The organism is Paenibacillus rhizoplanae, assembly GCF_042684125.1.
GTDB classification, from domain to species: Bacteria; Bacillota; Bacilli; order Paenibacillales; family Paenibacillaceae; genus Paenibacillus_AQ; species Paenibacillus_AQ rhizoplanae.
Window position 1 is genome coordinate 1 of the sequence record NZ_JBHUKY010000072.1, and the last position, 57,671, is coordinate 57,671.

Here is a 57,671-nt window from a genome sequence, read left to right on the forward strand (position 1 = left end):
TACCAAACAAGCGAGGTGTTTTTTGTCAATACGAGTGAATCTACTGAATTTCCCTTACGCGCTCAAGGGTTTAAGCCATTTTTCTAGGTGCGAAAGTTGAGTTAATAACTGTCGTTCTATAAATTTCCCATAAATGACTTAGTTCCACACTTTGTTCTGCTAACTTCTTATAGAGATTTGTATGGGACGATTTATCTTCTAGTAACTTAAAAAGCCTGTTATTCTTCTTATGATTCTGTGCAAAAGAACTGCTTCTCAAGGCAAATATGCTAGTATCGTTCAAATTACCTACAAGTTCTTCGAATTCCTCTACATAATCGGTCAACGCTTTTAGTCCCAACTGATAATTAAGACCATATTGCTCAAGAAAAACGACTTTATCATCCAATAGATTGCTTCTGAGTTCTGAGATAAACGAGTCCTGTACTGAAAATTCATGGTTAAAATTCCTTATCGATCCTTCATGCACAGAAACCATTATGAATCTAACTTTTTTGCCGCTTTTAATTAGGTATTGGGTAGATTCCATAATGACTTCAAGTGGAGTTTGATAATCGTGCATTCGCCCTGGAGATAAGCAATCTTCAATTACTGTGTATGCATCCCCACTCGCACATTTTCCATGAATAAATGTCGGATGGATAAAATGTATTTTTCCGGATTCTCTTCCACTGGAATAAAAAAAGCGGTCCACATCGAGAAAGACATATTTCTTCTTGTCTAAAGCGCTTTGAATAATCACATCCAGGAAAGGTATATCAGATTGCTCAAGAAGCTGATCCTCAAAGCGAAGATAATGATAGAGCTGTTCAGTGTCATATTGAACTTTCGGCAGCATTAATCCTTGATGCAGCAAGCTTTCAAAATTGTCTTCGGGGAATGTCTGGTTGATGAGTTTTTTCCAGTACTGCGTTTTAAAAGTCAGAGGCAGCTTCTCGAACGATGAATTATGACTAATGAGAATTGACATCAAGTTATTATTGACACAATCAAGCCATATGTCATTATAAGGAAAAATCCGATGGGTAGGTGTCACATGGTCAACTCCCTATGATGAACTCACTTATTAGGTTGATAGCCAGCTCACATCATTTAACGTACCGTCAGGGCGAAGAATAACTTCCTTCGGAAGAGCATGAGACAGAAAATGAACATTGCCGCAGGTTAAGCCATATGCCCCCAAATGGGGAAACGCGATCCAATCCCCTGGCTCTAGAAGGGGGAGCATGACGCTGCCTTGCAGCACATCTGCGGGAGTGCACAATTTACCGCAAACATTGTAGGAGATTCGACCTTCTCCTTCACCGGATTCGTATAGCTTGCGCTCCCCCGCCTTCCAAAGCTGAAGAGGCAGAGGCTGCTTGAAGCTTCGTCCCATCAGGCTGGAAAAAGCCCGATGGTGGGTTCCCCCATCGACAATGGCGAAGGCTTTGCCTTTGGAGAGCTTGGTGTACAGCACTTTGACCGCATAAATCCCCATAGTTGCGGCAATTCGTCGCCCTGATTCTACGAATACCATTTCCAATTCCAGATCCCGGTTGCGCTCTAACTCCCCGGCAAGATACGCCCCGAAAGCTTCGACAGGAAACGGCTCATCGCCTTCAAACATGGGAACGCCGAAACCGCCGCCGAGCCCTAAGCATCGAAGCTGCAGGCCGAATTGGTTTCGCACCTGCCGAGTGAGACCGAACATCATCGGAACGCTCTCCCGATAAAAGTCGAGGTGAAAATTTTGCGTGCCCTGGTACGTATGCAATCCGATCAGCTCTAGCCCTTCAAGGTTAATGGCGGTTTGCACCGCTTCATTAATTTCACTGTCGTCGATGCCAAACTGGGAGGCAAGTCCGACCGATGACATACGCGAGCCTTTGGCTCCAGTAGACAAATTGACCCTTAACATAACGGGGGCGGCAATACCAAGCGCAACAGCTTCATCGTGAATGACGAATAGCTCCGGGATGGACTCCGCATTAATCGCGTAGATCCCATGGCGAAGCACATGATGAATCTCGTCCACGCTTTTGCCCGGTCCGGTAAACACGATGCTGTTCGGATTTACCCCGTTAGAGCGGGCAATCTCATATTCCCCAACCGATGCGACTTCGATCGGCGAACCCCAGCCGTTTATGAGACGACATACCTCCGGATTGGGGTTGACTTTCATGGAATAATATAGCGTCACATCCTTGGGTAAAGCGTCTCGCAGCGAAAAATAATCGGAGGCCAGCTTTCCCACGTCATATACATAAACGGGTGATCCAAACTGCTCGACTGCTTCCAGCCAAAAGGGCTGGCCCACTTCCTGCTGATTAGACAGTCGTTGTGAAACCATAGTCATACGACAGCTCCCCTCCATTCCATGATTGCTTCCTCCAGCCCTTGACGGGCAAGCTTCTCAGCTTCATCGTCCACACCCCAGCTCAGAGTCGAGACCCTGCAAGGTCGGATACGGTCTGCCGATTCTCTATCATGGTGGAAACCATACACGAATGCCCCACCTTGTTCGGCAGAGATCCTTATCGATGTCACCTTTTCGGCAAATTCTGCAAATTTGGCTCCAGGGTGGAGCTTGAAATCATAGGATTGAGTCTCCATTCTAGGAAACCCGCGTTCCAGCAAGTGCTTGCGAATCTTTAGCAAATACGTGACCATGGTAAGACGGGCGTTGATCTCAATAACCGGTATTAAAGTTCCGTCTTCATCCAGTATGGAGTCTACCCCGATGAAACCCTCGTAGCCCCGGGAATGTAAAGATTTACCCAGCTGTCGCAGCTGTTCGGTATAAGCCGCCATCAAGGATTCAGGCAGGTCCGGGTGCAGACAGCTCCCCCTGTAAACTCCTGCATCCGTAATCCTCTGCTCGGTCATAGCCAGGATCTCGCAATCTGTTCCCCCCAGCCAGAGTTGTGCCGTCAGATGGCGCTCGACCTGATGCCAGCGTTCCACCGTCACAACCGGTTGCCCGCCTCCCCGAGAGATCTGCCTCTCTAAATATCCAAGCAGCGTCTCCAAATCCGAGCCTCGATGGATATGGAACAGCGCTTTACCGGAAGAACCGTAAGCGGTTTTTACAACCAGCCGGGCTCCAGGATGCCGTCCCTCCAACTCGGCGCAAGTACGGCGGATCGCGTCAAGCCCCTCGCATATCATACCGTCGCTGACTGGAAAGCCGATTTCTTCGCATAATTTACGCGTTACGATCTTGCTGTTCAGTTCCACGGACAATCGGGCTGGCGGGCCGATCCATCTCCCTCCGTTATCCTTGAGAAACTGCTCCTCCTGCTCGTCCATCAAGTAAGGAACAGCAATCCGGTTGCGAAACTCACCCGTATATTCAGACCGTGCGCCAATCGCGATTGATGGTATGGCTATCTTCTCTTCTTCCAAATAAGACAGGAATTCAGGATCCGGAGCCTCTTTCAGGAGAACAAGATCATCCCGGTCAGCCAAATAAATTTGGTAGAGATCCATTTGCGATACGAGCCGATCTCCGGACGCATTGTTAATATGGGGTAAGCGAATCTCTTGAGCGGCTTTTCCTTGTTCCCAATTAATATTTGAGTACCAGAGCTTCGGTGCGCGCGTTCCGGTCAGATGCTCTATATAAGGTGCGTTATTCATTATCCCGTCACCTCCACTTTCTCCGGCTTGAGATCGGACTCCAGCCCTTTAAGCCAGCCTAGCTCCGACTTTAAGATTTGAAATGGTATGGCTCCGAACCATTCCAGAGATACCGGGGCTCGGGTAGGGTCCAAGATAAGGCGCTTCATTATGGTTTGGCAATCCATTTCTCCATCGGCCAAGGGTACGATACCTCTGCGGCTGCCGCTCGGAGAATATATATTGTTAGGAGAGAATACTTCAAGCCATTGCCGGGATTCCACATTCTTCAGATGGATATTGACCATCCATGGCTTCAAGCGTTCGTAGGCGGCAAGGGGATCAGCGCCCGATTCCCAAATGTGCAGAAAGTCCAAATTCAGCTTCAAGGCAGGGTGGCCGGTTTGCCGGAGCAGTTGAAGTGTGGAATCTAAGCCGTCGGCAGCGGTTCCCGGATGAGTCTCAACCACTGTATAGACCCCTTCCCTCTCTGCTACGGCGCAAAGGATATTTAGACGTTCGGTGCAAAGCTCCCAGTCCTTCTCATCAAGAGATTGACTGCTCAGGCTTCCGGCGAAAATCCTCAGCTTATCTGTGTGGAACGCTTTGGCCGCCTGTACGGTTTCCTGCCATTCCTTAAGCAGAACGTCCATTGGGATATTCCCCATGAGAGGGATATAATCGCTCAGCATGTTGATTTCGAGCCCGTAGCTGAACATTTCGTCCAGCATACCTCCCAGCTCCTTTCCCCGTTGGCGAAGCAAAGCCTTGGCATGCACGCCCCACAGTTCTATACCGTTGAAGCCCGTATCAAGAGCATAACGGAGCAGCTCCTGGAAGGATACCAGCTCGTGCCGAAAAGAAATTGTGCATAGATTATACCGCAGGCAGATCACCGCCTATTCCATTCATCCAGGCCAGGAATTGAAGCTCCGCATCCCGAATTTCCCGCAGCCTGGCAAGAGCCGAGCGCAGCAGCGCTTCGTCCCCGATGTGCTTGCGGTATTTCACAAGCAAGAAATTCAGTGTCGTCCATAACTTCACGATCCCGCTGATTCGGTTCTTCCCTTCCAGCGCCTGCCCCTCGTCCATCACGCCCAGCCGGGCAAAGCTATTCCATATGGAAGATCGGAGCTTGGTTAAGGAAGCAATGGCGATCGAGTTCTGGTTCAACCAGTTCGAGGTTTGTTCCGGGCTTAAAGCTAGAGATGCCTGCAAATCCCGGGCAAAGCTGTCCAATGCGGCGGTACCCGAACTGTATTGAGAACGGACATACATTTCGTAGTTTCGCTTGGCAGCATAAGCGAAGATATCACGCTTGCCGGGAGACTCGAACACCTTCCCTTCTTGATCCGGCTGAAGCTCGTAGAAAATGATTTCCTCCTCTTCCGGCTCCGCCGATGCCCGCATAAGCTCTTCTCCGGTCAGGAATCCGTTGAAACCGACAATGGGATCGAATACTCTGAAGGCGTTACGTGCTTCATCGAAGCTATCTGCGAGGATATAATGATCGAATCCACTCTCCGCCATGATCAGCATATTGGGAGGGAAAAAATCCAGATCGGATGGGCGGCATTTCACTACCGCACGGTTCCCTGACAGAACAGACTGCTTTAGCGCCTCAGGTCCACAACCCTTGTAAACCAGATGAATGCCGTACAGAAAGGGCAAGCTTTTGTTCAATCGCACATGCTGGCTCGCCGTAATAATGCGCGAAACATAATTGACATTCCAGTAATCCAGCAGAAACAGATCAGGGTTAGCCCCGGACCGGTATAAGTGTGTCAAGATGCAGGAAGCTGCACATTCCATCGCCGCCAGCTTCATCATTTCCGGCTTGGCATCCGGCGTATCCGTATGAGACGTCATAGCTTCATTCTCCTTCTTCATTTGAGGAAATACGGCAAACAAAGGACGGTATTTTGCCGCTGACAGGATCGGCTTCGAGCCTTGAGACGGTTTCTATGGACACTTTCACCGGTTTGCCCGCCGCTTGGTGAAGAAAAGCGGATAGCCTGGTCTGCACGTCCTCGAACTCGCTTGGCGAGGCTTCAGTCGCCAGCCTGACGGAAAAAGAGGTGTAAGTATTCTGCACGATCTGAAATTGGCGGACTCCTCTGGCTGCAGCAAGCTCCCAAAAAAACTTGTCCAAATACCGGAAGACGGCGGAATGCACCTGCGCTCCAGGCAGCCGAATCTGGGATGTTCGAACGGGAAGCAGTTGAAGAAGGAGACGGCCGGTTTCAGGGTCCCTGCGAATACTTCCGATATCCCCTGTCCGGTAACGGACATATGGCAGACTCCTCATGATCAGCGAGGTGACCAGCACTTCGCCGAATTCCCCCTCCTCCACATGGAGTCCGGAGGCCGAATCGATAATTTCCACATATACGGCGGACTCATCGATTTCCAGTTGGCCGCTCTGGCCTGCGAACGCGATACACCAGAACTCTTCCAAACCGTAATAGTCTACGCATGGAACGCGGAACACCTCCTCGATCCGTTCCTTCTGGGAGCCATGCAGCGTTTCGCCCCAGTTCTGGGTAAACAGGAGGGAAGACGGCAACGAATATCCCCCGTCACGCATATATTCGGCCAACGCGCAGAGAGCGGAAGCTCTCCCCTGGATAAAATGAGGATCTTCCCTGATCATCAGTTCTGCATAATGTCTAAGGGACCTGGGCTCCGCCAGCAGACGGTTGCTCAGCAGCAGCATCCGGTGCCTGGACGGCAGCCCCCACTTTTTTCTATGCTTATACAGAGTCAGCGAGAGTTTCCATTTCTCCTCCGGGGTTTTCACGCAGCGGAACGGCACTCCGGTAGTTCCCGAGGTGAACGATTCGATCACCCGTCCCGCATCGGGATGTTCGAAAAGAGCGCGGTTGCCTGCGATCAAGTGTTTGTTTGTAATCGGCAGCTGATGGAAATCAACGTCCGTATAAGGGTTATAAAACGGGTACGTCCGGCGCAATTCGTCGGCCAGCTCTTGCAAATGGCCCGGGGTGAACACTTTCATGAAGCCACCTTGCGTTCTACAAAATGCAATACGGCCTGGACGCTTCGGAACGATTCCGGGCGAATATCGTCCACATCCAGCTCAAAGCCGAAGGTATCCTCCAGAGCCGACAGCAGCTCCAGTATTTGAATGGAGTCGATTCCCAGATCATCTACCAAAGCATGGTCCAGCTCGACCTCGCTTGTTAGCCTCTTGGCCACAGCGGCTATCGTTTCTCTCACCTTAAAGAATAGTTCTTCATGCGGGATGGACATGCTCTTCCTCCTTCACCATAGATTTCAGGGCTTTGCGATCCAGCTTTCCGCTGGCTGTTTTGGGCAGAGCCGTAACGAAGCGGAATTCCCTGGGACGCAAGGCCGAGGATAACCGCTTTGCGCACCAGGCATGCAGTTCCGAGTTGCTGACAGGCTCTGTGGAAGCTCCGGATACTACCACGGCAATCAGACGATGTCCCCATTGAAGGTCTTCTACGGCCGACACAGCAGCGTCCGCCACCCCAGGCAAGCTTAATAGGACGCTTTCGACCGCTTCCGGGTACACCGTGTGTCCCCCGACAAGGAGAGCGTTATCGGTTCGCCCGGTCAAGTGCAAGTATCCATCCTCGTCCAGATACCCGGTATCCCGGGTATGCAGGCCGAGGGGGCCTAGTATCTCGCGGGTGCGATCCGGATCGTCATAATAGCCGATCATCACATTCGGCCCTCGAACGACCACCTCTCCACTCTCCCCTGTTGCCGCTTCCCTTCCGTCCTGAACGATGGCCAGCTCGACGCCGTTAATGGGTATCCCGGCGGATTGCGGTTTCGTCCTTAACTGAGCGTAGGGCAAATACGAGACGCGCGGAGATGCTTCGGTCAGTCCATAGGAGGGCGTCAGCCGCACGTGAGGCAGACGGTCAGCCAAACGAAGCAGCATGACGGCAGGCATCGGGCCGCCGACAATGAGCATCTGCCGGAGCGTGAGCAGATCCTCCGCCGCCCATTTGGCGGAATGGATCAGAGGCAGGATCGCAGACGGCACAGTGCATAAGAAGGTCACCTTGTTCGTACGGACGCACTGGATCATCTCGAAGGGATGCACGAAGCCCCCGCTTAGGACAAGGTTGGCTCCGCAAGCCATGGCGGCAAACCATTCCCCAACAATGGTCGAGCAATACCCCAGTGACTTCGAGAGCAGAACGATGTCCTCGTCGCACAGAGTCGTGTAGTCCAGGATCGCGTCCACATTGGACAGCATGTTGTGGTCGCTCAGCATGATACCCTTCGGCTCTCCCGTCGAACCGGAGGAGAGGAATATCATACGCGCGGCCTCTGGCGGCGTGTACCGGCGTACCGGCCGCGGAGCAGCGCCGATTCCTGCAATCGGTCCGCTTGCCATACCTGCATACAGGTAGAATGGCAACTCTTCCCCTTGCATGTTCCATTCCGCAAGGATTGGAAGCTTCTCTTCAGAGACGAACACAGCTTCGGGTTCAAATTTGCGGATAAGGCGAAGCATGTCTTGTCCCGGCATGTAGCTGTGGATGGGGAGCGGAATGCCTCCCGCCAAAATGACTGCCCCGATGACAGCCAGACACTCCGGCGTCGGAGCCATCCAGACGGCCCCGATAAAATTCGGACGCAGCTGCTCCTGCTTCAGCCGTTCAGCGAGAAGGTCCATGCGGTTTCCCAGTTCCGCATAACTTGTCCAATCGGACTCGCCGCTTCGTGCCGCGCAAGTGATTCCCCGGTCATGCCTTCGTGCACGTTGAAACAACTCCCTGAGGGTGCCTGTGCCATTCATGCCAGAACCCCCTCTTTATGAGATGCCTGTCCGGCCACAGATGTATCGCGTTCGAAGGTCGATGCCATAGCATAATACTCAGCCGATTGCTTCATGAGCTCTTCGTGGTCGCCTTCCGCCACCAGACAACCGTTCTCCATCACCAGAATACGGTCCGCGTTCATAATGGTATGCAGGCGATGGGTGGCTACCAGAACCGTCTTGCCCGCCATGGCGTGGCGTATGGAATCCATGAGTTCAATCTCCGTAAGCTGGTCCAAGGCGGAGGTTGGTTCGTCCAGGATAAGAATATCGGGATTGTGCAAGAGGACACGCGCAATAGCCAGCCTCTGCCGCTGTCCGCCAGATAGCTGGAAGCCTCTGTGGTCAATCTTCGTGTTGAGTCCTTCCGGCAGTTGATCCAGCAGAGATCCGAGCCGCGCATTCAGAGCTGCTTGCATGACCATCTCCTCCGTCGCGTCAAGCTTCCCGACAGAAATATTTTCCATAAGGGTACCCCGGAACAAGTAAGGCTCCTGGAACACGATGCCAACCTTGCGGCTGATCGCGCTGCGGGTCATCTCCTCCAGATTCTGTCCGCCGATTCGAATTTCACCTTCGAGAACGGGCATCATCCCAATAAGCGCCCGGAAAAGGGTGGATTTCCCAGACCCGCTTCGCCCGACGAAAGCATAAACCTTGCCCGGAGACAGCGACAGTGATAGATCCTTCAAGATTTCCGTTCCACCGTACCCGACGCGCAGACTGCACACTTCGATATCGGACGGCGTTGCTTCAAGCTCAGGCTCCCTTGCAGGCGAAACCTGCTTCCTCTCGTTTTCCGCATAGGGATCGATCGGGGTCTGGATAAATTGCTCGATTCTGCCCATTGCAACTTCCGCGCCTTGAAGCTCTCTGAAATAGTTGTTAATCTGCTGTACCGGATTCAGAGCGTTTTGCAGATAGGTTACGGAAGCAACCATCATGCCAACGGTCATAACTTGGTGGAGCACCTGGTAGCTGCCGATCCAATAGATGGCAGCCAGGATCAGGCTAATCACGAAACCACTGATTTGAAACGACATAACGGCATACAGCGTTTCCCGAGTGCTGGCCTTCACCAGCCCCTTGTACATCGTTTCATTCCGCTTCCGTTCCCATCCCTCTAGTCCTAAAGCCCGGATTTCTTGCGAACTTTCGATCGCTTCATAGAGATAGGTTCCGATCTCTTCATTATGGGTTCGAACGTCGGACGAATAACGCGCCACAGGGTTGCGGAATAGCCCTGGCACCCATAAGAGGAAGGGGATGCTGACCGTCGCAACGATGCCAAGCCGCCAGTCCAAATAGTACAGGATTCCGAGGGATATCAGCATCATAAACAGCTGTGAGGTAATCTCGACCAGGATGTGGTTGAGGAAATTTCCCATCGTAGCTGTATCCATCCCGAGCAAGGCCGAGAATTTCCCGGGTCCATGCTTCTGAATTTCCGGAATGGGGATCTGCCGGACATGCTTCAACAGCTCGTTCCGGATATCCAGCGTATTACAGATGCCCAGATAGCGGAACAGACCTACCCGGATAAACAGGAACACGATGGAGAGAACACCTATTCCCAAGGAAAGGCTAAGCAGCGGGACAATCAGCTTACGGTTTCCGCCAATCAGCACGTGGTCGATCAGATAGGCGAAGATTAAGGGCTGAAGCATGACGAGTCCCAATTGCAGGAACGTGCAAACATAAGCGATCAAGGTTAAATTCCATTTGATCTTCACGTAGGGAGCAAGACGTCGGAACAGTTTAAACGTGTGCATGATTGTTCCTCCCGGCAAAATGTTGAATAATTGGCTTCACCCTGCGCATCCATTCCTCCGTGTCACCCTGCGGCTGCCAATCCAGAACCGACAGCGGCGATTCACTCAAACAGCCTGTCGCTTCCAATAAGCTGCAATGATAGATTTCGTTCAGCGTTCTCATAGAAGATTCCAGCAGGGCGGTCTCCTCCGCCTCACCCGCTATCTGTCCAAGGGGAGCATTCAGGAGCCTCCTGATCTGCGGCATGATGGTTCGATAGTCGTACATTAGAGCGTTGCGCCGCGCTCCTTGCGAGAGATTGTCGTGAAGCTTATCATCCAGCAGAACCTCGGTGCAGCTGCGAACCAGCACGTCCAGATCTATCTTCGGATGTTCACCGGACCAATCTACCTGGACGAAGGAACCGTCCTCGCCGTCAATAAGCAGCTCTCGGAAACCGTCCCAGTTGGTGCAGACCACAGGAAGACCGTGGGCCTTCGCTTCCAGGAGGTTGAAGCCAAACGTCTCTCCCGGATCGGTGGAGAGGTTGACCAGAAGCCTGGCTTCCCGGAACAGGCGGTCTTTCTCACTCCCGTGGACGGGACCTGTAAACTCCACAGTTCGCTCCAGTCTATATTCCGCTACGATGGCTTCAAGCCGTTCTTTATATCGGTCAGCTTCCTGCAAAGACCCCGTATATTCTCCGGCAATCGTCAATACAGTGTCCGGGACACGCTGCTTTATTTCCGCCATAGCCTCTAAGAGCACATGAATGTTCTTTACCTCTTCCAGCCGGCCGATGGATAACAGACGTTTACCGGCAAGCGGCCGAACCGGCTCCGCAGCTAGCAAGGTGTCGATGCATAACGGGATCTTATAGGCATGCGCATACCGGGGTGAGAGATTAACCAGTGCCTGTCTGCAAGATTCCGTACTGGCAAGCAGCACATCCTGTTCTGTAATCCAAGGCGCACAGGACAGCCAGGTTGTCAGCCAACGGGCGGATGCGACGGAATGGGCGATAACCATGAAGCGAAGCGGAAGCTTGGCGAAGCTCCGAACCAGCATCAAGAAAGGCATGAAATAAGGAGCGTTCACATAAAGCGTATCGATTCCGTATTCCTCGCATAATCGGGCCAGCCGCTCCGATGCTTGCGGAAGCGAAGACATCGGCTGCTTGGAGAACTGGCGAAGCGAACCCCCGAAGATCTTGGCAAAGCGTACCGGCGGAATGCGGATGAGCTCCGTATATTCAGCCAGATACCCTGTCCATTGGTCATCAATCACCCGTTCGTTCAACCGGGGGGAATGGCCGTCGAAGCAGCCCACCCTAGGTCTGCACTCAGCATGCAAATCGAGGTTTCCAGCGATGATAGACATCGATCAATTCCTCCTTCAGCTGTTGCTCCGTCCTGTGCAGCTGCTCCACCTTATCCACCAGCAGTCCGATTTCCCCGGTTCGTCCCGGCATGGACGTACGGATCGCCAGGTATGCGAGCGTACTCCACATTCTTATGAATCCTTCCAGCTGCTCCTGATACAGCTCCGTCCCTTGATTAAGCGCTTCCGAAAAATATTGATACAGCAGCCCGTAGCTGTATTTGCGTTTGGCGAGGATGCCGAGCTGGGATACAGCATCCTTCAAGGCCCCGGGCGGATAAATACCGGGCGACTCCACCGTCTGCATAATCCTCCGCCTCACCATGCCGGTTAGCGATCGTTCACCCGGATCGGTCTCTATCGTATCCTCGAAGATTCTCGCCACCTCGTGAGCGTCCGGCGCATGGAGCCATTCGGGATGAAGCAGCAGTCCCCCGCCCAACTCATTGCTCAGAAAAGCATCGTGTACATGGCTCGTGGCCACTAACCCTTCCCATTCAAAATAGCGGTCGTATACCACGAATTGATCGCCCCGCATTCCGTGTACGATGACAAAATGGGGCTGATGCATGGTTTGAAACGTTCTTTTTTGATAGGGCATATGAAACAGGTCGAGCTGTACCAAAACAGGAAGATCCGGATTACACCGCAGGACCTCCAGAAACTTCTTCAGGTTGCCTAGCTTTTCGGCCCCGTAATCATACCACTCCACGGCCCCTTCCCCGTAGAGGCGGGTGAACAGACGCAAATATTCGGACGGCGTGATGTCCGCTGAGAAATAGGTCAGCTTGCCGTCCTCCGTAACGCTGAATGGCGCGTCCCAAGCACCGATATAGAGCGGACGTTCATCCCACCCGGCTTGCTCCAAGCCATAACCGAGTCCGTTCAGAAAGCAATGGGCTTGTTTCACGTCAAACCCCGGTTTTAACGGCCAGTTTGGCCAATATGCGTTGTGAGATCAAGCGCGCGGTGGCGAAGTTCTCCTGTAGAAGCTCGTCGTCCTCGTAAAAAATGTCGTACTGCTGTTCAATCTGTATCATCAGGTTGACCAACAGCACCGAATCCACGCCTGCATCCTCTAGCGGGGCGTCCCCATTCAATTCCTCCGCCAGCTCCGGTCTGGAGGTCAAATCGGCCACCCGGTCAATCACGAATTGTATGATATCCTGTTCATTCACGTTCATCATCATATCCATCCTTTTCTATGTTCTTAAGATTTGACTTGTTGAGGGGATGTGCTCCCCCTTAAGGGCGTGGATGAAATCGACTAAAGAACCGACCGTTTGGAAGACGGCAGGATCCATCTCCTCCTCAGGCACAGTTACGTTGAACACTTCCTCGATGTATACCACCAATTGGAGTACCATGATCGAATCTACGTTTAAGTCTTCGTACAGCCGGTCTTCCTCTTTAATGACGTCCGGGAGAGAGAGCTCCAATTGTTCGGACATGAGCTGCCTCAATTGAGATACCGTTTGTTCCTTATCCATGAATACCATACTCCTCTTCTACCAATTGTTTTCGCATAACCTTCCCTGTACTCGTCTTCGGAATGTCCTCCGTAAAAGCAATAAAGCCCGGAACTTTATAAGCAGGCAGAAACCGCGCGCACCACCTCTTCACCTCCTCCTGTGACAGCGCATCGCCCTTCCGAACGATTCGAGCTTTGACAGCTTCCCCCCAGACGGGATGCGGAGCCTTGTGCACGACAGCTTCCTGAACGCCGTCCAGCCTCCGGATGACATCCTCCACCTCGGAGGGAGCTACCTTCAGTCCTGACACATTAATCAGATCATCCATCCGGCACTGAACATGAAGCCTGCCGCTGAGCCAATATCCCATATCTCCGGTATGAATCCGGCGTCCGCCTGTGGCAATGATTATTTCATCCGGCTGATCCCGGGTTCCGGCCCTTTCCATTGCCATATGCTCCAGAAGCATCCCGGCATCCGTAGAATCGGAGGGTCGGTCGCCAAGCGAGATGCAGCCCGCCTCAGAGCACCCGTATTGCTGGATCACCTCCACACCTGCACCCCCAAGCCTGTTCAGCAGTTCTGCAGACATCGGGGAGCCAGAGGATACCATCTTTCTAAGCAGCACCTTCTCTCTCATCAGGCTGAGCAGAATTTGAAAGAGGAAGGGCACCGCATACACCACATGGCGATCATGCTGCTGCATGAGATGCAGGGCGAACTTGGGGTTCTTGTCCGTCACGATAACCGGCTTGACTCCGCGCTTAAGTGCGGAAAGCGTGCCTGTGATGAATCCGAAGGAATGAGACACGGGCACCAGAATGATTGGTTGATCCTCCCCGCTGCAGGGCAGCATCTTGTTGTAGGCCTCGATTTCCATTTGCACATGAGACCAAGACCGTTCAACTAGCTTGGGAGCGCCGGTCGTGCCGGAGCTGAATTGAAGCAAGGACGGCTCCCCATTCATCCGATCCAGGCGTGAGTGTAGAGGGTGAAAGACGGCGCTGCCTCCTGCGTCGGTCAGCAGACCCGTACAGCCTGCGTCTTCGGCTTGCCGGAGAGCGCTTTCAATCGGGGTATCGCCGTTGATCAGAAGCACCGAACCCTCATTCCTGATAATCAGCTCCGTGGCGGCCAGAATATTCGCCGGTTCCTTCATGCATACAGCTGTCCGCCGTTCCTTCCAAACAGAGGAACCCAATAATGCGTATATCGCGTTTATTCGGCGTTCCAGTTCATGCTGGTCATAATGTTCTTTATTAACAATGAACATGGGGTCTCCTTTCCCATGAGAATTTTTAACTTCTTTAGGTATTTTCGCCACATAACGACGCTTTTCCTTCTCTTGTAGTAAATAGTCCTTTCTTGTCATAGCAGCCGCATCTACATCTCAAGTGCGTTCATCTTTAGTTCAAAATTGTACGTTATTCCGTTCCCTTTCCGTCATAACGAAAAGCACCCCCTATAGTTTTCATCAGCATAAACACCAGGTGTTTATCCAATGTCGACTATAAGGGGTGCACTTCAACTATAACAAGGGGCTGATCTCTCAATTCCCAACCATCGCAGTAAGGACAGTTAAATAGACTTTTTCCATATAGCTCCTTAAACCCATCAATTTCCTGAAAGATCTCCCTTTGTAATAAACCCATGGGATGCATGAGTAACCGCATTTCTCGGATTATTGTTGTCGACTAACGCCACCCTTCTTCTTGCCCTGCCTAATACAAGTGCTGCATTCAATCCAGCGGGGCCTCCGCCAACAATTACACAATCGTAAATCATATTCTAATCACTTATAAGCTTTGATAACTGACCAAAGTTTTTCCTTTAGAGGAAATTTCCATTTTACCAAGTTGTTTAAGTTCCCGAAATAAAACTATTCCGGTTATTGAGCATGAAATAAAATCTGCGATAGGGCTTGCCATCCAAACACCTGTCAATTGAAATAGGTGAGGCATAATAACGAGCAGCGGAACAAGGAGAATTACTTGACGAAGAAGCCCTAAAATGGTTGCTTTTTTTGCTTTGCCAATTGCCTGAAAATATTGCGAAGATACCATTTGAAAGCCAATAAGCGGCGTCATCATCAGCATTATCCGCATACCATAAGACGCCGCTTGAATCAAGGTAGTCTCGCTACTAAAAGCCTTGATAATTGGCACTGTAAGAAATTGCGTACATAAGAAAGCAAATACACAAATGGCGGTTGCAATTATCATTTCCAGTTTCAGAGTTTCCCTTACCCGTTTATACTGTTTCGCACCGTAATTGAATCCAATAATGGGCTGTGCTCCCTGTGCGATGCCTATAACAGGCATGTAAAAGAAAATCATAACAGAGTTGATTACGGTCATAGCCCCAATCGCTATATCGCCGCCGTATGTTTTCAACCCGGTGTTCATCAATATAGCAACGGCAGTAGCGGCAATTTGCATAACAAATGGGGATAGTCCTATACTCGCAACCTCCTTGAAAGCCCTCCAGCTTGGCACAAGATTTTTCATTCGTAATTTCAAAGTGCTATTTCCTTTTACAAAATGCGCGATTACCCATGCGGAGGATACGAGTTGCGAAATCAGCGTGGCCCATGCAGCACCTTTGATCCCCATATCGAAACTAAATATAAAGATAGGGTCAAGAATAATATTAAGCACTGTACCTAGCAGCATGGTTAACATGGATTTTGTGGGATTTCCTTCGGCCCGGATGATATTGTTAAGCCCCAAGGCAATCCCCTGAAATATTGTTCCATATAAGATAATTGTTATATAGTCTGACGCATAACCAATTGTGGCATTACTCGCCCCAAATAAGTTGAGTATCGGCACCTTGAACATCAGTCCAAAAAAGGATACGAGAATCATCAGTATAGCCAGAAATGAAAACGAATTGCCAAGTATTTTTTCCGCATCCTCTTTGCGGTTTTGGCCCAGCCGAATGGAAATCATTGCGGACGCGCCTACGCCAATGAAGAAACTGAATGCCGTAATCAAGGACATAAATGGGAAATTAAGCCCAATCCCAGTCATGGCGAGAGCCCCCAACCGACCAACATAAAGCCGGTCGACTAGCGTGTAGATTGAATTAACCATCACGCCGATGATAGCCGGTATTGAGAATTTCAATAAAAGTTTGCCTACTGGCATTACGCCCAGCGGATCCGTATGATTATTCATAGTGAATGCCCCTTAAAGTTTTTAATGTACTTTCTAAAAAAGTTTGTTTATTTGGAGGCAACAAGCTGCCGGAGGGCATCTTTCGGCAATATGCCTAATTCTTTATATAGGGGCTTTCCATCTCTGAATATAAGGGTTGCCGGTATGCTCATTATCTGAAATTGTGAAGAGGTTACCGGATTTTCGTCTACATTAATTTTAATTACTTTAATGGAATCCTCTGCTTCCTTTTCAAACTCCTCTAAAACAGGGGCGAACATTCTGCATGGACCACACCAAGAGGCCCAAAAATTCACTACCGTTATACCTTCAGCTTGCACCATCTCTTTAAAATTAGAATCTTTCGCGTGATGAATAGCCATCGTGATCATCCTTTCAAGTTGAATATATTAGAGATATATTATATCTTTAATTAAATGTGAGATTTCAATTGTTTATCTGCGTCCTGTTTGACGACTTGTTTCATTTCGCTTGTCGAGCCGTTTTTTGTCTTGCGTTACAATGCCGACTCGCTGAGCCGGATACTCGTTAACTCCTATAACCTCCTCACCTCCTTACATATCGCATTGATATAAAGATATTCCAGTTACATAATATCTTTAAATAACCGAAAAATCGATTGAACATTCAATCTCCTTGAATTGCCCCTATAGATTATCGGCTCTGCTGCCACACTTCTTCATTGAAAATCAAAGACTTTATGAATCTATAATAACTCTGTTACTCGTAGAATGCAAGCGTTCGAATGCCCTCACCTTCTCATTTTGATTCTGTAATAATTCCAGCGGCCTTCTTTGCGGCTCAAAGGGGTACCCGTCATTTTTTCAAAAACCGTTTAATATTCCGCACGATATATTTAGCATCAGCCCCGACTCCGCGAACCGTCGCTGACGCAAAGGAACGCTGATTAGATAATCCAACATAATAAAGTCCAGGAACTTCTGTACTGACACCGGCAACATGCAGAGGTCTACCATCTGATGCAAGTGCACCTGTCCCACCCAGAAAAGGGATATTAGGACGATATCCTGTAGCGAATATCACAACATCAATGGCTTCCCGTTCCCCATCCTCCCAAATAACACCTTCAGGAGAAAAAGCTGAGAACATTGTTCTCTGATCCGGATTACCGTTATCCATTTTCTTACGATATCCGCCAAGGTCGAATACAGAAATGGGACTAGGCGGCTCTTTGCCGATTCGGTAGAAAGGAAAAGTATCTATGCCAGTGATTTTTAACCAGAAGTGAAGATCAAGACCCAGTATGCGCTGCGGCGTAAATCGGACTGGCTGCTGGACAGCTAATGATACGTTAGCATGATTGGCAAGTTCCACTGCAATCTGCACTCCCGAGTTTCCACGGCCGACAACGACAACCCTCTTCCCCAGGAACGATTCCGGGTGTTTATAATCGGAGGAATGAAGAATTCTGCCTTGAAAACTATCCGCTCCTGGAAGACTCGGAAGATGAGGATGATGAAACGAGCCCGATGCGCTAATGAGTGTTTTTGACCTAAACCTGTCTCCTGCTGAGGTTATAACATCAAAGTCTCCGTATCCAAATTCTATTTGTGCTACTTTTTGGTTTACCATTATCGGGAGTTTGATTTTCTCCGCATATTGACGTAAATAAGTAATGACCTCATCGCGCAGCGGATACTCATTTGGAGCTTTTGGAAAAGGGTATCCTGGCAATGACGAATACCGGGCGGGAGAAAACAATTTCAAACTATCATAATATTGCGGCCATGATCCCGCGGGCTGTTCACCGGCTTCCAGGATCATATAATTCAGACCTGCCTTTTGTAAATGATACCCGGATGCAAGCCCAGCCTGCCCCCCTCCGACAACTACTGCGTCTAGGGTCTTCTGCAATATATCCACCAACCTCTCCTCATCGAACCAACCTATGTCTAACAGCAGTTATTCTTATTTAGTGCATGGATTAACAGTTCCAAGCTCTCTGCAACCTGCTCCCTTTTATTCTCCGGGATATCCTTCATAATGTTTCCGAAATAAGCGTTCAGAACGGAGCTGATTTGATCATGGAGTATCTGTCCCTTTGGGGAAAGCGTTAGCTTTATATACCGCCGGTTATCCGGATCTGTAATCCGTTCAATCCATTCATTCTCGACAAGACCATTGACCGTTCTGCTCATTGTACTTTTATCAAGATTAAGTACATTGGCCAGATCGATGAGTGAGATTTGCCCGAATAGCCCAATCTCCATGACGGCATGACATTGTCCAATCGTTGCGCCACAACAGGCAAGCTGAGTTTTTTCCAAAGCTCCAATATTCTTATCCAGAGCTCTCATTAAATTACGGAGTAAATCAACGTTTTCCATGGATATCACCTTTAACCCCTCTATACAGGCCATAGCCTATTTTGCCATCCATAACCGCTTTAAAATGGACTCATGGATCACCACTCTGCCTCCTAGCTTTACTACGCGAACCATTTCATTAAGTACTTGCTGGGAATCATCCGGAATTCCGACCGCGCATTCGTTGATTACGGTATCGAAGGAGCATCTAGCACCCGCATTCCCGGCTTAAGCTCTGCAACCTCCGCTGTTCGCCTCGTTAAATCAAACCCTCCAGGATGGAGCGTTTCGATTCCACTGATTTCAATGGCATCCTCAATTGTGGGTTTATGTATCCCTTTTCTTTTCATCATCATCCCTCCGCCTAAACAATGTAACACACAACAGTTGTATTTTGCAACTCTATAACAAAAAAAGACTATCTCCATTAGAAATAGCCCTTCTGTAAATATGTTTTTATTTACTTGGATGGATAAAACCCCTTCAATACCTCACGCATATCCTGCTTGATGTTAATATCCGGACGTTTTTCTTTCGCCAACGCTTCCGCCTCTTCTACATTCGCAGCATGGCCAAGTTCAAGCAGGACTCCCGTGGCCACAGTCCCCGTACGGTTCCGTCCGCCGGCGCAATGGAAATACACGGTCTTCCCCTCATTAACTGCTGCCGTAACCGCTTGGATTGCCGCTTGAACTGAATCTTCCTGGCCACCCTCATCTTCCACGATCGGAAAATGATGACGGGTTACATGCTCAGGGAAGCCTTCTGCCTTCGTGCCGGTATCCCTTAAGTCAAACACATCGGTAATCTCTTGCTCCTGCAGAGCTTCAAGCAGCGCATTCTCCCCGCCGATATATACTTTACCTTCGATCAATTCATGATAATTTGCCATTATAGTTCTCCCCTATCTCTATTCTCTAGCAGCAGTTGCTTCCGCTACGAGAGTTCTTTAAGCTGCTCATACCCTGTTACTTCACTAAGCTTCCAAGGGATAATTACCACATGCCCCTCAGCATTTTGTTCTACCTTCTGAATCCAGTTCAGTTCAGCATGAGCCCTCCCGCTAAGCACAGGATCTGTTGTCCCTGCAGCAGCAAAGCTTTGATTGATCGCCCACCATTTCGTTGGAATACCCGCACGCTTCAAATCCTGTTCCAGGCGGGAAGCTTCATACACTGGTGTTGCCTCCGCCAGAGTGACAATAACGACGCTTGTCTCCTTCGGATCACGAAGTCTCGGCAGTAAATGCTGTACGGAATCCGGAATGACGCCGGAGGAGCGGGCGATTTCCTTATGGTATTCCTGAGTGGCATCCAGTAATAACAACGTATGTCCGGTTGGTGCTGTATCTATAACCACAATCTCTTCTGCAGAGCGCTCTACCAGTTCAGCAAATGCCCGAAACACGGCTATCTCTTCAGTACATGGCGATCTTAAATCCTCTTCCAGGAAGGCAAGCCCCTCTTCATCCAGGGAATCTGCATTCTGGCGGATCACCTCTTGCTGGTATTTCTCCAGTTCCACCTTCGGATCAACCCGGCTGACGGAAATCTGACCGGAATGATCACCGAATACATATTCCAGATGAGCCGCCGGATCTGTTGTACTGAGATGAACCCGGTGTCCCCGTTCGGCCAGACCAACAGCTATAGCAGAGGCTACAGTTGTTTTCCCGACACCGCCTTTCCCCATTGTAAAGATCACCCGGATCCCGCTACCCTCCAAATCGGAGATCAAAGCGTCTAGTGTGGGGATGTCAGCATTCACCTCTACCTGTTGTACATGATCCGAAATCCCTTGGACTGGAGCGAAGAATGCACGCAAGCTTGCGATGCCTGTAACATTAAAGGGGGCTAACGGGATAGTGTAGCTTGCTAGAGCCTGTAGTTCAGCAGGCATTTGTGACAGCGCCTTCTGCTGGCGTTCTACAAAGCTCTTCGCCACTTGATCTTCGTTAATAGCTGAAGTGAGCACTCCATTTACTACAAGCAGCTGATTTTGGATCCCGGTTTCTTTAAGTTCAGAGGATGCACGTGCGGCTTCCTTTAAGGGCGAATGCTCCGGACGGGTGACCAGAATCAGGGTGGTCAGAGCACCGTCCGATAAGGACTTCACCGCTTCATGATATAGAACTTTTTTAGCTTCCAGACCTGCCAGAGGACCCAGACATGAGGCACCATGCGTACTTTCATCCAGGAATCCGCTCCAGGCTGAAGGCAGCTGCAGCAGCCGCAGTGTGTGCCCTGTTGGCGCAGTGTCAAACAGAATATGATCGAACTGTGCCTTCAATTTCTCATCCGTCAACAGCGTGGTGAATTCATCAAAAGCAGCAATTTCCACTGTACATGCCCCTGAAAACTGTTCTTCCATTGAAGCGACGACCGAATCGGGTAATACTCCCCGGTAAGGAGCAACTACTTTTGCCTTATATTCTTCGGCGGCTGTCTCCGGATCTAAATTGGCCGCAAAAAGATTGGGAACCTCTTCAATGGGAGTCGGATGGTTAAACAGCTCTACACCGAAAACATCCTGCAGATTGGAGGCTGGGTCCGTACTCACCAGCAGCACCCGTTTGCCGGAGTCTGCCAGCGCTACTGCTGCTGCACAGGCTGTTGAGGTTTTACCCACTCCGCCTTTTCCGGTGAAGAACAGGTACGGTGTCGGCAGCATAGTCAGTGGATCAAAGAGATTAGACATGGTATGCCTTCTTTCTTTTATTATGGCATCTATTATGACTTTGTCTTGATTTCAAGACGGATGCGGGGCTTGGCTGTCAATTCAGCTGCGGCAATCCCTGTCCACTGCTCTAACTCTTCATTCGTGGGGTAGCCCTGTTTCTTAACCACTTTCCCATCCACAAAAGTAACCGGCAATACTTCAGGACCTTCATTAACCAGCATTTGTCTGACTTCAGCATTCGTAACAAAAGCATCCGGTTCACTGGTCAGATTATATCTGGATACATCTACAGCTTGCTTTTTCAAGTTATGAACTACAGCAGATATACGAATCAATTCAGGATCAGCTACAGGTCCGCATACACCAGTGGAACAGCACATTGCCGGATCGTAAATTTCAATCTTTTTCATGAACTCGATCTCCTCCTTAGAAATACAGCCGGGAAGCCCCGGCTGTTACTCTGCCTTATTCACCTGTATCAGCGAATTGCTTGATGCGCTCGCCCACTTGGTTACGAACCCGCTGGAAGACTGCCCACTTCTCTTCATCTGTTCCTTGCGCTTTTGCCGGATCATCAAATCCCCAGTGCTCACGTTTCACTTGAGGCGGAGTAATTGGGCATTTATCTGCGGCATCTCCACACAATGTAATCACAAGGTCAGCGTTATTAAGCAGCTGCGGATCAATGATATCCGACGTTTGAGCTGAGATATCAATCCCTACTTCGCTCATTGCCTGAACGGCTTTCGGATTCAGACCGTGAGCCTCTATGCCGGCACTGTACACAATCCATTCCTCGCTCAAATATTTCTTAGCCCAGCCTTCGGCCATCTGGCTCCGGCAGGAGTTCCCTGTGCACAAAAAGTAAATGCTTTTCTTATCCATGAGTCGTAATCTCCTTTGAGTTTAAAATAGAATCAATGTTATATAGAGGCCAAGCAGTGTGATAAACAGTGTAGGGATCGTCAGGATAATACCCGTTTTGAAATACGTTCCCCAGGATATCTTCACCCCTTTGGTCGAAAGCACATGCAGCCACAGCAAGGTAGCCAGTGAGCCAATCGGTGTAATCTTCGGTCCCAAGTCAGAGCCGATGACATTCGCATAAATCAAGGCTTCCTTAATCAGTCCCGGGGTATGCGTAGCATCAATGGCCAGTGCATCAATCATCACCGTAGGCATGTTATTCATTACGGACGAGATAATTGCAGCAATAAAGCCCATCCCCATCGTTGCGGCGAACAATCCCTGATCGGCCACAGCCTGAATAACATCCGCAAGGACATCCGTCAGTCCCGCATTGCGCAGACCATATACGACGACATACATCCCGATGGAAAAGAATACAATCGCCCAGGGCGCACTCTTCACGACTTCCATCGTGGGGACATATGGGCTCCTTCTTGCCATGAGAAGGAAGAATATTGCGATAACCCCGGCTACCACAGACACCGGAATGTTCAGGAACTCACTCACGAAGTATCCTACCAGCAGAAGCGCTAATACCCACCAGGATAGTTTGAACATTTTCTTATCCTTGATAGCTTCCTGAGGATTTTTCAGCTGGGAGCTGTCGAATTTCTTGGGGATACTTTTACGGAAAAAGAAGTACAGAACCAGAATACTTGCCCCTAAGGAAAACAAAGTAGGCATCAGCATCCGTCCAGCGTATTCCATGAAGGTAATCCCGAAAAAGTCCGCTGATACAATGTTCACCAGATTACTTACAACCAGCGGCAATGACGTCGTATCCGCAATGAACCCGCTGGCGATGATGAACGGAAAGACCTTCTTCTCATCAAAATTCAGCGCACGGACCATAGCCAGCACAATCGGGGTCAGAATGAGCGCCGCTCCGTCGTTGGCAAAAAACGCGGCTACGACCGCACCAAGAATGGTGACATAGATGAACATTCGGGTTCCATTCCCCCGGGCAGCTCTGGCCATATGTAGGGCAGCCCATTCGAAGAATCCGATTTTATCGAGGATGAGCGAGATCAGGATGATTGCAACAAAGGCCAGTGTGGCATTCCATACAATCAAAGTGACGTCCTTAACATCGCTAAAGCTGACTACACCGGCAAGTAAAGCGAGTACCGCTCCGCCGCAGGCAGACCAGCCAATGGACAAGTTCTTAGGCTGCCAAATGACAAAGACTAAGGTAACAATAAAAATGAAACCCGCTAAGAATACTGAAATCAATCCGCTAACCTCCATTTAGTCACATGAAATCCTTAAGCCTTTCTTATCGAGCTCTTCTAATTCATGATCTTGTGAAGGAACGAAGGCAATCAGATTCTGAATTAATTCATGCTGGATACTGTTTGGATTCACCGAGTAGAATATCCACTGGCCTTTCCGGTTCTCCTTGACCAGCCCCGCATCCTTAAGCTTCCGCAAGTGCTGGCTCACAGATGGCTGACTCGTCTTGAAAATTTCAACCAGCTCGCATACACAGCATTCCTGCTTCTCCAGAAGCTTCATCATCGTCAGCCTGGTCTTATCTCCCAGTAGCTTCAACGTCTGTGACACTTCATCCAACTCATCCAGATTAAAGCTCATCTTCTGTCCCCCTTACCTCCATCATTATATAAGCATACACTTATATAATCAAGTGCTAATATACACGTCTTTAACTCTGTCCCTTTTAGTTACAATCACAGGCTGTATATTCGCCCTTTAATAAAAATAATAGCGATTCTGTATCCGGTAGTGCATCTAAAATGGTGTGAATATAAGAATCTTCCTCTATAGCCAAAGCATAATAAACCCACTGTGCCCGTTTTGTTTCTTTCACGAGTCCCTGCGCCTTTAATTTTCTTAAATGCTGGCTTACATTGGGTTGAGACATATTTAGAATATCCACCAAATCACAAACACACCATTCTCTATCCTTTAACAATCCCATAATGGTAAGTCTGGTTTTGTCACCCAGTAATTTCAATTTCTCTGCCATTTCTATGTTGAACATATGCACGGTCCTCTCAGAATTTTGACTAGGACACGGTGATGTCTGCACAGCAATTTTTGAATTTCCGGCTGCTGCCGCATGGACAAGGATCGTTTCGGCCCGGAAGACGACCTTTAAAGTTTCGCTGCACATTCTCCGTGAACAGCTGCCGCCGAAGCGATGCTCCCAGCGTCTTCATACGCTCATCGGCATAAGCATAAATGCGCTTGTAGCTGGAGCAGAAATAATCCGGGTCCGAAACACTCAGATCATCTGCCCATTTGCGGTTGCGCGGACAGCCTCCGTTGCACAGCGGCTTGTATTCACAGTTCTGGCAAGCTGCTGGCAGCGTCTTCTTCATTCCAAGAAATGACATCCGTGCAGGATGCAACAGCAATTCGTTCAAGCTGTCCTTGGCCACATTGCCGAGCTTCCAGTCATCATGAATATAGAAGTCACAGGGATAGGCATCCCCGTTCTGTTCCAGAACCAGCATGGTGCTGCATCCGGAGCGGTGAACACATAACTCAGCCTCTCGGCCCGTACAGACACTAAGCATATTGTCGAAGAAGCGAATTGACGTCCGCGGCTGCCCATCGTTATACCAATAATCAAAAGCTTCGCACAGGAATTGTCCATACTCCTCAGGTGTGATATCATAGCTGCCAGCCATGCCTATTTCCTGAGAGCGGAAGTCCATACAAGGAATAAATTGTACATATGCAAATTCTTCACGTTCATAGAATTCAATCAGCTCTTTGGCCTTCTTGATATTCCCCCGGTGAAGCACTGTGAGAATATTGAAATCCACTTGATGCCGACGCAGGCAATCAATCCCCTTCATAACCCGATCAAAGCTCCCTTGCCCCCGGGAATCCACCCTCCGCTCATCATGAATATCGCTAGGTCCGTCCACGCTAATGCCAATCAAAAACTGGTATTTCCGGAACAAGGCTGCCCATTTATCGGTGATCAGCGTGCCGTTCGTTTGCAGGGCATTACTGATTGCTGTATGTGCAGGGGCATACGCCGCTTGAAGCGTCACGACCTCTTCAAAAAAATCCAGCCCCGCGAGCAGAGGTTCCCCTCCCTGCCAGGCAAAGGAGGCACTTCCCTTGCTCATTTCCATATATTCTTGGATAAATGTATTCAGGATAGCGGAATCAATCCGGTTGATTCGTGGACCGGGCTTCCCTCCACAGGTACTGTAATAACAATAATCGCAGGCCAAATTACAATCCTCTGAAACAGTCTTCCATAATACACCAAAACTCCCGTAATCTTCGTAATCCGTTATTGCACATGTATCGGTCATAATTCCCTCCTATACTCATTTGGAAATAATCTTCGACATTTCAGGTGCCACTATCCTAAGAAATCCTCCATGTCCAGCGGCTGGCCTATAGCGATAAATTCACTTGGTGACATGGAGGTCAGTTGCTTAAACATGCGAAAAAAATAGGATGCATCATAGTATCCTAAATACTGGGAAATTGCCGCGACCGTTGTTTTGGTGTTAAGCAGCAGATAACATGCCTCCAAAATGCGAAGCCGATGCAGATATTTAATAGGCGACTGTCCCGTCACTTCCTTGTACACCGAGATGGTGTAATTCTCTGAGCATCCAATAAGCTTGGCCAACTGCTCAATCTCTATGGATTCGCGATAATGGCACAAAAGATAATTCTGAATCGTCCGAGCATACTGGACTTTCATTGGCGCGATTTCCGGCTGTTCCAACTCGCGGGCGGTAATGCCGAGCAGTTCTTGAAGAATGCCCTGACAGATCATTGATCGGAAGCTCTTGACTCCACGCATTTCCATAAATAACTTCTCAAAACGACGACGAAGGGCTTCAAAACTGCGCGGCTTGAGTATGGTATGCCTGTCTTGGCGCAGAAAGGGCAGGAGCTCCGTTTCTTCTCCGGAGGTAAACAGAATGGTATACTTCTGGTGTGGTCCACTCTCATGATCCTCTCCCGCCCGATCAATGAGGTTGGGGAGAATTAACAAGTCACCTTGCTCCAGAACAACCCGCGTTTTCTCGATATAGTAAACCACCTTCCCTTCGATAACCAAAATCAACACATTAAGTTTGATCCGTTCCTGCATGGTGCGCCATCCCGGAATCATTAAATCATGATACACCGAATCTACGGTATACAAATAACCGCCTCCTCCCTTTCACGTTTGAATGCTGAGAATATCGATGTTTACTACAGTTTAAGATGTGAATTGTACATGTAATCTGAACATCATACATCGACTTGCCTTATGCATCAAATCTATAATTAGGTCAACGTTAAGAGCAAAGCTTTGTAGTTGAAACATTACCACGCACTTTTCAAAGTTGCAATGACACTGATAAACATTCAGAAGGAGAGGACTCATTTGAAAATTTTGCTGCTTGATTTGGATTCGACATCACCTAGTCACCTGGGCTGTTATGGCTACCACCGTGACACTTCCCCCCATATCGACCAAATTTCACGGGAAGGCGTCCGGTTTACCAACTATTATACGTCTGATGCACCTTGTCTCCCATCCCGTACCGCGCTCATGACAGGCCGCTTCGGCATTCATAACGGCGTCGTTGGACACGGCGGAACCGCCGCTGACCTTCGTCTGGAGGGAGAAGAACGAAGCTTTCAAAGCCGTTTGAACCGGGAGAGTCTTCCGGCGCTTTTCCGTGCAGAAGGCATGCACACCACCCTGATCAGTCCTTTTGGGGAACGTCATTCAGCCTGGCCCTTCTATGCCGGTTTTAATGAGATTCACAATACCGGAAGAAGCGGCGCCGAATCGGGAGAGGAGGTCACGCCACTTGTCCTGGACTGGATCTCTCGGAACGCAGAGAAAGATAATTGGCTGCTGTATGTAAATTATTGGGACGCGCACACTCCTTACCGTGCTCCGGAATCATTCGGCAATCCGTTTGCCGGCGAACCGTTGCCTCCCTGGATGACCGAAGAGATGGTTGAAATGCATAAGCGGAAGGTTGGTCCGCACAGCGCCAGCGAGGTCAACATGTACAACGATCAGGCGCAAGAAGAATACCCGCGCCTTCCCGGCAAGATTACCGACATGGACAGTCTCCGGCAAATGATTGATGGCTATGACTGCGGCATCCGCTACATGGACGAACACATCGGACTTATCTTCGACGCCTTAAAAGCTCAAGGCATCATGGACGACTTGGTTATTATCATCACGGCAGATCACGGCGAGAATATGGGTGAGCTTGGAATTTACGGAGAGCATGGCACGGCTGACCAGGGTACTTGCCGAATTCCAATGATTATCCGTTATCCCGGCATGAAACAAAATCATGTAGACCATGGCTTGCATTATCATTTGGATCTCGCTCCAACATTGGCCGAGCTCATGGGCCGCGAGCCGATGCCGAGCTGGGATGGGCAAAGTTACGCGCCGGCGCTCAAGACAGGCCAGGATTGCGGAAGAGCTACGCTGGTCATCTCGCAATGCGCGCATGTCTGCCAGCGTAGCGTTCGTTTCGATCAATGGTTGTATATCCGTACCTATCATGATGGATATCATCTGTTTGACACCGAAATGCTATTTCATCTGGAGGAAGATTCGCATGAGCAGCACAATGTCGCCGCCGCGCATCCTGAGGTATGCCGCGAAGCTGTGTACCGCCTGAATGAATGGCATGACGGTATGATGCGCACCATGCCTTACGACACAGACCCGCTGTGGACGGTGATGAAGGAAGGCGGCCCCTACCATGCCAAAGGACAACTCAAGGCCTATGCACATCGGCTGGAGGAGACCGGACGTGGCCATGCGATTCCTGAGCTTATGAAGCGACATCCGCGGGAGTTCCAATAGAAGCTGGCCCACAAATAAACAGAGCAGCAATTCAAAAATTGAAGGAATCGCTGTTCTGTTTTTTTCGTGCTTTACAAATAAACACTTGCAATTTGCAATTAAATATTTTATAACTTAGGTATGAGGTGAAAACAATGGAAACCCCAAGAGAATTATTACAAATCATGACCCGGCGTTTAGGACTACTCAATAAGGATTGCTGCAGCGTAGGCGGATGTGATCTCTCTGCGACCCAAAGCCATCTATTGTATGAAATTGATCGAAGCCACAATCCTTCTATGCAGGAAGTCGCCGAAATACTTGGCACTGATATTACAACCTTCAGCAGACAAGTCCAGTCTTTGGTAAAAATGAACTTGGTTAAAAAGATGCCTGATCCCACGGATCGAAGAGTCTATAATCTGTCGCTTACTCCCGAAGGGAAAATGGTGGCTACAACCATTGATCAGCAAATGAACGCCTATCTAAATGAAGCTTTCTCGAACATGAGTGAATTTGAAGTAGAGACCCTGCTACGATCCATTAAGCTCTTTAACGAAGCCATGGGGAAATCCAGCAATTGCTGTGCACCTGTAAAAGGGTGATTTCTCTTGCCTTATATTTGCATTTTGCAAGTTATTCTACTTTACGAGGAGTGTTACATTATCATTATGAGCAAACTTACACATGACCAGATCCGCCAGAATGTCCGGGGACGCTATCAAAAGATCGCTGTGAAAAAGGTCGAAGCTCCCTCTTCCTGCTGTGCACCTTCTGAAAGCAGCTGCTGTGACTCCCCATCCGATTATGATGCCATATCCGCTAAGCTAGGTTATTCCAGTGGCGATCTTGCTGCAGTTCCTGAGGGTGCGAATTTGGGCCTTGGATGCGGTAACCCTCAGGCTATCGCTGAACTGCAGGCGGGTGAACATGTTCTGGACCTCGGGAGCGGCGGTGGCTTTGATTGCTTCCTCGCTTCCCGGCAGGTAGGTGAACAAGGCCGCGTTATAGGTGTAGATATGACACCTGAGATGATCAGCCGGGCAAGAGAAAATGCCATTAAGGGTAAGTTCAGTAATACCGAATTCAGATTAGGTGAAATTGAGCATCTTCCTCTCGCCGACAACTCAATGAATGTCATTATCTCCAACTGCGTGATTAACCTCTCACCAGACAAACAACAAGTATTCCGGGAGGCCTATCGTGTCCTCCAACCAGGCGGCCGTCTGGCGATCTCCGACATTGTAACTACAGCAGAACTTCCCCCTGAGATCAAAAATGATCTGGACGAATACTATTCAGGTTGTATCTCCGGAGCTTCTTCCATCGCTGATGTAGAGAAGATGCTTCGGGAAAGTGGCTTCTCTGAGATTAGTATTGAGCCCAAAGACGAATCCAGAACATTTATCAAGGACTGGGTTCCCGATGCGAACGTTGGCCAATACATTGTTTCTGCTGTAATTAAGGCGAGAAAGTAAGGGGATGTTCGTATGATCAGTACATTAACTGTTCGTCAGGCCGCTTTACAGGATATGGGGAGTATTATTCGAATCTACAACCAGGGGATTGAGGACCGGATCGCTACGCTGGAAACGGAGACGAAAGACTCCTCCTATATGAAGGCGTGGTTCAGCGATCACCAAGGCCGCTTTAGCGTTTTGGTAGCGGAACGAGAGAGTGAAATCATTGGCTGGGCTTCCCTGAACCCTTACTCCCATCGCTGCGCCTATAGCGGTGTTGCTGACCTATCGGTTTACATTGACCGCAGCTATCGCGGGCAGGGTGTAGGTAGTTTTCTCCTTGAGTCCTTACACAAGATAGCCAAGGAAAACAGCTTTCATAAAATTGTTCTCTTTACTTTTCCGTTCAACCAAGGCGGTCAAAGCTTGTACTTCAAAATGGGTTATCGGCAGGTTGGTGTTTTTGAGAAGCAGGGGATTATGAATGGAGAGTTTATTGACGTGATGATTATGGAGAAACTGCTATAGATTGAGTAAACATATAAAACCGTGGGAACTCTGGGTTTCCCACGGTTTTATATGTTATATCCTAGCTATTTTACAATTATCACCGGATATTGAACCAACTTCATCACCTTAGGACTTACGCTGCCCATTATCATTTCCTGCAGCGTATTCAGCAAGGACTATATTCCTCATAGGATAGAAAGATATGTTCACGTGTTAGCGGACCATGTTCGATAATCGCCTTGCGCTTGGCTTTAAGAACAATTTGCTCAATATCTGCGAAGCTGCATCCGGCTAGGTGTTCACACACTTCCTCAGTCAATCCGTGTTCACCTTCAAAACCGTTGATTAATAATTCAATATATTGATGTCTGCTGAATTCATCAGGCAGCGAGTAGGTCATTTTCGTATCGAATCTTCTCCAGATCGCCCTGTCCAGCTCATTCGCTAAATTGGTTGCTGCTACAAAAATACTGCTGTCGCCAAAATCATCCAGACATTGCAGTAACGTGTTGACCGCCCGTGCCATTTCTTTAACCTCATCGTTACTCTCTCGTGTTCTGGCAATCGCATCAAATTCATCCAAAAATAGAACGCAAGGCGTTGCTTTGGCATACTCGAATATCTTGCGGATATTGCTTCCGGTCTCACCCAAGTGGCTGTGAATAATCGCATCCAGCCGAACCAAGATAAGTGGAAGCTCCAGCATTTGAGCCATGTAGAATGCGGTCAGAGTTTTCCCGGTACCCGGCGGTCCGTACATGACAACTTTATTGGGAATGGGTACGTGGTGCTCCTCAAAAGTTTCCCTCATCCCTAGGATGGTTATAAATTCTTCGACAATCTTTCGGTTCATCTCGGGCAGTACAAGGTATTTAACCTTCCTGGCACATTCTTTGGGTGTATAATACGTCCCCATATCTATTCCTTTTGCTCTGGGAAGACGCTGATTGTTGCTGTTTTTATTCATTCGTGTGTGGCTCCTTAACTTTTCATCAGTATTGACCGTATTTAATCGTAATAATTACGCTTTAAATCATCATACTTTCTTTTCGTTTAAAATGTCAACCAGCAGGGGGCATTACTTCAATCTCCACCCCTCTGCTCCTTGCTGCAGATTCCACAGATTGGCATAGATGCCTTGCTCCTGCAGCAAGGCATCATGCTTGCCCTGCTGGACAAGACGGCCTTGATCAAGAACCAGGATCTTGTCCGCATTCTGAATGGTCTTCAGTCGGTGTGCAATCAGAATGACGGTCTTATCCGCAACAAGCTCGTTAATCGCCTGCTGGATTGCTGCCTCGTTCTCCGGGTCGAGTGACGCTGTAGCCTCATCAAGCAAGACAATAGATGCATTCTTGAGCAATGTCCGAGCAATGGACACCCGCTGCTTCTCTCCACCGGACAATGTTGACCCGCCTTCACCTACCGGAGTATCATAGCCTTGCGGAAGCTTGGATATGAATTCATGACAGCAGGCCCGTCTGGCGGCTTGCTCGATCTCTTCCTGAGTTGCTTCCATATTGCCGATACGAATATTATTGCCGATCGTATCCTGGAAGAGATAGACGTCCTGGAAGACCATGGAGATATTCTCCAGCAGCTTCTCCGGGTTTATCTCCCGGGTAGATACTCCGCCAATGGTGATTCTTCCGTGTTCCACCTCCCAGAATCGGGCAATCAGCCGTGTGACCGTACTTTTCCCGCTTCCTGAGGGTCCGACGAGTGCAGTAATTGTATTAGGGGCTATAGTGAAAGATAGATCCTGCAGCACCGGTAACCCAGCGTCGTATCCGAAGGTCACTGCATCGAAGACAATATCCCCGGGCAGCATGTTACTTCTTGTCCCCTGCATAGGCATCTCCTGTTGAACATCCATAATTCGTTGAGCGCTGTATGCGGAATATCTAATTTCACCGTAATTCATCAACACAGCAGTCAAAGGTTCGAATACCTTGGTTCCAATTAAAAGAAATAATAGAAAGACAGGCAGTGACAGCGTCCCCCCTGCGAGAAGATAACTGCCCACAAAAATCATGATTGTTAATCCGGAACGGGTCAGCAGCATCGCCCCCATGATCAGCGGTCCCATAATCCCTTCTAGCCGGATGGAAGCCCCCTTCAGCTGATCGAAGGACAGGCGAAGCCGTTCAAACCGCTTCCCGCCCATATTATGTGCCTTAATCTCACGGATACCGGACAGATATTCCTGTAGGCGGCTGGCAGCCTCATTTTTGGCCTCGACATGGTTGGCGCTTAATCTGGCCTGCAAAGAATCTGTCATCCATAGCAGCAATGCCCCCAGTGGAATCGCGGCAAACATGGCGAGTGCCATTCTCCAATCAACGAAAACAAGTCCTGCGAGTGCCAATAGAGGTAGAATAACCGCACTGATTAACTGCGGGACATTATGAGAAATCGTTTGCTCGACCTGTCCATAGTCACTTAACAGCAGATTCGTAATATCCGCCGGATCCCGTCTGCCGAAGAACCCCAGCGACAGATGGCGAATATGCTCGGCGAGCGTCAGACGGCCTGTCGCAGACAAGCTGTAAGCCGCTTTATAGGTTTTGTTGTATAGAGAGACGTAGGCTGCATATTCAACAGCAAGCCAAAGAAGCAGAATGATGCTGACGAGCCACATCCTCCGGATATCCAGTGGACTCCCCGAATTTGCAAATGACATATATAGCGTATTGAAAATATCCACTAGTAGAGCTGCCGGAATTACTTTGGCAATCCCATCCAATAAAGCTGCGATGGCGGATGACCACAAGCTGCGCGGCTGGCCGCCGGATATATTATAGAAGTAATTATTCATGGCCCGTCCCCTTCTTCTCTGCGCCTAATTGCCATACTGCTGCACTGATGTGAGCCTGCCACATTTTTTCGTATAACCCCATTTGGCTGCGCAATTCATAATGCGTCCCCCGCTCCACAATTTCTCCTTGCTGCACGACAAGAATCTGTTCTGCTGAACGTATGGTTGAGAGGCGGTGAGCAATGATCAGTACGGTTTTTCCTTTTACTAATTCAACCAGACCCTGCTGAATTTTATGCTCATTCTCGGCATCGGCATAAGCCGTAGCTTCATCCAGTACAAGAATCGGCGCATTCTTGAGCAGCGCTCTGGCTATAGCGATCCGCTGCGCCTCTCCTCCGGATAGATAAGTTCCGCCTTCACCAATTTTGGTATCGTATCCGTGCTTTAGCCGTTCTATGAACTCATGGCAGCAAGCGATCACAGAAGCATTGATGACCTCCTGTCTGGTAGCCTTTGTATTCCCCATACGGATATTCTCTTCGATTGAATCGTAGAACAGATGTACATCCTGGAACACGAAAGAGACCGTCTCCATAAGATTCTCTGTCCCCATATCACGAACAGGAACACTTCCTATAGTGATTGTGCCTTCCTGGACATCCCAGAAGCGTAGAAGCAGGTTGGCTATTGTAGACTTTCCTCCTCCCGAAGGCCCTACCAGTGCTGTCATCTCGCCGGATTTGGCTGTGAACTGGATGTCCTTCAAGACAGGCTTGTAATTCTCGCTGTCCTGCTGTTCATAAGCAAAAGAAACATGATCGAAGGAGATATCGTAAGAATCAGGGATTTGAGGATTTAACGGTTCAGCCACAATGTTTTCTGCGAACACAGCCTCGATCCGCTTATGGCCCTCAATGATCTCCCGGAGCCCGCTGCCCAAATGCAGCAGCTTCAGCATCGGGGCTGACAGGCTTGGCGTAATAATCAGAAACAGGATAAAGGTTATTGCGAATGCCTGCTCACCGGAGTGACGGCTGACCAAAAATATACCTATAGGTACAACAAACGAAAACAACGAACTTACAATGACAAAAAATATACTGTAGGAGGTCTTACACAGGTCAGTGATTCTTAATGAAATATCACGATATCTGTGCACTGCTGTCCTGAAGGTCAAGAAGGAATCCGCAGTGATACCAAATACTTTGACAGCCGGCATGCCTCTGACATATTCCACTGCCGTAGCATTCATCTCTTCCACTGCAAACTGAAAATCACGATAGGCTGTACGACCCTCATCGCTGGCAAACATGCGTGCCTGCATCCAGAAGGCGAAGCTCATGGGAATCAGAAGCACCAATGCCATACGCCAATCCAGCCAGAACAAGTAACCTGTTAGCAGCAGCGGTATAATAATGGCACTGATTAAATCAGGTAGCTGATGAGCAATGAATTTCTCGATCTTTTCTACACTGACTTCGATAATTTTCTTGAGTTCACCTGTCGCTGTTTGGGTATGATAGCCCATTGGAACTTTCGCCGCGTGGTCAGTGAGTCGGACGCGCAGCGTATACAGAATATTAAAGGCTGCAATATGGGAGCTCATCCCGCTGATGTAAAAAGTGAGCAATGCAGCTATCATCGCTACAAATACGAACGCCCCCCAGAAAAGCAACACGTCCTTATCTATTTCAGATGGCTGTCCTGCATGTATCAGCAGTTCCTCGATAATCTTGTAGACAGCAACAAAAGGTGCCAGCTGCAAAAAGCTCGACAATACAGAAAAGAAGCTTGCTGTAACAAGCAGACCTTTTTTCCCGCCGGCTATGCTGATTAATCCTGATATTTCCGACTTTTGTTTCATGCAATACCTCCTTGCCTTCTATACAGTTTATAGTCAGTCTGTTCTTTCCACTCCTCTATGAATATTCTCATGATAGCCGTGCGCCATAAACCCCAAATCGGGATTACTTATAGTATTAAAAGGATCATTGCTGATAATTACCTTTTTTGAAGTATTGAGAGGGAGTGACACCATATTTCCGCTTGAACTTCTCTGTGAAGTGGCTGGGCTTCTTAAATCCGCACATCATAGCGGCTGTTGTTATATTACAATCGGCCGTCTCCAGAAGTTGATAAGCCGCATCAAGTCTGCGTTCAATGATATAAGCATGAACGGAGCTGCCGAATAGTAGCTTGAAGCCCTTCTTTAGTTTGAATTCATTCAGATAGATCTGTCTGGAGAGCTGTTGAAGACTTGGTGCAGACAGGTAATTCTGGTCCAGGATCTGCTTAGCCTGCATTAAAGAATCTATATCGGATCTGGACATTTGAGCTGTGGCAGTTTGAGAGCGGCCGGCTTCATGTAAGCAAACCGCAGTTAACTCCAGAACCTTCCCTTCAAGATAGATTCGTTTAATATCCTCCTCATAGTCGCAGCTGGAAATGTCTATTAGAATCCGGTTCACTGCAGTGGTCATCGGATACATTTGAAATGGCTGGACTGAACCACCGTATACTGTTTGCATGATAGACTGTAGCTCATGGCGTTTAGCGAAGCTTGAAGACATTTTCACAGTGATCCCTTGAATGTGGCTCCCTGCATGATATCGGCCACTGCTTGTCGAGGGCTCATGCCCGAATATTGACATTTGTCCCCCGTTTAACGTATACGTTGTGCGCGAATCCTCTTCTGTCCAATCAATGGGATCACCAAGGCAGAAGCTCCACTTCATGCTGTTATCCTGATCTCTGCTGCTCATCTCGGTGCGCTCATGCACATACATATCGCAGGAGACTATTTCAATAGAAGAATTGACCTTAATCCGTTCCCAGAAGCCCTGTCCGATATTCTCAGGAACGTTGAACCTCTGCTGCATAAGGGGACTATAGCTATATAACCTATTTAATCCTTCAGTGAGGGGACAGATTGGAGAATTTAGATTTGTAATTTCATACCACTCAGACAAGTTATTCATTGAATTCTCCCCAATCGCTTCTTAATCATATAATCGTAATGAGAATTATTATCATTGTCAATCTTTTTGGTATAGTCCTTCCTGCCTCTATCCGGATCGCTTTTACCCAAAAACGGATTAAACGATAAGATGGCAGTAAATAGGGTTGTTATCTAGGACAGCTGCCATATAATAATACGTAACGATTACGATTTAATCGCGGGTTGTATGCTCTTTGTCCAATATCCTTCTCAAGAAAGGTGTAAATGATGGCTATCGCATTGCTTAAACGTATTCCCTCACTGCTTATTGTGTTGTTCGGTGTAACGGTCCTCACCTTCTTTATGTCAGCACTCTCGACAGTTGACCCTGCTGAAGCCTTCGCCCGGCGCACCTTATTGAATCCAACGTCTGTACAAATCGCTGACATTCGTCAGGGTATGGGGCTCGATCAGCCTGTATACCAGCAATACCTGAATTGGCTGGTCCACTCCCTTACAGGAGACCTTGGAGAATCACTCTTAACCAGAAATGCAGTCAGCAGCGACATCGCTGATAGATTGCCTATGACATTGAGCCTAGTTGCTGCATCCATGTTCTGGGTCATTCTTTTGACGATCCCGGTCAGTATTTTTGGTGCTCTGAGACAAAACAGCTTTTGGGATCATCTGATTAGCGGTTTTACCATTCTGGGGATTTCACTGCCAAGCTTTTGGCTGGGCTTCTTACTATTGCTTATATTTGCTGTTACATTTCCTATTTTCAGCGTAGTAGAATCCGGGAGTATCAGAAGCTTCATTCTCCCCTCTTTGTCGCTTGCAATGCCGATTGCTGCTTCCACCATCCGATTGTTCAGGGCCACTCTTCTGTCTAATCTCAATAAGGATTACGTCCTGTATGCCAAGGCCAGAGGACTTAACATGCGGACCATTATGTGGAAACATGTGCTGAAGAATTCTCTGCCTCCGCTGATTACATTATTCAGCCAATACCTTGGTTATATGGTTGTGGGCAGCGCGGTGGTCGAGAGCATTTTTTCCTGGCAGGGAATAGGTACGCATTTGGTAAATGCCATTATTGCCCGGGATTTACCGACTGTTAACGGATGTGTGCTGGTCATTGCAGTTATTTTTGTCATCAGCAATATATTTGCAGATATGTTCAATCTGGCACTGAATCCACGATTAAAGTTTGGAGGGAATACCCCTGCATGATAAAGCGTACGTTCACAAATAAGCAGGCGCTGCTGGGCATAACCATTATAATCGCACTGACTCTGGCTGCAGCAGCAGCGCCGTTGCTCTCTCCGCATAATCCCAATCGAATTGATGTGCTTCATAAATATTTACCGGCCAGCTCAGCGTATCCTCTTGGAACTGACCAGCTTGGAAGGTGCGTATTCTCAAGGCTCTTGTATGGAGCACGTTATTCCCTTGGTATAGCCGTACCAATGATGCTTCTGCTGGGTGGTATTGGCATTGTTCTCGGAACGGCAGCCGCATATATAGGCGGGAAGGTGGAACAGTGCTTTTTGATCATCTGCGACATCTTCATGGCCTTCCCGCCTCTGGTAGTTGTGATGTCGCTGGTGGGTGCATTGGGTGAAGGAATCAGCAATATCCTCTTGGCAATATTGTTCTCCATGTGGGTGTGGTTCGCCAAAATTGTGCGGACTTATGCGGGTATGGAGATGAGTAAGGATTATATCACAGCTTCCAGAATTGCCGGGTGCAGCGATGCACGGATCATTTTTCATCATGTGATTCCGAATATATTCCCGCAATTCATCGTCTACTTAAGCACTGGAATCGCTTCGCTGATTCTGATGGTATCCAGCTTTTCTTTCCTTGGACTAGGCTTTCCAGCCGGCACACCGGAATGGGGGGCCATGCTCAGCGAAGCAAGATCAAGCGTCTATTCTCATCCCTTGCTTCTCCTGTATCCGGGCTTGTGCGTACTGCTGGCAGCGGCTGGCTTCAATCTCTTCGGGGAGGCACTTAGAGACATTACCACACCAGAGGGGGCAGGCGAATGACTACTCTGCTAGAAGTTCGGGACCTTGCTATTGAACTCAGAGGCACCCAACAGCCAATTGTTAAGCATTCCAGCTTCAGCTTGAAGCAAGGTTCTACTCTTGCAATTGTTGGGGAGAGCGGAAGCGGCAAAAGTATGACCTGTAAAGCGATCATGGGTCTGCTCAATCATAAAATGTTCAATATATCGGGTAGCATCCGTTACCTTGGAACTGAACTTATCGGTCTGGAGGAACGTCTGCTTCGTTCCCTGTGTGGCAGCAAAATGGCGATGATTGTCCAGAACCCTATGACTGCATTTGATCCGGCTTCCAAAATCGGTGCACAAATCATCGAAACTCTTCAGGTCCACCGGAAGATGACCAAAGCGGAGGCTTATGCGCTCGGGCTTGCTGCTCTGGAGAAGCTTAACCTCTCACGCTGTGAACAACTCATGAACAGTTATCCGCATACTTTAAGCGGCGGCATGCTGCAGCGTATCATCATTGCCTTGTCACTAATCCTTGAACCGGAAATTATTATTGCTGACGAGGCAACTACGGCACTGGATGTCCGCAACCAGGGGATCGTTCTGGATGAGCTTGACAGCATCAAGCAAAGTGGGATCGGCCTGATTCTGGTTACCCATGATTTCGGAGTAGCCGCCAGACTGGCAGATGAGGTCATCGTAATGAAGGAAGGATTGATTATCGAAACCGGCACAATCCATGAGGTCTTCACCTCCCCCAGGGATACGTATACTCAGGAACTGCTACAGGCTAGTCTGCTGAAAAGGGAGGTGAAACTGTGATTACTATCCGTAACCTGCATAAGCAGTACACTGTCAAAGATAAATCAAGGAAGCGAATCGTTGTCGATGCCGTCAATCATATCTCACTCACTCTTCAGGATGACACCGGATATGCCCTGATTGGCGAGAGCGGCAGCGGCAAAAGCACTTTGGCAAAAATGCTTGCGGGAATAGAAACGGCGACGAGTGGAGAAATCTGGCTGGATGAGATTAATTTAGCTACATTGAAGGGTGAGGCGCTTCGGAGGAAACGCTCGGAATTCCAGCTGGTGCTGCAGAATTCTCAAAGCGCTCTCGACCCAAGACGGACGATATATCATTCGATCGCTGAACCTCTTCGCTGCCTGAGTCCGCAGGATACTCCAAGGGAGCTGGAACGAATACAAGAGCTCGCCTACAAGGTTGGATTGCCTGAAGCTCTTCTGACTCGCCTCCCACATGAGCTAAGCGGGGGTCAACAGAAGCGTGCCTGTATCGCGCGGGCGATAAGCATATCTCCGAAGTTCATCATTTTTGATGAATCTGTCAGCGGGCTTGATGTCACAGTCAGAAAGCAAATTCTTGATTTGATCGTGCGGCTAAAAGAAGAAGAAAAAAGCACCTTTCTCTTCATCACCCATGATATTGATGTAGCGTTATATCTCTCCAGTAATATCCTGGTCATGAAAGAGGGTTCGATTGTGGAGCAGCTTAACAATGCGGCTTCGTATGATGATTTTCAGCATGAATATTCTAAAATGCTTATAGCCGCACTTCCGCTTCAATCACATCACATCCAATGAACATAACTAAAGGGGAATGAACATGTTTAAAAAAAGAATACCGGTTATATTGTCAATGGTCATACTTACTGCTATTCTCGGAGCTTGCAGCTCTTCTGCCGATACTGAAGCGAATACTCCGGCAACCAGTGAAATCACACTTACAGAGAGTTGGGACTTCTCCAACGGGTTCTACCCGGTCATGACTCCGGAACGCAGTACCAACTACGGAATTATGTATTATGCAGTCAATTTTTATGAGACCCTGGTGAATTACGAAGATGGTACATTCACGCCTGGTCTCGCAGAATCCTGGGACATCTCAACAGATGGGCTGGTATACACCTTTCACCTGAAAGACAATGTTAAATTCTCCGATGGAGCAGCGTTTAACGCTGAAGCCGTGAAGAAGAATCTGGAGGCCATCCCTGTCCTGCTGGGAAGCTATAATGGATCTTATGGAACAACCAGTACGCTACTTGACAAGATAGTTGCAGTAGATCCGCTTACGGTAGAGATACATTTGAAGAATGCTTATTACGGGGTGCTCAAAGACTTAACGATGATCAATCCGATGGCTATGGTCTCTCCTAACGCTTTCAAGGAAGATGGTACACTCGACGATGGATTGCAGACGGCCACTTTGGGGACAGGCCCTTACATGTACTCCGGCGATACGGATGGCACTACGTATACCTTCGTGAAGAATCCTGAGTATTGGGGCACGGAGCCGGAAGTTGATCAATTCCATGTGAAGGTCATTGCTGATAATGATGCGAAGCTGCTCGCATTGCGCAGCGGCCAGGTAGATCTAATCGTAGGGGCGGACAAGATTTCCTATGACGCTTACAATGAGATGAAAGCAGCAGACGGCTATGGAGCCATAACCTCTGATGCCGTGTCCTACACTCGTTTGCTCGGGTTCAATACTTCTCAAGCTCCTTTTGATGATCTGAATGTCCGTCAAGCGGCTAGTTACGGGATCGACAAGCAAAGACTGAGCGAGAGTCTTTTCTCCGGAATTGAGGTGAAGGCAGACAGAGTATTCGACCAGTCTATGCCATATACGAATGTTGAATTATCTCCTTATGATTATGATAAAGAGAAAGCCATTTCTCTTTTGGAACAATCCGGCTGGGTCGATCAGGACGGTGACGGAATCCGCGAGAAGAAGGGTGTCCCGCTAATGGGCTCAATTCTGTATACAACCGGCTCTTCTCTTATGGACGATTTGGCCTTGGCGCTTACCTCGCAGTTCAAGGAGCTGGGTATGGAGGTTAAGGTTAAAGGTATGGACAGAATGGCTTATTATGCAGAAACGATGAAGAATGATTTCACTATTATTCTGAACCAGACGTACGGTCTTACCTATGACCCTTATACTTTCATCAGTAATATGAATGCTTCTCTAAAAGTAGATAATTTTGCAGCTCAGGCACTCTCTCTCGTTCCTGATGGTGACCAAATTATCGAATCATTATATAGTATGTCTGATATTACAAAAATCCAGGAAACCTACGATTTCATTCTGAAGGAAATTCATAATCAAGCGATCTTCCTTCCGATCTCCTTCGTGAAAGAGCTTGCGGTTTACAATAGTAAAAAGATTAATTCTTACAGCTTCAATGGACAACCTACCAGCGTGGACATTACTAAGGTTGAGCTGATGAAGTAAAGCCATATACTTAACAAAAAAAAGCAGCATTCTCATGAAGAGAATTGCTGCTTTTTAGGTGCTACCTATGCCCAGCAGTCATACCGATTCACTCCGTTAACCGGAGCTTCTGAATCTTTCACCTTGCTGTTTATAGATAAAGAATAATAACGAACCTCCCAAGACTGAACAAATAAGGTACACCCAGGTATAGGATAATAAATCGGCAACCGGACCCATAATCACTCCGCTCAGCGATACGCCGAGATCAGCCATAGCAATAAATAAACCGATCAGTACATTCCGGTTATTCTCCGGAAGCACGAACGTCAAATAAGTTGTTAAGGTCGGGTAAAGCATGGCCTGGGCTAATCCCATTAATAAAGCGCCGCTATAAAAGACTGCAAATCCTCCGATAATAGATAGCCCCGTGCATAAGGACGCCGCCGTGAGTGCGAGTATAATCCAAGTTACAAACACTGGATGCCATCGTCCGTCCGAGGGAATCTTTGTCCGCAAAAAAAACCGTGCCGCGACAATCATCGCCGCCTGCAGCATCAAATATACGGCTGCACTTCCATGGTTAACCTGAGCTGCATACAAAGGGATAAAGGTTGTGACTGCACCAAACACAATGGAAGATACCAGCATTAGTATACTGCAGCGGAATAAATGTGGATTCGTGAACAGTTGGGTAAACGAACCCCGCATGCCGGTTCTCTGAGCAGCCGGCCGGTTATCCGCCTCCGTCTTCATCGTGGCACTGAAGCCTACAGCTCCAGTAAGGACAGCCATTCCGATAAGTGTTATTGTAAAAACACTCATTTCCCCGGTTTCCCAGATATTTATAGCCAGTAAAGGACCTATTACGCCGGGCATCGATGCACAAAGCGAATACATGGAGATACCTTGTGAGCGGTCTTTCTGCGGTAAGGCATCAATTATGCCCAGCTGCAGCGACATGGAGAAGAAAGCCGTACAGGCCCCTTGCAGCATCCGGGCGATGAAATATCCGCCTAATCCGGTGAATGTATATAGGGACAAGGCTAATGCGTTGATCACCAAAATAACACGCAGCACTTTAACCGGACCCAGCTGTTGGATCCACTGGCCGGCCCAGGGCCGCAGAAACATGGTTGTAAACAAATAGGCGCCCATAACAAGGCCAATGGTTGAGTTACTGGCGCCCAGGGACTCTCCTTTAAGAGGGATAATTACATTAAGAATAGAGTTTGCACTGAAGTATAAGAGGGTCAACAGATACAGGCGCAGAAAGGGCCAGGACAGGGCTCCCTTCACAGTATTCTCTCCTTCCGGTTCTCAAGGTCAACGCTGCGGTCTTCACCTGAGCCGGCTAAGCGTAAAGCCATCCGAAGCATGTCATTGGAATATTCTGAACGGACATCGGTTAACTGGTGGGCAGATACGATCTCCACGATTTGTCCGTTACGGACAAACATCAGGCGGTCACACAGATAGACTGCTGCCTGGATATCGTGAGTGATGAAGATATAGCTCATCCCGTACGATTCCTTCAGCTTCTTAAGCAGTTCAAGCACTTGAAATTGAACGGAAGCATCAAGTGAGCTGACAGCTTCATCCAGCAGAATGCATTGTGGCTCCGTCGAAACGGCTCTGGCAATACACACCCGCTGTGCTTCACCTCCAGACAGTTCATGGGGATATTTCTTGCGGTAAGAAGAGTCCAGTCCCACCTGACGCAGCAGGAGGTCAATTCTCTCTTCGACTTCCCTGCCTTTCTGCCCTGACAGCTTAAGGGGTTCAGCCAAGGCTTTCTCAACAGTATAATAGGGATGAATCGAAGAAGTATAATCCTGGAATACCGCGCTGATCTTTCCCCTTCTGCCTGCCCGTTCACCTATGCTTATTCCTTCAAATTGTATGGTCCCGCGGTCAGGCTTCTCAATGCCAAGCAGCAAACGCCCCAGGGTAGACTTACCGCTCCCGCTTTCGCCAATAATTCCTAATACCTCGCCTGCTTCTAATGCAAAGCTGATATTGTGTAATATCTTCTTGCTTGTACGGGAGAACAATCCCCCGCCTGTATAGGATTTCTCCACCTGATCAACGGTCAACAAGGTCTAACCCCCCCATCCTGCTGCTAAAATGCCGGTTCAGCACCTGCTTTGCTTCTATTAGATGTCTGGTATATTCATGTCGGGTATTCGAAAAGATATCAGCTGCACTTCCGCTCTCCAGAATCTCGCCGTCCTTCATGACCACAATGTCGTCAGCAATCTGCTTCACTATGCCTAAATCATGTGACACAAAGATCATGGAGCAGCCTGTGTTTGACCGTAAGGAAATCAGCTGTTCCATCACTTCAAATTGTGAAAGGGTGTCCAGGGCGGACGTAGGCTCATCGGCGATAATCAGCGTGGGCTCAAGAACAATCGCAAGCGCAATCATCATCCGCTGCAGCATCCCCCCGGAAAGCTGGTGCGGGTATTTATTCATGAGGGCAACAGGATCTTTAAGCATGACGCTCTCCATTGCTTGGGCCATCCTGGACGTGATATCACTCGGGTTCCAGCCGTAGTGCTGTTGCAGTGTCTCTTTGAAATGACGGCCGACTACGCTTGAAGGGTCGAAGGCTCGCATGCCGTTCTGCATAATCAGACACAGCTGCCTGCCTCTTTGCTTGCGCATTTCCGCTTCGGAAAGCTCAGCGAGATTAACCCCGTTCAGCCGCATACTCCCTGATTGATGAATATTGGATTTGTTCAACCTCATGATTGCCCGGCAGGTGACAGACTTTCCGCTGCCGCTCTCCCCCACAATAGCGAGACAGCTCTCTTGTCTAACCTGGAAGGAGCTATCCGAAACGATTATTGTGCCGGTCAGGTTGTCCCATATCCGTAAATTCGAAACCTCCAGCGTATTCATAGAATTTATGCCACCTCTTCCCCTTTGGTTTTGGAGGAGAACATTGCCAAACTACGCGGGAATTTGCGGGTTTTCCTTTGTAATTTAGGATCGAGTGCCGCTTGCAGCGCATCAGAACAGAAATTAACCGCCGAAACTACGATAACGATAGCCAGTCCAGGGGCCAGCATAAGCTCCGGCCGGGAGAACATTACCCCTCTGGCCTCATTCAGCATCATTCCCCACTCTGCATGAGGGGCCTGAATGCCTAATCCGAGAAAGGACAAGCCGGAGATTTGCAGGATCATGGTGCCGAATGCGCTACTGGAGATCACCGCAATATCCGGAAGCGCTACCGGCAGCACTTGCTTCATGATGATGGCAAGATTGCCCATTCCAAGCGCCTTAGCGAATCTTACATAATCAGCATCGGCATACTGCATGACCGAGGTGCGGATGACGCGTGCAAACCAGGCCCATTTCATAATGACGAAGGCAATCAGAATGTTCTGGATTCCCGGTCCCAGTATACCGACTACAGCCAGCGACATCACATAACCGGGAAAGGAGAGCATGATATCGCAGACTCTCATGATGATGTTATCCGTCTTGCCCCTGAAATAGCCGGCCAGGAATCCGAGAAGGCCCCCAAAGGCCGCAGATACCGCCAGCGCCACAAACACCCAGAGGACACTGGGACGGATTCCGTAAATTAATCTGGACAATACACAGCGTCCCAGATGATCGTTGCCCAGCAGGTACTGCCAGGACGGTGAAGCATAACGCAGCTCCATATGGACTTGTTCCGGGCTATGGGGTGCGAACCAGGGCGCACACATTCCAATGATTGCGACCAGTGCGGTGACCGTCAGAGACAAGGCGGCCAGCTTGTCGCTCCACATTTTATGAAATACAGTCATTTAGAACTCCTTCCTCAATCTGGGATTCAATGCTGCATTAATGAGATCTGACAAGGTGTTGAACAGCACGAAGGAGGCAGCCAGAACCAGAACATAAGCCTGAATGACCGGAAAATCCCGGCCCAGGATTGAATTCACGGTCAATGTTCCAAGTCCCGGCCAGGCGAAGATACTTTCCACGACCACTGTGCTTCCCAGAATAATGGGCACGGCCATGCAGAACACGGATACGGCGACCTGCATGGAGTTCTTTAACATACGCATCGTAATTTTCCGTTCAGGCAGCCCGCAAGCCCTGGCATATAGCGTGTAATCCTCATATAACTGGCTCAACATGGAGCTTCGGACTATACGGAAGTAGATTCCGGCATAACTGACGGTCAGTATGATCACCGGCAGGATGTACCCTGCTAAGGAATCCATGCCGCTGGTCGGCAGCCAGTCCAGCTTGACAGAGAAATACCAGATCATCATTGCTGCAAGCCATGCGGACGGCATGGAAGTCAGGAAGAAGGAAATTCCGCGTACTGAACGATCCAGCAGCCGGCCTTCTTTCAAAGCACAGAGGATTCCGAGTCCAACAGACAACGCCAGAATCGCAACGACTGATACCATCGTCAATTTCAGAGTATTCAGAAAGGCCGGCCCGAGCAGGGACCACACCGGAGTTCCTGTTATATAGGATTCGCCGAAATCCAGCCGGAAGCAGGAGCCCAGCCAATCGAAATACCGGATCAGAAACGGCCGGTCCATGCCCAGTGCTATTTTGGTCTCTGCGATTAACGCTTCGGTAATTTGAGGTACTCCCTGTGACCGCAGAACAACCTCAGCCGGTTCCAGAGGCGACAGATGATTCAGAGCAAAGGTCAGAAACGAAATGATGATAAGCAGCGGAACTGCCAGCAGTGTCCTTTTGAGGATAAATCCGCTCATACAAGATCTTCCCCTTCCATCTCCGGTTATTTAAAGTGCATGCTCACGAAGGGCAGCTCGAATTGAGTTTGCTTGAAGGTAATTCCCTGCAGAGTGCTCGGAGCAACCACGGTAAGATTACCATTTGTAAGCGGAATGAACACGGCCTCTTCATGGACCTTTGTCAAAATATCCTTATACAGAGATTTTCGTCTCTCCTCATCGGTGGTCACCATGACCTCTTCTATTTGGCTGATAAGCTGCTCCGCGCGGGCAATACCTTTTGTGGCATGATAATAAGCTGTTTCCGAAGTAAATGCAGAGACTGTGCTTTGCGGGTCATAGGCAAGTCCCCATGTCTGGTTAAACAAGAGATCATAATCGCCTGTTGCTCTGCGGTTCGCAATAGAGGAAGAGTCCTCACCAATCAGCTCCAGCTGCATCCCTATGCCTTGAACGGTATTCTGAATCAGTTCCGCTTGTGTCTTCTGGGATAAGGAAGCCGCGTCATAATATAGTTTCATGGTTAAGGCTCTGCCATCTTTCATGCGGATCTCTCCGCTTGCATGTGTCCAGCCGCCTTTTTCCAGCAGACCTTCTGCTGCCTGCAAATCATAGGCACGCGGTTGTAGTCCAATATCAGCATAGTTCACATTGGAAGAAAATAAGGTGTCGGCGGGAGTCTCCTTGCCGCTGAAGATTTGCCGGGCGATGGTTTCCCGGTCAATGGCATGCCAGATGGCTTCGCGGACGGCTTTATCATGTACGGGACTGTCTGCCTTGCCGCTGTTGGCCACGATCATTTTCGTGTTCATCGGCTCACTTCTCACTACCTGATAGTCTCCGGATTCAGCCAGCCTGTCCATGGCCTCCGCATCAATACTGTCCGTCCCCCGGTCATCGGTAAAGACAAAGTTCACTTCTCCCTTTTGCAGGGCCAGGAATGTTGTTTCCCCTGTCGGAAGTACCTTTGCTGTGATTTTGTGGATGGGCGGTGCGCCGTTCCAATAATTGTCGTTGGCTTCAAACACCGCATACTGGTCCGTTTTATGCTCTGTCAGCTGGTAAGGGCCTGTACCGTTATAACCGCTAACCCCATCCTTGGTTTCCCCGTTCATAAAGTCCTTCGGGGAAAGGAAGACATATGGTCTCGTCATGGAAAGCTCAAGCAGTGCCGGATAATAAGGCTCTGACAAGGTCAGTTCAAAGGTGGATTCGTCGATGACTCTGGTATTCACGATTTTGGCCGACAATTTGATCCAGGTATGCTTGGCGGCATTATGCTGGACTGCGTCAATATTCTGTTTAACAGCTTCCGCATTAAACGGCTCTCCGTCATGGAAGGTAACGCCCTCTCTCAGGTGGAACGTGTAGATCGTCCCGTCCGCCGAGATATCCCATGACTCTGCAAGCAGGGGCTTAATTCCTTCAGGTGTATTCTCAACCAATGATTCGTATACCTTCCCTTGCGCAGGCATAGAGCCGGGATACAAATGCGGATTCATATCATTGATATCCTTTACAGTGGCGTAAACCAGTTCTTGGTTTGGCTTGGATGCATTCGTCTGTCCGTTCTCTGCTTTTCCGCATCCGGCTAATACAGCCATTGAGGTCAGTGCTGCCATGATAATGGTATATCTTTTTTTCATTTGAACTCCCCCATATTTACTATTCTGATATCTTCAGAAAATGATTGGACATGAAATGCCCCGGATACAGCCTGCCCTTGAAGCGCCTCAGCGGAACTCACTAATTGTTGCTCATAACGCTCAATGAACTTATCAATCGTTGGACAACTCAGCTTCAGCTGACCGGCGATCCCCTGAATGATTTTGATGCGGTAATAATCTTCCTTGGGCATCCGTGGAATGTCCCATTCTCCCTCCCTGTTTATAAATACAGGCTGGATCGGAACTGCGGAGAAATCATAGTATTTCCCCTCCGGGTCCGGCTTAGAGAACGGATCGATCAGCAGGGAAGCGTAACGGATATATAAGAGGTATTCCTGATGAATAGGTTCCAGTGACAAGAAGTTGTCAATATCATGCTGCGGTAAGCTTTCCGGCCGGACCGGATAATTATCGTCTGTCATGAACTTCAGGAGATTTAAGCTTGGCAGGTTAAGCGCTTCGAAGATCCCCGATAATTCCTTCCAGCACTCCAGCATTTCATGAATTAACCGGTGGGTAATCGGCCCCTCCGGAAATAATTTGTATACATACTTCCTGCCGGGACTCTGACCGAATACTGCACTGAGCGAGAAGTGATTCATGAACAGCGGCGGATGAACAAATAAGGAGATATTCCTGCTCTCCGCCTCCAGCGGGGACCTCATGATACTAAGCGCAATCCCTAAGACATTGTAAAGCTGGTTCAGCGAATCAAGATTGTATGAAGTGCCCCGGGTAGAGCCGATGAACACCTTTCTTTTAACTCCGGTAGTAATGGCGCCGTTCGACGGTACACCGTGAATCCAGCGAGTATCTCCCAGATAAGTGGAGCAACTGATAACTTCTGCGTTAGACCCCAGCTCTTTTATGTAATTGTGGACCAAGCTGTTAGAGCCCAAAGTAGGAGAAATTAGAATGAGGCATTTCACATGCAGTAGCAGATTTCTGTTCAGACTGCCCAATACATGCAGATAGGCATCGGCTGTTACGGATAAAATCACAGTATCCCAAGCTCCCGTTATCGACTCATAGCCTTGAAATACCTGGTCCGCACAGCATTCGCCTTCCATCAGGCGGTGTGATTCATTCTGTACTGTAGTGAATAACCGGTTCCCGCTCTCACGAAGTGCGGCCATGACCTGTTCTGATCTGTGTGAGTTTCTTCCGGCAATTCCGACCTGGGACTGGAAATGATTCTTGAACAGAACCGCCAGCTGAATGGTGACTGGCCCGGTTCCGAGTAATAATACATGCTTGAAGTCGTCCATGTGCAGCCTCCTTTGTTAAATTGCCGGCTGAGCCTTGCGATACAGCGCTACATCGAAAACCTGATCAGGACACTGAATTTGCTCGGCAAGTTTCCATTTCGTCTCATCAACAGCTTTCATAGGGTAATTGAAGAGGGATTTTAACCGGTCCCCGTATCTCATCGCTACAACGACCTGCTGGCCGGTTAACGGATACATGAGATCCAGCAGATTATACTTTTCCGCCACAGTTGAACTGAATATGATATGTGTTGCCTGCTTCAATTCTGTTTCATACTGTATAACAGACCCTGTTAGAAGACGTACAGGCAAATGATTCCCTAGCTTGCTTAGCACTTTATTGCTCAGGATTACCGCTTCTTCGTCAATATCGATTCCGAGGACTTCTGCATTCGTACGCCTGCTTATTAGCATCGGCGTCATCGGAAACGCACCTGCGCCAACCATGACTACCCTGGATTCTGAGCCGACCTCAAAGCTTCCGAATTCACGCTCAATGCCGGATTCAATATTAGCAAAATATTCGTTTCGTTCTTCACTCCCGTTCAAGAAGTGTAGAGCGCGGTACTTTTCCATAATGGATACACACTTTGCCGATACCTCTCTTAATTCTGCTGTAAGCCGCATCACCTCCCTGGAGTCTAGCGGTCCTATCTTTTCTTCCCAAATTTCCTGATTGCGAGGATTCATGATAAAACCGGTGTAATCGTCAATAATATCCGTGAGTTCCAAACTTCGCCTGGTTGTACCATCAAACTCATCTGCCATCTTCCGGAACTTGGCTGCAAATTCATAGAGTTTAGATAAAAGCATCTCCATCCTTCTCCTCTCTCTTCCGGTGATTAAAGATCGATATATGCTGTACCTTCTGCTACAATGCTGACATTGCCTGAGATGCTTATGCCGGTGAGCTCACTTTTGTCCAGATCCGCAGATACCTTGATGAGTCCGCCAGGCTGCAGTATAGCCCCTTCAAAGGGAGTCTTGTTCTTCCAGGCCATATATGCACCAATGGAAGCTGTTCCTGATCCGCACCCTCTTTCCCAGACCATACTGTCCAGCACAGGAATATGAATAAGGGGTAAAAGCTCGCCGGAGCTTGGCTTATACAGCAGAATGCCGATCAGCTGATGGGTCGAAGTGATTTCGAGCAACTTCGCTAAGCTTTGGGCCATTTTCTTGACCGGCTTAGTAAACCGCTCCACTTCTAATACCACATGAAGGAAATCGGAGTACTGGATTAGACCGACCATGAATTGATTGCCGTCATACTTGAATATCTTGGCTTCAATGCTCCGGGGCGCCGGCATCATGACCTTGCAGCAATAACCTTCATTAGTATTTGTCACCATACATTGAATCAATTGATCTGTTCCAGAAGCCTCCAATTTAACCGATCTGCTGTCACTGGTGCTTGTCTGCTGATGGGCCATCAGTACGGCCAAGGCCATGCAGGCATTTCCGCAAAACTCACCGCCGGCCATACGGAGTGCTGCATCTGCATCAGGCAGCCTGCTTTCCTTAATGAATCCGACTTGTTCGGCATATACGTTGTCGTAAGACATCATTTTCAGGGCAATCGGTGCGTATTCGTCTTCCTCATGGCTGCTTCTGACCAGGATGGTCATATTCTGTGTAGGGCTTACTTTAACAAAAGAGATTTCCCGGCGCATATCTCACATCCTTAAAACCGCAGATTCATAAAAACAAAAATTAATTGTAATGATTACGATTATCATTGTAAATTATACCCATGAACCCTACTATGGTCAATACATTTTTATTCACCTTGTTCTCCATAAGAAAAAACAAAAGAAGCCGCCAAATTGGCGACTTCCAATGGAACCCTGTTCGTGTCCTTCGACCACTGGGTTCAGTATGTCTGGAAGAACTGCTTCGCGCTGTCCTTCTCAGGCAGCGGCAGCCGAAGGGCTACGGGCAGCATTTCCGGATAAGCTTTGTGAGGCTCACGCTGATACCAGTAGGCCACCGAAGAATAATCATTGGACTGGGAGTTCCCGTGACCATGTTCGATACTGAAGCGAAGGGATTCCCGGAAGATGATCGGATCGACAATATGGAAACGGTATTGTGTAATTTTGCCGGAGTAGTCATTGAACAGGATCGTATTACTCTCCCTCCATGCGTCCCCGTTGCCGCGGATGGGCGCGTACAGGGATATCCCGTGATACGGGCTGTCGTATTTACCGGACGGATAACCCCAGGCTGCACAGAAATAATCCTCCGTACCGGTGCCATGCAGACGGGGCGGCCAAGGCTCGCCGTCGATGAAGAACATGTCATCCCCTTCTCCAGGCCAGCTGAAGCCCGGCATCGGATTCAGGTGATCAATGCTGAGATTGCAGCCGACGTAATGCCCCTCTCCCACCGCATCCATAAGCACATAGTTGTCGTCACCCGTCAGATTCTTAAGCTCATATACTTTCTGGTCGGCATAATTGGCCTTTTCCTGCGCGTCATGCTCCAGCTTCAACGCTGCAAGATCGACCGTCCCCTGTGTAGGATTCTCCCTCCGCCAGGAAGCATGGAAGTAGAAGCTGTCCTCCGGAATCTCTTTCTCCACATAGTCGACGTAGAAGTACAATACCAACTCATCCTCGCATTCATTGATAATCTCGATGCGTGCGCTGCTGCGGAACGGCATCTCAAAAAAACAGTTCATCGCCGCCTTATCCTCAATGACATCCTGTGTTGTTATCATATTGAGCGGCATGGAGACATAGTGGCTGGCAACCCCATGACCGACGCCGAAGAAATCACCTACCGGCGAATCTACACTAGGCTCTTCTTCTCCATCCCAAAACATACGCACCAGCACTTTGCGGAATGCATATTTATTCTTGGCTGCGATTGTCATCCAGATATGCTGAATGATGCCCGATCCTTCAATCTCTGCGATCGCTGCCGTCTGGCCGGCTCCAATCACGATGAAATCCCGGTTGCCCCCGGTCTGATCCCAGCTCGATAGTCTGCGGGACTGCCCTTCCTTGCGCTGATATAATGAATTCATCCTATTGTCTCACTCCTTCTGCAGGTTTAGGCTTTGATGCCTGTAAGTGTAATACCTTCGATAAAGTACCTCTGTCCGATAAAAAAGACGATAATCGCCGGAGCCAGCACTACCGTAGCTGCCGCCATCATCAGATGCCATTCCGCAGCGTACATGCCCTTGAATTGCTGCAGGCCAAGCGCCAGTGTATATTTGGACTCATCGTTCAGATAGACCAGCGGCCCCAGAAAGTCATTCCATGAAGCCAGAAAGGTGAACAGTCCTACAACGACCAGTGCGGGCCGTGTCAGAGGAATGATGATGGAGATGAAAATCCGCCCGTGGCTGGCACCGTCCACATAAGCCGCCTCGTCCAGATCGCGGGGAATACTCAAATAGAACTGGCGTAGCAGGAAGATATTGAACGCCCCTCCACCGAACCAGGCCGGTGCAATCAGCGGAATGAACGAATTGGTTAATCCAAGCTTGCTCCAGCCGATGAAGGTCGGAATCAGCGTAACCGCATAAGGCAGCATCATACTGGATAATAGCAGGCCAAAGATAAGGTCGCGTCCTCTCCAGGACATCCGTGCAAAGCTGTACGCGCTTATAGAGCAGGTAACAAGCACACCAATCATCGAAAAAATCACAATAACTGTGGTATTGATAAAATAACGTCCAAATGGCAGAATGGTCAGCGCCTCACTGAAATTGCTAAACCGGAAGGGATTAGGTATCCATATGGGCGGCAGCTCAAAAATTTGCCCCATATCCATCAAGGAGCTGCGGATGAGCCAAATCAGCGGCAGCAGACTGAAGAGGCCTCCGGCCATAAGCACCAAATACACCAATCCCTTTTCAACCCATGCCTTGGTCCTCATCTGGCTTCATCTCCCTCGTAATACACCCATTTTCTTGATGTCTTGAAGACCGTATAGGTCAACAGCATAATGATGATGAACAGCACCCAGGCAATGGCGCTTGCGCTTCCCATCCGCGAGAACTGAAAGGCTTCCCGGTACAGATAGAAGACATAGAACAAGCTGGCATTGTTGGGTCCGCCGTTAGTCATGACATAGGCTTGCGAGAACACCTGGAATCCATTAATGATCCCCATGATCAGGTTGAAAAAGATCGTCGGCGTCATCATGGGAATGGTAATATTCCGCAGCTTGTTCAGCTTGGAGCCCCCGTCTATCTCAATGGCTTCATACAGCGAGCGGGGAATATCCTGCAATCCGGCCAGGAAAATAATCATTGTACCTCCCGTTGTCCACAGGTTCATTAGCGCCAGTGAGGGGACCACAGATTTTTCTCCAAAAATCCACTGGCTGCCGGGAAGGCCGATGGCGCGGAGCAGCTCGTTGGCCAGCCCCAAATCGGGATTCAGGAGCCATAGCCAAATGAACGAAATCGCGATGATCGGCACGATGGACGGCAGATAGAAGACGGTCCGGAAGATGGCTTTGCCTTTGATATTCCTGTTCAGCAGAATGGCCAGGAGAAAGGAATAAATAATACCTGTGGGCACACTAAGTACGACAAAATAGAGGGTAACTCCGAGCGCCTTGTAGAAATACTGGTCTTCCCCGCTAAACATTCTGGTGTAATTATCCAGTCCGATAAAGGAGGGGGAATTGGAGCCGGAATAGTCGGTGAAGCTCATATACAGGCTGTAGATCATGGGACCCAGCGTAAATATCACCAGCCCAAGAATGGCCGGTAAGGCAAACAAGATGCCATACAGCTCATTCCTATAGGAATTGCGCTTGGTCTTTGCGCGTTGTACACCCAGTGAAGAGACGGGCTCCATACACATGTATCCTCTCTTCGGGCATTGCCGGCAGCGGATGTGCCCCAAGAATCCGGCAGATCCGCCTTCCGGCAAGGTCCGTTATTTCAAATAGGTTCCTTGTATAAGCGGCTTAACTTTGGCTTCCACTTCTTTCATCGCTTCGGCGGCCGTTTTGGTGCCGAGCCATACCTGATCCAGCCCCGCAGTTACCGCAGCGTCAATCTCTACGAAGTTACGGATATTATTCTCAGGTGAAGGCTCTGCATGTTCGTAGGTGGAACGCATAACGGCATCCTGGAAACCGGCCGGACGGCCCGGAAGCTCTTCGTTTGCCCAGCTGTCCACCAGCTTCGGATCTTCATACCACTGCTTCATCTGCGGCATCCAGAGTCCCTGATGAAGCTCCAGCACATTCTGCGGATCCGTCAGGAATTTGGAGAACTCCCAGGCTTCCTTCGGATGCTTGGTGCTCTTGAAGATAATCAGGGAGCCTCCGAGGAAGAAAGTCTTATAGTCCTTCAGCACCGGCAGTACACCTACGCCCCAGTTGATCTTGGCCTTGCTCAGGTCCAGATGGTTCCAGCTTCCGTCTATGACCATTGCCACCTTTCTGGATTGGAGCGCCGTGGCCGGCGCCGGAATGCTGCTGGCTTGAACCGGGGAAGGAGCAACATGATGGACATTGATCAGGTCAGCAATCTTCTGAATCGCTTCGGTTGCTTCAGGCTTGGAGAGCCCGAATTCCTTGCCGTCCCCTATCAAATAGTCCCCGCCGTTAGACAGAACCAGCGGCATGTAGGATAACCAGCTAAGGCTGTATTTCACACCGTATTGCTTGATGTTCTTGGGATCAAATCCCGGATCATCCGGATGCTTGCCGTTCCGGTCAAGGGTGAGCTTCTTGGCTGTTTCCACGAATTCATCCCATTGCCAGGCTTCTTCCGCTTTGGTTGGCGGCAGCTCAACCCCCGCCTCTTTGAACAGATCTGCATTGTACATCAGAGATGGAACTACCGAAGCCTGATAAGGTCCCGCACTTTTATCGGTATCCCAGTTCCACCAGGCGTACTGAAGGTAATCCTCCTTCTTGATGCTGGGGTCATCCTTCATGAGATCGAAGAAATTATAGATCAGGCCTTCTTCCCCCATCTTCAGCTTCCAGGCGGCCGAGTAGCTTAGATCCGGTGCTTCATTCCCGGCGATCATGGCATTCAGCTTCTGTAAGAAGTCCGTGCCCGGGATATGGATGGAATCTATGGTGACGTTGGGGTTCTTGGCTTCAAAAGCCTTAATGGCGTCTTCCACTGCCTTCTTCTCCTGGGGACTGCCCCAGAACGTGAATTTCAGCTTGACCTTCTCTCCGGTGGCCGGAGTATTGCCTGAACCTGAATTTGCCGTATCTTTTTGGTTCCCGCCGCCATTTCCGCAAGCGGTTACAAGTAATGCAATAATCATTAAGAAGAGTAACATTAGCTTGGTTCTGCCAGTGTGCCTGCTCATTTTGTATATCCCCCTTGATTCGGATGTAAGCGCTGCAGTCGCTGATTACAGTGTAAATGGACCTGCCGCTGTTGCCTATGGTACGATCTTTCGTTTCTTGTACGATTTTACGGTCAATGATAATAAATAACCCCGCAGGCCATTGGCCGGCGGGAAAGGTTGGAATATCAGCCATTATTCACGCGGGCCGGGATACGGTATGACCAGCTTCACGCGGGTCCCGAATTCAGGGACCGATTCAATCTCTATGCCATATTCGCTGCCATACAGCAGCTTGATCCGCTTGTCCACATTTTTCAGACCTATATTGGCATTCTCCTCCTTCAGCAGCTGTTCCATCCGCTCCGGCTCAATCCCGCTGCCGTTATCTTCTACACAGAACCGGATGGTATTCCCCTGTTGCTGTCCGTAGATGGTGATCAGCCCGCCGCTCTCCATATTCCGGAAGCCGTGAATGATGGCATTTTCCAGCAAGGGCTGAAGGAACAGCTTCGGTACATTCACCTCCAGCAGTTCAGGCTGAATATCGAAATCTACACGAAACCGGTGCTCGAAACGGTTAGCCATAATCACTATATAGTCCTGCAGCCAGGCGAGATCCTCTCTAAGCAGCATTTGGTCTCTCCGGTTGTCCGTAGTATAGTGCAGCATACGGGACAGGCTGATCAGCATATGGCTAACCTGCTCCTTCTCTCCGTGTACAGCCATCCAATTTATAATATTCAGCGTATTATACAGAAAATGGGGATTGAGCTGAATATTCAGCGCGAGGATCTCCGTCTCCCGCTCCCGCAGCTTGACCACATAATTCTCATCAATCAATGATCTGACCCGCTCATTCATGCTGTTGAACTTCATCAATACATGGCCCAGCTCATCTCTGCCCTCCACCTTGATCTGCGCATTGAAATCACCGCCGCCTACCCGCTTGATGGCCAGCAGCAGCTTGCTTACCGGAGAAGAGATACGTGCGGAGATCAGATAAGCGAACAGAAGCGAGAGAGCCAGCAGCGGAGCCCCCAGTGTAATCATAAAGAACAGAATGGTATCCGCAATATCATGGGTCAATGCGCCGGGCGGAATCAGCACTACCGACAGCCAGTTAGTCACCGGGGACACAGCGAAGCAAGCGATCATCCGCTGCCCGCCGGTAGTTACATATGCCGTCCCGCTGCCCTCGCGGCGCACCTCCTTCAGCCAGGCGGCGGATTCCACGGTCCCCAGGCGCGACTTGTCCTGATGGGAGATGATTGTGCCGTCCTCACTGGCCACCATGAATATGGAACCTTTAATGGGGATACTGTCCCTAAAGATACCTGCATACACATCTTCCTTGAAATTCATCACCAGCACCGGTTTCTCGGATGCCCCGCCCGCCCGGACAATGACGTCATTCCGTACACAGGAGGGATTGATCTGCCGGACTGCCGAGAACATATAACGGTAATCAATATCTGTTCCCGCTAGCTCAGGCAGATTATGCATCCGGGTATAATCATAAGTCGGCACCCAGGCGATACGCCCTTTCCCCTCAGCGGCGCGCCGGTACAGCTCGGAGATGTAGAAGTAGTCCGGGGGATAAGTATTCTTGCTTTTGCTGCCATACACGAACCCTTGCGTGACCAGTTCAGTGGAATACAGATCGGCTGACTGCGAGAAGTATCTGCCAAGAATCCCCGTCACCTTCTTATTGTTCTCCAGCAGCTGTACCCCCACGGCCGGACTTGGCTCATCAAAAATCTGGTACAGCTCACACTCCACCATCAGCGATAAGCTGTCTTCCTGAATGATCTTCAGCCGTTCGTTGATGATCTGATTGTTCTTAAGCACAATCTCACTGACGTTGTCGCGGGCCAGCTTCAGCATAATGTCCTTGCTTGCATAATAGTAACCAAAGCCCAGGATGGTGAGCGGTAGCGTAATCAGCACGATATAAGATAAGACCAGCTTATTCTTCAGTCTCATAGTCCACCTACAATACATCTTTCTTCCGGAACTCCTCCGGTGCCAGTCCAGTCTCCCTTTTGAACACTCTGGTGAAGTAACCCGCATCACGAAATCCCACGCTTAAGGCGATGGTAGAGATTTTCCGGTCCCCGTCCTGGAGCAGCTCTTTGGCTTTGTCCAGGCGCAGGCGCAGCAGATATTCGGTGAAGGTCATGGAGGTGTGCTGTTTAAAAAAACTGCTGAAATAGGCGGAGCTGAAAAAGAAATGCCGTGCGACAGACTCCAGCGACAGATCCTCCATATAGTGCTCCTCCAGAAAGGCCTTACACAGGCCGATGGTCCGCCCGCTTTTGTTATTTTTGCGTTCCCCGATGCTCCCGATGATCCGGTTCAGAACAGAGACCCCGCGCGCCTCCACTTCCTCCAGACTCTCACAGGCCGGAATTTGAAACTCCATCTCTGAAATGAAATTACTCGCTTCATCTTGGCGCAGCAGGGCTTCGTTTCCCTTGACTTCATGAACCAGAGCGTACAGAACAGAGTCCTTCAGATGAGCCGGGGACGGATAATCCCCTTCAAGCAGCCGCTGAATAAGCGTCTTCAAGGCCTCAGCAGCCGCAGCCCTGTCCATCCGTGCCAAGGCATCTGTCATGCCCGTATCCGCAGGAATCATCTTCAAGCTGGGCTTGTCAGGGTTGTAAGCGATTTCATCGTAAAGGACAAGCTGCCCCTCGCCCGTATAAAAGGTATACTCGAGCGCTTTCTGCGCCTGGTCAAAGGATGCCGGAGCCCCGCTATAGGGATCGGCCACCCAGTTCCCGGCCCCCAAAGTCAAAGTCAGGCCATAT

57 protein-coding genes and 2 pseudogenes (1 of these 59 running past the window's edge) are annotated in these 57,671 nt (G+C 49.1%); 9 read left to right on the top strand and 50 right to left on the bottom strand.

Annotated elements, in window-relative coordinates; genetic code table 11:
• Nucleotides 1-70 precede the first annotated feature (70 nt).
• The 30 genes and pseudogenes from ACFSX3_RS27200 to ACFSX3_RS27345 form a co-directional block, all read right to left on the bottom strand.
• Complete coding sequence (locus tag ACFSX3_RS27200) at nucleotides 71-1,036, bottom strand: hypothetical protein (protein ID WP_209992923.1); 966 nt, start codon at nucleotides 1,034-1,036, stop codon at nucleotides 71-73.
• 30 nt (nucleotides 1,037-1,066) lie between these two features.
• The gene (locus ACFSX3_RS27205; RefSeq protein ID WP_209992925.1) at nucleotides 1,067-2,338 is read right to left on the bottom strand and encodes a hypothetical protein; all 1,272 of its coding nucleotides are present in this window, start codon (nucleotides 2,336-2,338) and stop codon (nucleotides 1,067-1,069) included.
• Nucleotides 2,335-3,621, bottom strand: coding sequence for an ATP-grasp domain-containing protein (locus ACFSX3_RS27210; protein ID WP_209992926.1), 1,287 nt, complete (start codon nucleotides 3,619-3,621; stop codon nucleotides 2,335-2,337). The genes ACFSX3_RS27205 and ACFSX3_RS27210 overlap by 4 nt, the downstream gene beginning before the upstream one ends.
• Complete coding sequence (locus tag ACFSX3_RS27215; RefSeq protein ID WP_209992928.1) at nucleotides 3,621-4,496, bottom strand: sugar phosphate isomerase/epimerase family protein; 876 nt, start codon at nucleotides 4,494-4,496, stop codon at nucleotides 3,621-3,623. Before ACFSX3_RS27215 ends, ACFSX3_RS27210 begins: the two co-directional genes overlap by 1 nt.
• Nucleotides 4,477-5,469 (bottom strand): hypothetical protein, encoded by a 993-nt coding sequence (locus ACFSX3_RS27220; protein ID WP_209992930.1) that lies wholly within the window; start codon nucleotides 5,467-5,469, stop codon nucleotides 4,477-4,479. The genes ACFSX3_RS27215 and ACFSX3_RS27220 overlap by 20 nt, the downstream gene beginning before the upstream one ends.
• A gap of 4 nt (nucleotides 5,470-5,473) precedes the next feature.
• Nucleotides 5,474-6,616, bottom strand: coding sequence for a phenylacetate--CoA ligase family protein (locus tag ACFSX3_RS27225; RefSeq protein WP_209992931.1), 1,143 nt, complete (start codon nucleotides 6,614-6,616; stop codon nucleotides 5,474-5,476).
• Entirely contained in the window at nucleotides 6,613-6,870 is a 258-nt protein-coding gene (locus tag ACFSX3_RS27230; protein WP_209992932.1) for an acyl carrier protein, read from the bottom strand. Before ACFSX3_RS27230 ends, ACFSX3_RS27225 begins: the two co-directional genes overlap by 4 nt.
• The gene (locus ACFSX3_RS27235) at nucleotides 6,854-8,398 is read right to left on the bottom strand and encodes a class I adenylate-forming enzyme family protein (protein WP_209992933.1); all 1,545 of its coding nucleotides are present in this window, start codon (nucleotides 8,396-8,398) and stop codon (nucleotides 6,854-6,856) included. Before ACFSX3_RS27235 ends, ACFSX3_RS27230 begins: the two co-directional genes overlap by 17 nt.
• Nucleotides 8,395-10,191, bottom strand: a complete 1,797-nt coding sequence (locus ACFSX3_RS27240; RefSeq protein ID WP_209992934.1) for an ABC transporter ATP-binding protein — start codon at nucleotides 10,189-10,191, stop codon at nucleotides 8,395-8,397. The genes ACFSX3_RS27235 and ACFSX3_RS27240 overlap by 4 nt, the downstream gene beginning before the upstream one ends.
• A complete protein-coding gene (locus ACFSX3_RS27245) occupies nucleotides 10,178-11,551 on the bottom strand; it encodes a glycosyltransferase family 4 protein (protein WP_209992936.1) in 1,374 nt (457 codons plus the stop codon). The genes ACFSX3_RS27240 and ACFSX3_RS27245 overlap by 14 nt, the downstream gene beginning before the upstream one ends.
• Nucleotides 11,514-12,461 carry a DUF6005 family protein gene (locus ACFSX3_RS27250; protein ID WP_209992938.1) on the bottom strand — a complete coding sequence of 316 codons (948 nt, stop codon included), beginning with the start codon at nucleotides 12,459-12,461 and terminating at the stop codon, nucleotides 11,514-11,516. Before ACFSX3_RS27250 ends, ACFSX3_RS27245 begins: the two co-directional genes overlap by 38 nt.
• Nucleotide 12,462: 1 nt before the next feature.
• The gene (locus ACFSX3_RS27255) at nucleotides 12,463-12,735 is read right to left on the bottom strand and encodes an acyl carrier protein (RefSeq protein ID WP_209992939.1); all 273 of its coding nucleotides are present in this window, start codon (nucleotides 12,733-12,735) and stop codon (nucleotides 12,463-12,465) included.
• Between the two features lie 18 nt (nucleotides 12,736-12,753).
• Nucleotides 12,754-13,041, bottom strand: coding sequence for a phosphopantetheine-binding protein (locus ACFSX3_RS27260; protein ID WP_209992941.1), 288 nt, complete (start codon nucleotides 13,039-13,041; stop codon nucleotides 12,754-12,756).
• Nucleotides 13,034-14,182, bottom strand: a complete 1,149-nt coding sequence (locus tag ACFSX3_RS27265; protein WP_209992942.1) for an AMP-binding protein — start codon at nucleotides 14,180-14,182, stop codon at nucleotides 13,034-13,036. The genes ACFSX3_RS27260 and ACFSX3_RS27265 overlap by 8 nt, the downstream gene beginning before the upstream one ends.
• A gap of 355 nt (nucleotides 14,183-14,537) precedes the next feature.
• Nucleotides 14,538-14,808: pseudogene (locus ACFSX3_RS27270) on the bottom strand (FAD-dependent oxidoreductase); the annotation flags it as partial.
• An 11-nt stretch (nucleotides 14,809-14,819) separates the two neighbouring features.
• The gene (locus tag ACFSX3_RS27275) at nucleotides 14,820-16,202 is read right to left on the bottom strand and encodes an MATE family efflux transporter (protein WP_209992943.1); all 1,383 of its coding nucleotides are present in this window, start codon (nucleotides 16,200-16,202) and stop codon (nucleotides 14,820-14,822) included.
• Between the two features lie 47 nt (nucleotides 16,203-16,249).
• Nucleotides 16,250-16,564 (bottom strand): thioredoxin, encoded by a 315-nt coding sequence (gene trxA, locus ACFSX3_RS27280; RefSeq protein ID WP_209992945.1) that lies wholly within the window; start codon nucleotides 16,562-16,564, stop codon nucleotides 16,250-16,252.
• A gap of 454 nt (nucleotides 16,565-17,018) precedes the next feature.
• Nucleotides 17,019-18,086 (bottom strand): flavin-containing monooxygenase, encoded by a 1,068-nt coding sequence (locus tag ACFSX3_RS27285; RefSeq protein WP_379313501.1) that lies wholly within the window; start codon nucleotides 18,084-18,086, stop codon nucleotides 17,019-17,021.
• 29 nt (nucleotides 18,087-18,115) lie between these two features.
• Nucleotides 18,116-18,550: a MarR family winged helix-turn-helix transcriptional regulator gene (locus ACFSX3_RS27290; protein WP_209992946.1), complete on the bottom strand. Its 435-nt coding sequence runs from the start codon at nucleotides 18,548-18,550 to the stop codon at nucleotides 18,116-18,118.
• Nucleotides 18,551-18,586: 36 nt separating this feature from the next.
• Nucleotides 18,587-18,718 carry a hypothetical protein gene (locus ACFSX3_RS27295; protein ID WP_209993048.1) on the bottom strand — a complete coding sequence of 44 codons (132 nt, stop codon included), beginning with the start codon at nucleotides 18,716-18,718 and terminating at the stop codon, nucleotides 18,587-18,589.
• On the bottom strand, nucleotides 18,718-18,957 hold the full coding sequence (locus ACFSX3_RS27300) for a hypothetical protein (RefSeq protein WP_209992948.1): 240 nt from the start codon (nucleotides 18,955-18,957) through the stop codon (nucleotides 18,718-18,720). Before ACFSX3_RS27300 ends, ACFSX3_RS27295 begins: the two co-directional genes overlap by 1 nt.
• Nucleotides 18,958-18,989: 32 nt before the next feature.
• On the bottom strand, nucleotides 18,990-19,421 hold the full coding sequence (locus ACFSX3_RS27305) for a protein-tyrosine phosphatase family protein (protein ID WP_209992949.1): 432 nt from the start codon (nucleotides 19,419-19,421) through the stop codon (nucleotides 18,990-18,992).
• Between the two features lie 44 nt (nucleotides 19,422-19,465).
• The gene (gene arsA / locus ACFSX3_RS27310) at nucleotides 19,466-21,226 is read right to left on the bottom strand and encodes an arsenical pump-driving ATPase (protein ID WP_209992951.1); all 1,761 of its coding nucleotides are present in this window, start codon (nucleotides 21,224-21,226) and stop codon (nucleotides 19,466-19,468) included.
• A 32-nt stretch (nucleotides 21,227-21,258) separates the two neighbouring features.
• Nucleotides 21,259-21,618: an arsenite efflux transporter metallochaperone ArsD gene (gene arsD / locus ACFSX3_RS27315; RefSeq protein WP_209992953.1), complete on the bottom strand. Its 360-nt coding sequence runs from the start codon at nucleotides 21,616-21,618 to the stop codon at nucleotides 21,259-21,261.
• Between the two features lie 55 nt (nucleotides 21,619-21,673).
• Nucleotides 21,674-22,093, bottom strand: coding sequence for an arsenate reductase (thioredoxin) (arsC, locus tag ACFSX3_RS27320; RefSeq protein ID WP_209992955.1), 420 nt, complete (start codon nucleotides 22,091-22,093; stop codon nucleotides 21,674-21,676).
• A gap of 21 nt (nucleotides 22,094-22,114) precedes the next feature.
• Nucleotides 22,115-23,410, bottom strand: coding sequence for an arsenic transporter (locus ACFSX3_RS27325; protein WP_379313504.1), 1,296 nt, complete (start codon nucleotides 23,408-23,410; stop codon nucleotides 22,115-22,117).
• A gap of 15 nt (nucleotides 23,411-23,425) precedes the next feature.
• Entirely contained in the window at nucleotides 23,426-23,770 is a 345-nt protein-coding gene (locus tag ACFSX3_RS27330) for an ArsR/SmtB family transcription factor (protein ID WP_039294274.1), read from the bottom strand.
• 85 nt (nucleotides 23,771-23,855) lie between these two features.
• Nucleotides 23,856-24,179, bottom strand: coding sequence for an ArsR/SmtB family transcription factor (locus ACFSX3_RS27335; RefSeq protein ID WP_209992958.1), 324 nt, complete (start codon nucleotides 24,177-24,179; stop codon nucleotides 23,856-23,858).
• A 25-nt stretch (nucleotides 24,180-24,204) separates the two neighbouring features.
• A complete protein-coding gene (locus tag ACFSX3_RS27340) occupies nucleotides 24,205-25,473 on the bottom strand; it encodes an anaerobic sulfatase maturase (protein WP_209992959.1) in 1,269 nt (422 codons plus the stop codon).
• A gap of 50 nt (nucleotides 25,474-25,523) precedes the next feature.
• Nucleotides 25,524-26,324 carry a helix-turn-helix domain-containing protein gene (locus ACFSX3_RS27345; protein ID WP_379256497.1) on the bottom strand — a complete coding sequence of 267 codons (801 nt, stop codon included), beginning with the start codon at nucleotides 26,322-26,324 and terminating at the stop codon, nucleotides 25,524-25,526.
• Nucleotides 26,325-26,549: 225 nt separating this feature from the next.
• On the opposite strand from ACFSX3_RS27345, the gene ACFSX3_RS27350 reads away from it, so the two are divergent.
• The 4 genes from ACFSX3_RS27350 (at nucleotide 26,550) to ACFSX3_RS27365 (ending at nucleotide 29,977) form a co-directional block, all read left to right on the top strand.
• Nucleotides 26,550-28,010: a sulfatase gene (locus ACFSX3_RS27350; RefSeq protein ID WP_209992960.1), complete on the top strand. Its 1,461-nt coding sequence runs from the start codon at nucleotides 26,550-26,552 to the stop codon at nucleotides 28,008-28,010.
• Between the two features lie 134 nt (nucleotides 28,011-28,144).
• On the top strand, nucleotides 28,145-28,594 hold the full coding sequence (locus tag ACFSX3_RS27355) for a MarR family winged helix-turn-helix transcriptional regulator (RefSeq protein ID WP_209992962.1): 450 nt from the start codon (nucleotides 28,145-28,147) through the stop codon (nucleotides 28,592-28,594).
• A gap of 66 nt (nucleotides 28,595-28,660) precedes the next feature.
• Nucleotides 28,661-29,467 carry an arsenite methyltransferase gene (locus ACFSX3_RS27360; RefSeq protein WP_209992963.1) on the top strand — a complete coding sequence of 269 codons (807 nt, stop codon included), beginning with the start codon at nucleotides 28,661-28,663 and terminating at the stop codon, nucleotides 29,465-29,467.
• Nucleotides 29,468-29,479: 12 nt separating this feature from the next.
• Nucleotides 29,480-29,977 (top strand): arsinothricin resistance N-acetyltransferase ArsN1 family A, encoded by a 498-nt coding sequence (locus ACFSX3_RS27365; RefSeq protein ID WP_379313507.1) that lies wholly within the window; start codon nucleotides 29,480-29,482, stop codon nucleotides 29,975-29,977.
• Between the two features lie 65 nt (nucleotides 29,978-30,042).
• On the opposite strand, the pseudogene ACFSX3_RS27370 reads toward ACFSX3_RS27365, so the two are convergent.
• From ACFSX3_RS27370 to ACFSX3_RS27390, 5 genes and pseudogenes are all read right to left on the bottom strand, one after another.
• Nucleotides 30,043-30,129 (bottom strand): annotated as a pseudogene (locus ACFSX3_RS27370) (universal stress protein); the annotation flags it as partial.
• Nucleotides 30,126-30,926: an AAA family ATPase gene (locus tag ACFSX3_RS27375; protein WP_209992965.1), complete on the bottom strand. Its 801-nt coding sequence runs from the start codon at nucleotides 30,924-30,926 to the stop codon at nucleotides 30,126-30,128. The gene ACFSX3_RS27375 and the pseudogene ACFSX3_RS27370, both read right to left, overlap by 4 nt.
• A gap of 111 nt (nucleotides 30,927-31,037) precedes the next feature.
• Nucleotides 31,038-32,777 carry an ABC transporter ATP-binding protein gene (locus ACFSX3_RS27380; protein WP_209992967.1) on the bottom strand — a complete coding sequence of 580 codons (1,740 nt, stop codon included), beginning with the start codon at nucleotides 32,775-32,777 and terminating at the stop codon, nucleotides 31,038-31,040.
• Complete coding sequence (locus tag ACFSX3_RS27385; protein ID WP_209992968.1) at nucleotides 32,770-34,584, bottom strand: ABC transporter ATP-binding protein; 1,815 nt, start codon at nucleotides 34,582-34,584, stop codon at nucleotides 32,770-32,772. Before ACFSX3_RS27385 ends, ACFSX3_RS27380 begins: the two co-directional genes overlap by 8 nt.
• 124 nt (nucleotides 34,585-34,708) lie before the next feature.
• A complete protein-coding gene (locus tag ACFSX3_RS27390; RefSeq protein ID WP_379256504.1) occupies nucleotides 34,709-35,599 on the bottom strand; it encodes a helix-turn-helix domain-containing protein in 891 nt (296 codons plus the stop codon).
• 344 nt (nucleotides 35,600-35,943) lie between these two features.
• Between ACFSX3_RS27390 and ACFSX3_RS27395 the strand changes: the two genes are divergently transcribed.
• The 5 genes from ACFSX3_RS27395 to nikA are packed head-to-tail and all read left to right on the top strand — an operon-like array spanning nucleotide 35,944 to nucleotide 40,936.
• Entirely contained in the window at nucleotides 35,944-36,891 is a 948-nt protein-coding gene (locus tag ACFSX3_RS27395; RefSeq protein WP_379313514.1) for an ABC transporter permease, read from the top strand.
• Complete coding sequence (locus ACFSX3_RS27400) at nucleotides 36,888-37,712, top strand: ABC transporter permease (protein ID WP_209992970.1); 825 nt, start codon at nucleotides 36,888-36,890, stop codon at nucleotides 37,710-37,712. The genes ACFSX3_RS27395 and ACFSX3_RS27400 overlap by 4 nt, the downstream gene beginning before the upstream one ends.
• Nucleotides 37,709-38,500, top strand: coding sequence for an ABC transporter ATP-binding protein (locus tag ACFSX3_RS27405; protein ID WP_209992972.1), 792 nt, complete (start codon nucleotides 37,709-37,711; stop codon nucleotides 38,498-38,500). The genes ACFSX3_RS27400 and ACFSX3_RS27405 overlap by 4 nt, the downstream gene beginning before the upstream one ends.
• Entirely contained in the window at nucleotides 38,497-39,282 is a 786-nt protein-coding gene (locus ACFSX3_RS27410) for an ABC transporter ATP-binding protein (RefSeq protein WP_209992974.1), read from the top strand. Before ACFSX3_RS27405 ends, ACFSX3_RS27410 begins: the two co-directional genes overlap by 4 nt.
• Before the next feature lie 22 nt (nucleotides 39,283-39,304).
• Nucleotides 39,305-40,936 (top strand): nickel ABC transporter substrate-binding protein, encoded by a 1,632-nt coding sequence (gene nikA, locus ACFSX3_RS27415; protein ID WP_379256509.1) that lies wholly within the window; start codon nucleotides 39,305-39,307, stop codon nucleotides 40,934-40,936.
• 96 nt (nucleotides 40,937-41,032) lie between these two features.
• On the opposite strand, the gene cntE is transcribed toward nikA, so the two are convergent.
• From cntE to ACFSX3_RS27490, 15 genes are all read right to left on the bottom strand, one after another.
• Nucleotides 41,033-42,214 carry a staphylopine family metallophore export MFS transporter CntE gene (gene cntE, locus ACFSX3_RS27420; protein WP_209992978.1) on the bottom strand — a complete coding sequence of 394 codons (1,182 nt, stop codon included), beginning with the start codon at nucleotides 42,212-42,214 and terminating at the stop codon, nucleotides 41,033-41,035.
• A complete protein-coding gene (locus tag ACFSX3_RS27425; RefSeq protein WP_209992979.1) occupies nucleotides 42,211-43,014 on the bottom strand; it encodes an ABC transporter ATP-binding protein in 804 nt (267 codons plus the stop codon). The genes cntE and ACFSX3_RS27425 overlap by 4 nt, the downstream gene beginning before the upstream one ends.
• On the bottom strand, nucleotides 43,001-43,822 hold the full coding sequence (gene cntF, locus ACFSX3_RS27430; RefSeq protein WP_209992981.1) for a staphylopine uptake ABC transporter ATP-binding protein CntF: 822 nt from the start codon (nucleotides 43,820-43,822) through the stop codon (nucleotides 43,001-43,003). The genes ACFSX3_RS27425 and cntF overlap by 14 nt, the downstream gene beginning before the upstream one ends.
• Nucleotides 43,823-43,827: 5 nt before the next feature.
• Entirely contained in the window at nucleotides 43,828-44,721 is an 894-nt protein-coding gene (cntC, locus tag ACFSX3_RS27435) for a staphylopine uptake ABC transporter permease subunit CntC (protein ID WP_209992983.1), read from the bottom strand.
• Nucleotides 44,722-45,654, bottom strand: a complete 933-nt coding sequence (opp1B, locus tag ACFSX3_RS27440) for a nickel/cobalt ABC transporter permease (RefSeq protein WP_209992985.1) — start codon at nucleotides 45,652-45,654, stop codon at nucleotides 44,722-44,724. It abuts the gene before it with no gap.
• A 26-nt stretch (nucleotides 45,655-45,680) separates the two neighbouring features.
• Nucleotides 45,681-47,282, bottom strand: a complete 1,602-nt coding sequence (cntA, locus tag ACFSX3_RS27445; RefSeq protein ID WP_209992987.1) for a staphylopine-dependent metal ABC transporter substrate-binding lipoprotein — start codon at nucleotides 47,280-47,282, stop codon at nucleotides 45,681-45,683.
• Entirely contained in the window at nucleotides 47,279-48,571 is a 1,293-nt protein-coding gene (locus ACFSX3_RS27450) for an opine metallophore biosynthesis dehydrogenase (protein WP_209992989.1), read from the bottom strand. Before ACFSX3_RS27450 ends, cntA begins: the two co-directional genes overlap by 4 nt.
• A gap of 15 nt (nucleotides 48,572-48,586) precedes the next feature.
• Nucleotides 48,587-49,384, bottom strand: coding sequence for an SAM-dependent methyltransferase (locus tag ACFSX3_RS27455; protein ID WP_379256510.1), 798 nt, complete (start codon nucleotides 49,382-49,384; stop codon nucleotides 48,587-48,589).
• Nucleotides 49,385-49,413: 29 nt separating this feature from the next.
• A complete protein-coding gene (locus tag ACFSX3_RS27460; RefSeq protein WP_209992993.1) occupies nucleotides 49,414-50,244 on the bottom strand; it encodes a diaminopimelate epimerase in 831 nt (276 codons plus the stop codon).
• 200 nt (nucleotides 50,245-50,444) lie between these two features.
• Nucleotides 50,445-51,602 (bottom strand): glycoside hydrolase family 172 protein, encoded by a 1,158-nt coding sequence (locus ACFSX3_RS27465; RefSeq protein ID WP_209992994.1) that lies wholly within the window; start codon nucleotides 51,600-51,602, stop codon nucleotides 50,445-50,447.
• Nucleotides 51,603-51,628: 26 nt separating this feature from the next.
• The gene (locus ACFSX3_RS27470) at nucleotides 51,629-52,462 is read right to left on the bottom strand and encodes a carbohydrate ABC transporter permease (RefSeq protein ID WP_173137264.1); all 834 of its coding nucleotides are present in this window, start codon (nucleotides 52,460-52,462) and stop codon (nucleotides 51,629-51,631) included.
• The gene (locus tag ACFSX3_RS27475) at nucleotides 52,459-53,394 is read right to left on the bottom strand and encodes a carbohydrate ABC transporter permease (protein ID WP_209992996.1); all 936 of its coding nucleotides are present in this window, start codon (nucleotides 53,392-53,394) and stop codon (nucleotides 52,459-52,461) included. The genes ACFSX3_RS27470 and ACFSX3_RS27475 overlap by 4 nt, the downstream gene beginning before the upstream one ends.
• Nucleotides 53,395-53,475: 81 nt before the next feature.
• Complete coding sequence (locus ACFSX3_RS27480; protein WP_209992997.1) at nucleotides 53,476-54,876, bottom strand: ABC transporter substrate-binding protein; 1,401 nt, start codon at nucleotides 54,874-54,876, stop codon at nucleotides 53,476-53,478.
• A gap of 174 nt (nucleotides 54,877-55,050) precedes the next feature.
• Nucleotides 55,051-56,841: a sensor histidine kinase gene (locus ACFSX3_RS27485; RefSeq protein ID WP_209992999.1), complete on the bottom strand. Its 1,791-nt coding sequence runs from the start codon at nucleotides 56,839-56,841 to the stop codon at nucleotides 55,051-55,053.
• Nucleotides 56,842-56,848: 7 nt separating this feature from the next.
• A protein-coding gene (locus ACFSX3_RS27490) for a response regulator transcription factor (RefSeq protein WP_209993001.1) crosses the window boundary here: on the bottom strand, nucleotides 56,849-57,671 show its 3' portion. Its footprint extends 785 nt past the window's final position; only the last 823 of its 1,608 coding nucleotides appear in the window; the start codon falls outside the window, past its right edge; it ends in the stop codon at nucleotides 56,849-56,851.

Coding starts and splice junctions, on each gene's coding strand:
- ACFSX3_RS27360 (WP_209992963.1), top strand. CDS start 28,661: ATGAGCAAACTTACACATGACCAGATCCGCCAGAATGTCCGGGGACGC.
- ACFSX3_RS27450 (WP_209992989.1), bottom strand. CDS start 48,571: ATGGACGACTTCAAGCATGTATTATTACTCGGAACCGGGCCAGTCACC.
- ACFSX3_RS27305 (WP_209992949.1), bottom strand. CDS start 19,421: ATGGCAAATTATCATGAATTGATCGAAGGTAAAGTATATATCGGCGGG.
- ACFSX3_RS27220 (WP_209992930.1), bottom strand. CDS start 5,469: ATGACGTCTCATACGGATACGCCGGATGCCAAGCCGGAAATGATGAAG.
- ACFSX3_RS27465 (WP_209992994.1), bottom strand. CDS start 51,602: ATGAATTCATTATATCAGCGCAAGGAAGGGCAGTCCCGCAGACTATCG.
- ACFSX3_RS27470 (WP_173137264.1), bottom strand. CDS start 52,462: ATGAGGACCAAGGCATGGGTTGAAAAGGGATTGGTGTATTTGGTGCTT.
- ACFSX3_RS27245 (WP_209992936.1), bottom strand. CDS start 11,551: ATGTCTATCATCGCTGGAAACCTCGATTTGCATGCTGAGTGCAGACCT.
- ACFSX3_RS27210 (WP_209992926.1), bottom strand. CDS start 3,621: ATGAATAACGCACCTTATATAGAGCATCTGACCGGAACGCGCGCACCG.
- ACFSX3_RS27275 (WP_209992943.1), bottom strand. CDS start 16,202: ATGAATAATCATACGGATCCGCTGGGCGTAATGCCAGTAGGCAAACTT.
- trxA (WP_209992945.1), bottom strand. CDS start 16,564: ATGGCTATTCATCACGCGAAAGATTCTAATTTTAAAGAGATGGTGCAA.
- ACFSX3_RS27240 (WP_209992934.1), bottom strand. CDS start 10,191: ATGCACACGTTTAAACTGTTCCGACGTCTTGCTCCCTACGTGAAGATC.
- ACFSX3_RS27390 (WP_379256504.1), bottom strand. CDS start 35,599: ATGCAGCAGAGGTTCAACGTTCCTGAGAATATCGGACAGGGCTTCTGG.
- arsA (WP_209992951.1), bottom strand. CDS start 21,226: ATGTCTAATCTCTTTGATCCACTGACTATGCTGCCGACACCGTACCTG.
- ACFSX3_RS27230 (WP_209992932.1), bottom strand. CDS start 6,870: ATGTCCATCCCGCATGAAGAACTATTCTTTAAGGTGAGAGAAACGATA.
- cntF (WP_209992981.1), bottom strand. CDS start 43,822: ATGAATACGCTGGAGGTTTCGAATTTACGGATATGGGACAACCTGACC.
- ACFSX3_RS27260 (WP_209992941.1), bottom strand. CDS start 13,041: ATGGATAAGGAACAAACGGTATCTCAATTGAGGCAGCTCATGTCCGAA.
- ACFSX3_RS27235 (WP_209992933.1), bottom strand. CDS start 8,398: ATGAATGGCACAGGCACCCTCAGGGAGTTGTTTCAACGTGCACGAAGG.
- ACFSX3_RS27480 (WP_209992997.1), bottom strand. CDS start 54,876: ATGAGCAGGCACACTGGCAGAACCAAGCTAATGTTACTCTTCTTAATG.
- ACFSX3_RS27395 (WP_379313514.1), top strand. CDS start 35,944: ATGATGGCTATCGCATTGCTTAAACGTATTCCCTCACTGCTTATTGTG.
- ACFSX3_RS27385 (WP_209992968.1), bottom strand. CDS start 34,584: ATGAAACAAAAGTCGGAAATATCAGGATTAATCAGCATAGCCGGCGGG.
- ACFSX3_RS27475 (WP_209992996.1), bottom strand. CDS start 53,394: ATGGAGCCCGTCTCTTCACTGGGTGTACAACGCGCAAAGACCAAGCGC.
- ACFSX3_RS27455 (WP_379256510.1), bottom strand. CDS start 49,384: ATGCTTTTATCTAAACTCTATGAATTTGCAGCCAAGTTCCGGAAGATG.
- ACFSX3_RS27380 (WP_209992967.1), bottom strand. CDS start 32,777: ATGAATAATTACTTCTATAATATATCCGGCGGCCAGCCGCGCAGCTTG.
- opp1B (WP_209992985.1), bottom strand. CDS start 45,654: ATGAGCGGATTTATCCTCAAAAGGACACTGCTGGCAGTTCCGCTGCTT.
- ACFSX3_RS27400 (WP_209992970.1), top strand. CDS start 36,888: ATGATAAAGCGTACGTTCACAAATAAGCAGGCGCTGCTGGGCATAACC.
- nikA (WP_379256509.1), top strand. CDS start 39,305: ATGTTTAAAAAAAGAATACCGGTTATATTGTCAATGGTCATACTTACT.
- ACFSX3_RS27460 (WP_209992993.1), bottom strand. CDS start 50,244: ATGCGCCGGGAAATCTCTTTTGTTAAAGTAAGCCCTACACAGAATATG.
- ACFSX3_RS27225 (WP_209992931.1), bottom strand. CDS start 6,616: ATGAAAGTGTTCACCCCGGGCCATTTGCAAGAGCTGGCCGACGAATTG.
- arsC (WP_209992955.1), bottom strand. CDS start 22,093: ATGGATAAGAAAAGCATTTACTTTTTGTGCACAGGGAACTCCTGCCGG.
- ACFSX3_RS27290 (WP_209992946.1), bottom strand. CDS start 18,550: ATGGAAAACGTTGATTTACTCCGTAATTTAATGAGAGCTCTGGATAAG.
- ACFSX3_RS27375 (WP_209992965.1), bottom strand. CDS start 30,926: ATGAATAAAAACAGCAACAATCAGCGTCTTCCCAGAGCAAAAGGAATA.
- ACFSX3_RS27355 (WP_209992962.1), top strand. CDS start 28,145: ATGGAAACCCCAAGAGAATTATTACAAATCATGACCCGGCGTTTAGGA.
- ACFSX3_RS27265 (WP_209992942.1), bottom strand. CDS start 14,182: ATGAAGGAACCGGCGAATATTCTGGCCGCCACGGAGCTGATTATCAGG.
- ACFSX3_RS27340 (WP_209992959.1), bottom strand. CDS start 25,473: ATGACCGATACATGTGCAATAACGGATTACGAAGATTACGGGAGTTTT.
- ACFSX3_RS27205 (WP_209992925.1), bottom strand. CDS start 2,338: ATGACTATGGTTTCACAACGACTGTCTAATCAGCAGGAAGTGGGCCAG.
- cntA (WP_209992987.1), bottom strand. CDS start 47,282: ATGAAAAAAAGATATACCATTATCATGGCAGCACTGACCTCAATGGCT.
- ACFSX3_RS27330 (WP_039294274.1), bottom strand. CDS start 23,770: ATGAGCTTTAATCTGGATGAGTTGGATGAAGTGTCACAGACGTTGAAG.
- ACFSX3_RS27300 (WP_209992948.1), bottom strand. CDS start 18,957: ATGGAGATAGTCTTTTTTTGTTATAGAGTTGCAAAATACAACTGTTGT.
- ACFSX3_RS27405 (WP_209992972.1), top strand. CDS start 37,709: ATGACTACTCTGCTAGAAGTTCGGGACCTTGCTATTGAACTCAGAGGC.
- ACFSX3_RS27365 (WP_379313507.1), top strand. CDS start 29,480: ATGATCAGTACATTAACTGTTCGTCAGGCCGCTTTACAGGATATGGGG.
- ACFSX3_RS27255 (WP_209992939.1), bottom strand. CDS start 12,735: ATGAACGTGAATGAACAGGATATCATACAATTCGTGATTGACCGGGTG.
- cntC (WP_209992983.1), bottom strand. CDS start 44,721: ATGACTGTATTTCATAAAATGTGGAGCGACAAGCTGGCCGCCTTGTCT.
- ACFSX3_RS27485 (WP_209992999.1), bottom strand. CDS start 56,841: ATGAGACTGAAGAATAAGCTGGTCTTATCTTATATCGTGCTGATTACG.
- ACFSX3_RS27335 (WP_209992958.1), bottom strand. CDS start 24,179: ATGTTCAACATAGAAATGGCAGAGAAATTGAAATTACTGGGTGACAAA.
- arsD (WP_209992953.1), bottom strand. CDS start 21,618: ATGAAAAAGATTGAAATTTACGATCCGGCAATGTGCTGTTCCACTGGT.